The following is a 57,671-nucleotide window of genomic DNA, read 5'->3' as shown; positions in this document are numbered from 1 at the left end:
CAAACCGGTGCAGGTTTTCTGCCCGGCCTGCGGTTTCGCCAATATCTTCTGGGGAAAAACCACCGAAGACGGCACCGTCATCGAACATTTTGGCCGCCGCTGTCAGGGCGTGCTGGAAGATGACGACGGCAACCGCGAGCAGTGTGATTTCCGTTTCCGCTTCAAAAGCTGCCCGCACTGCGGCGCGGAAAACGATATTGCGGCGCGGCGCTGTCATCAGTGTCAGGAAATTCTGGTCGACCCGGACGATATGCTGAAAGCCGCGCTGCGTCTGAAAGATGCGCTGGTCTTGCGCTGCGGCGGCATGAACCTTGAACACGGGCGCGACGACAAAGGCGAATGGCTGAAAATCACTTATTACGATGAGGACGGCGCGGACGTTTCCGAGCGTTTCCGCCTGCAAACGCCCGCGCAGCGGATGGCGTTTTTGCATAATTTCCTGCGCCCGCATCAGCGCGCACCGGGCGTGCCGCTGGAATGGAAGTCTGCCGCAGATATCGTGGCGCAGCAGGTTTTACTGCGTCATCCGGATTTTGTTGTCGCGCGGATGAAGGGCCAGTTCTGGCAGGTGCGCGAGAAAATGTTCGATTATGAAGGGCGTTACCGACGCGCCAATGAGCTGCGCGGGTGAGTAAATAACCTGAAACCGGCTATTTATATTGCTGCAACCGCCCTGCTCCGGTATCATACCGCCCGCTTTCGCCTTGTGTGGAAGCTTGTAGTACTCAACTCGTCACTCGGTCGCAGGTGGCGGGGCAAACTTTCTTATATAGAGAAACAGACATGTTCACTATCAATGTAGAAGTACGTCCACAGGACGAGCAGGGCAAAGGTGCGAGCCGCCGCCTGCGTACAGAAAACAAATTCCCAGCTATCGTTTACGGTGGCTCAGCTGCTCCAGTTTCTATCAAACTGGACCATGATTCTGTTAAGAACATGGAAGTTAAAGCGGAGTTCTACTCTGAAGCTATTACTCTGGTTATCGACGGTAAAGAAACCAAAGTTAAAGTTCAGGCTGTACAGCGTCACCCGTTCAAGCCAAAACTGGCTCACATCGACTTCGTTCGCGTTTAATCGCTGACTGAGTTGTTGCGCATCGGGACGCCGTGCGAGAACAAATAAAAAACGCCGCCATAGCAATATAGGCGGCGTTTTTTATTGTCTGCGGTTTACCCGTTTCCTGCTCCTCCCCCTGCGAAGGGGGAGGCCGGGAGGGGGTTTTAAGGGCAAACACCCCGTTAAAGCAAACTTACCGTAATGATTCTGCTTTAATACCCCACCCCAACCCTCCCCTTCGCAGGGGAGGGAGCGGATCGCGCTATCTTCGGGTATTTATTTGCCCGCTTTACGCTGTAACTGATCCCGCAGGTTCGGCGGCGTGCCTTTAATGGTCAGCGTATCGGTCGCCGGATCCCAGAAAATACGTTCGCCCATTAACATCGCATCGAAGTTAATACTCAGGCCACCGCCGCTGCCGGCAAATTTGGTCAGCTGGCGAAGCGTGCTGCGATCGGCCGGGAACGTTTCTTCCAGCTGATAACCTTGTTCCTGCGTGAATTCTTTGAATTTCTTGTCATTCCACGGCGGCAGCTCTTCGGATAAATCATCCAGCGCAATTTCTTCGCCGGCCTGCAACTGCTCGTTGCAGTAGGTGTACACCTGCTGACGATAGTTCTGACGCTCATTTTTATCGAGCTGCGCTTCAGCACAGAAATCATCTACCGCCTGCAACAAACCGCGGTTTTGCGCTTTGGTATCCAGGCCTTCAGAAGCGCCCAGGAAATCCATGAAGAAATCAGAAACTTTGCGCCCGACGCGGCCTTTCAGGAACGTCAGGTAGCGGGAAGATTCAGGATTGGTTTCCCATTCGGTCAGATCAATACGCGCCACGATATCGGCGTGATTGATATCCAGATAATGGATGCTGCTGACGTCGAGCTGTTCGTTGACGCGCATGCTGCTGCGACTGTTAAGCACGGCAACCAGCAAATACTCCACGGCCAGGAAACGGTAATGACAAAACAGCACCACGCCGCCTTCTGCGAACGGGTATTTTGCCAGCTCATCACGAAGACGCCCGGTCGCGGCACGGCTGAAAGACAGGAAATCGTCGTCCCCTTTACGGCAACTGCGCAGCGCTGCTGACAGTTCGCTGTCTTCGTTGAACAGGCCATAGGCTTTGCTTTTCGCGCTGTAAACGCGGTGCAGTTCAGCCATCATTTCATCAACGGCGGCATTCGGCGTCAAAAGCGTATCGCGCAGCACAACATCCAGCGTTTGCTCATCACGTTTATTCAACTGGTGCAGAGCGATCTGCTCAATATCCAGACTCATGGGGACTTTCTCCTGTAAGAATTGCAGCCGTATAAGAAGGGTCTGCCTGCGGGGCGTATTCAAACACCGAAGCGCCGAAGCCGCAACTGGTTCCAGCCCCTGAAATACTGATTCACAGATGCGATCACGACCCCGACACGACCCCCGTTATAAAAATGCGGAAAGTGGTGGCGTGATCGGCTAAGATATTGGACTTTGTCAGATCAAGAAGCACATTACTCTATGGCACAATCATCCCGTTACAGTGACGAACACGTTGAACAGATCCTTTCCGAGCTGGCAACTGTTCTGGAAAAACACCGCGCCCCGACCGACCTTTCTTTGATGGTCCTGGGCAATATGGTGACAAACCTTATTAACACCAGCGTCGCTCCTGCACAGCGCAAAGCATTGTCCCAATCTTTTGCTAAAGCTTTGCAAGCGTCGATAAGAGAAGATAAAGCCCATTAATTCACTCATTGCCCAGACCCTCTCATGGTGACAAATAGTCAGCGCTATCGCGAAAAAGTTTCCCAGATGATCAGCTGGGGCCACTGGTTCGCCCTCTTCAATATCCTGTTGATTCTCGGGCTCGGCAGCCGCTACCTGTTTGTTTCTGACTGGCCTTCCTCTCTGGAAGGGCGTATTTACGCGCTGGTCAGCTGGCTTGGGCATTTCAGCTTTATCGGTTTTGCCGCCTACTTACTGATTATCTTCCCGCTGACATTCGTGGTGATGTCACAACGGCTGTTGCGATTCTTATCTGCGATACTGGCAACCGCCGGGCTGACGCTGATTCTGGTCGACACCGAAGTGTTCACCCGCTTCCACCTGCATATTAATCCGGTGGTCTGGGAACTTGTCGTCAACCCGGGTCAGGGCGAAATGGCGCGTGACTGGCAACTGATGTTTATTGCCGTGCCGGTCATTTTTCTGCTCGAAATGTTATTCGGCACCTGGGCGTGGCAAAAGCTGCGCAGCCTGAACCGCCGTAATTTCGCCAAGCCCATCGTTGTGCTGTTTATCGTGAGCTTCTTTGCGTCGCACCTGATGTACATCTGGGCGGATGCAAATTTCTATCGTCCGATTACCATGCAGCGCGCGAATCTTCCGCTGTCGTATCCGATGACGGCGCGTAAGTTCCTCGAAAAACACGGCCTGCTGAATGCCGAGGAATACCAGAAGCGGCTGATTGAGCAAGGGAATCCGGAAGCGCTGGCGGTGGAATATCCGCTTAACAGCATCAGTTTTGCCAAAACCGGCTCGAAATATAACCTGCTGATGGTCGTGCTTGACGGCGTGCATGAAGCGACGCTCGATCAGGACATGCCTGCGCTGGCCGATTTCGCCAAGCACAATATTCGTTTTGACCAGCATTTCAGCTCCGGCAACCGTAACGACACCGGCCAGTTTGGCCTGTTCTACGGAATTTCGCCGACCTATATGCAGGGGATTCTGGCCGCACGTAAACCTTCTGCGCTGGTGACATCGCTGGAGCAACAGGGTTATGAATTTGGTCTGTTTGCTTCGGACGGCTTTTACAGCCCGCTGTACCGTCAGGCGCTGCTGACTGATTTCACCTTGCCTGCGCCGGTAAAACAGTCGGATGCACAAACCGTTTCTCAGTGGCAGCAATGGCTGAATGTGCGCGGCAACGGTCCGTGGTTCTCCTACGTCAACCTGAATGGCATCAGCAGCACATTGCGTCAGGACGGCGACAGCGTACCGGTCGGAAATACGTTTATTCATCGCTATCAGCGCGGCGCGCAAAGCGTTGATCAGCAAATTGCGGTCATGCTGCAATCGCTGAAAGATCGCGGCGATATGGATAAAACCGTGGTGGTGATTACCGCTTCGCACGGTATGGAGTTTAACGAGAACGGTACCTGGGGTTCGGGTAACGCGATGAACCGCCGCCAGTTGCAGGTTCCGCTGATTATCCACTGGCCGGGCACACCGGCTCAGAGTATCAGCAAGCTTACCGATCACGCGGATGTGATGACCACGCTGATGCAGCGTCTGCTTCACGTCACCACGTCACCGGCAGATTATTCGCAGGGTGAGGATTTGTTTGCCGCGAAACGCCGTCACAACTGGGTCACGACCAGCGACGACGGAACGCTGGTGATCACCACGCCAGACCAGACGCTTGAGCTGGAAAGCGACGGGGATTACCGCGCCTTCGACATTAATGGCAAGCGGATTAAAGATCAGAAGCCGGAACTTGGCCTGCTGTTGCAGGTACTGACCGACGAAAAACGCTTCCTGGCCAATTAATCGTTTTGCAGGACACCTGAAAAACCAACCTTAACCGGTTGGTTTTTTTTATGAAATCAGCCCTCCGCTTCCCGTCAAAATCCCCTTCAGTTTATTTGACCTTCTTTATGAAAATTATGTCGTTTATGGGCTGATACAAAACCGCTACGGTAGGTTCATCAACAATAAAAACGTTATCGGAGTGCAGCCATCGTGTCGGGACTGGTCAACGGAAAATGGGTAAGCGGCGACGTCGCTAAAGAAGAAATCAAAAACGGTGCCTTTCATCGCGAGGAAACCGCGTTTCGTGAAACACACATCGAGCCGCAGGCAGGCCGTTATCAGCTTTTCGTTTCTTATCTGTGCCCGTGGGCCTCGCGCACGCTGATATTCCGCCATCTGAAAGGGCTGGAAACGTTTATTTCCGTTTCCATCGCACAACCGGTCATTGGCGAAAATGGCTGGACGTTCGACGAGCCGCAGGACGCCGGAGATAAAATTCCGGCCATCCGCCACGTTCATGAGCTGTACAACGCCAGCGATGCACATTACACCGGCAAAGTCTCCGTGCCCGTTTTGTGGGATCGCCAGGAAGGCCGCATCGTGAACAACGAATCAGCCGATATCATCCGCATCCTTAACCAGGCTTTCGACGCGCTCAGCGGCAATCAGGATGATTTCTACCCTGCCCTGCTTCGCGAGGAAATCGACCGCTGGAACGAAATTATTTATCACGACGTCAACAACGGCGTGTACAAAACCGGTTTTGCGAAAACGCAGGAAAGCTACAACACCGCCGTCACCCGGCTTTTCAGCACGTTTGATACGCTGGAAACCCATTTAGACAGCCACCGTTATATCGCCGGGGAGTATCTCACCGAAGCCGACTGGCGTTTGTTCGTCACGCTGGTGCGGTTTGACAGCGCGTATCACGGCGCTTTCAAATGCAATATCCGCCGTATCGAGGACTACCCTAATCTTTCAAATTATTTGCGTGAACTCTATCAGTGGCCGGGGATCAGCGACACCGTCAGTCTGGCGCACATCAAACAAGGCTATTACGGAATTCTGTGGCTGAATCCGACCGGAATTGTCCCGGCGGGTCCGGAACTGGATTTACGATGCGCCCATAACCGTGAACGGCTGGACAGTCTGGGCATCATCCAGAAACTACGCTAAAAATTGCTTGGACCCGCAAAGATAACACTGTATATTTCAACAGTTATTTTTCTCCCCCAGCCAGAAAACGAGGAAAGCTATGCGGGTCGAACTGATTTTTGACAAACGGAATGTCTCAAGGATCCCAAATGCCAGTGAAAAAATTGAGGCAGAACTGGTTAAGCGGGTGCACCGCATGTTCCCTGACGCTGAAGTAAAAGTGAAACCGATGCAGGCCAACGGGCTGAATACGCACGGTGCCAGCAAGCAGGAACGTTCGCAATTAAACCAAATGCTGGAAGAAATGTTTGAAGAAGCCGACGAATGGCTTTCGGTAGAGTAAAAAGGCGCGTCCCCGTTGCACTTGGTTACAAAGAGCAATTGAAATAAACAACCCATAGCTATCGCTTAATATAAGATGTGAACGTTATATAAATTCATTATCTATCAGAGCGATGAGCCGCCGTTTTATCGGGCACAGCCTGGATTATTTTCATCCGGCTTACTGCCTTCGCGCCATCGCTTTTCGCTTCAAACGCGTCAACGACTTTGCGAAACAGCCATGCCACCGAGCCCAAGAAAATCCAGCGCCCAACCTCATTTTTACACCAAGCGCTTTGCGCTGATTTGTCTCGGCATTGTCTGCTGTCTGGCGCTTCTGCTGGGCCGCGTCGGCTATTTACAGCTGCTCAACCAGCCCATGCTGGAAAAAGAAGCAGACTCGCGTTCACTGCGTTCCAGCATTATCCCCGCCGGGCGCGGCACGATTGCCGACCGCAACGGGCATCCTCTTGCGCTCAGTGTGGCGTCAAAAGATATTATTGCTGATCCGTTCCGTATTCTGGAACTGCACAGCGATCTCAACAGCCCGAAATGGCAATATCTGGCTTCTGCGCTGAATGTCCCGCTTTCGCAATTACAGCAAACCATCAACAGCGATCCGCAGCGCCGTTTCGTTTATCTCGGCCGAAAAATCGAAGAAGGCATAGCCGGTGATATCGGCCAGCTGCATCTCGGCGGCGTCTCCAGCCAGAACGACGACAGCCGCTATTATCCGATGAGTGAAGCCGCAGCAAACCTTGTCGGCGTGGTCGGTACTGATAACGAAGGTCTTAACGGCATCGAAAAAGGTTTTAATGCCTTGTTGCAGGGCAAACCCGGCATGCGCGAATACCGTCAGGATCGCCACGGCAACGTTATCGGGATTTTGAAAGAAGTCGCGCCGCAGCAGCCGCCGACGATAAATCTCAGTATCGACAGCTTTATGCAGTACGTGTTGTATTCGCGGCTGCGTGAAGGCGTATTGCTCAACCAGGCAGAATCCGGCGCCGCCGTGCTGGTCGACGTGAGCACCGGTGAAATTCTGGGCATGGCTTCTTTCCCGTCTTACAACCCGAATAACTACGCGGGCGTTCAGCCTAAAGACATGCGTAACGTTGCCATCAGCGACAGTTTTGAACCCGGTTCGACAGTCAAACCGCTGGTGGTCATGGCCGGTCTGGCACGTCGTATGATTCGGCCAGATTCCGTGCTCGATACCCATCCGTACACCGTTAACGGTCACCTGATTAAAGACGTTGGCCACTGGCCAGCGCTGACCATTACCGGCATCTTGCAAAAATCCAGCGACATCGCGGTCTCACACATTGCACTGGCGATGCCTGCCAACGTGCTGGTGCAGCTTTATCAGTCATTCGGGCTGGGTAAAGCCACGGATTTAGGGATTGGCGGCGAAAGCAGCGGTTACTTCCCGGCGCACCGTGACCGCTGGGCGGACATCGAACGCGCCACGTTCTCCTTCGGCTACGGCCTGCGCGTCACGCCGCTGCAAATCGCCCGTGAATACGCCACCATCGGCGCGGAAGGCATTTACCGTCCGCTGTCGATCACCAAAGTCACGCCTCCGGTGCTCGGCACCCGCGTGATGTCCGCCGACGTGGTCAGAACGGTAATTCATATGATGGAAAGTGACGCCCTGCCCGGCGGCTCCGGCCTCAGCGCCGCGGTGCCCGGTTACCGCTTAGCGATTAAAACCGGTACTGCCGAAAAAATGGGTGCCAGCGGCAAATACGATGGCGGTTACATCAACTACACCGCCGGTGTTGCACCGGCCAGTAATCCGCGCGTGGCGCTGGTGGTGATGGTCAATAATCCGCAGGCCGGTAAACACTTCGGTGGCTCGGTCGCGGGCCCGATTTTCGGGCATATCATGGGCGAAATTCTCAACCACATGAACATCGCGCCAGATGCACTGGTGCCGGAAACACCGCCAACCACCGTTATCAATGGCGGTCAGAAAACGGATCTGGTGCGTCGCCCAGCGACTGATGGTTAAACGAAGCGTAGAAAAATCGCGAAAAAACGCTGACCCGCTGGATCTCACCGAAAGAAGCGGTTAACGTGCGGATGTTTTGTCAGTTGAAGTCCACGCGGAGGAAGAGCGGCGCGCTCTGTCAGAAAAAAATGAAACGGCTTCTTATCGTTTTTATCGTTTTTGTCGCGGTTTGTCTGGGCGTTATTGCCCTCAATATGCAGGGTAGCGGCCCCTGGTAAACAGCGTTCATGAGGGAGAAATCACTGTGCCAACCGGTAAGAACTTCGTCATTTTGATCGTTCTTATTCTCGTCGGGATTGTTGTGGTAGACGATGGCATAGCGCGGTTAATTCACTGGATCCTGCTACGTTAACATGATGGCCCGCCAGGCGACGCTCGTCGTTCTGTCCACCGGGCCTTTTCTGCAAGTTGTCTGCTACGCCATCAACTGAGCAACACCTGCCACGCCATCATGACGAAGTCGTGTATAATAGCGATATTCAACCTTAATACAGACTGGTTATGGCTCAGGACATTCATATCGCTATCGTCTGCGCACTCAGCAAATGGATTGAAGGCCATCTTGGTCGCGTCATTCATCTTGAAGAACTGGCTGAGTATTCAGGCTATTCGCTTTGGCACATGCAAAAATTATTCAAAGAATCGACAGGCATTTCTCTGGGGAAGTACATCAGGGAGCGCCGTCTGGCGAGCGCTGTTTATCAACTGAGCAGCAGTGAAACCCCGATTTTCGATATCGCGATGGATTTCGGATTCGGCTCGCAGTCGCATTTCACCTACATGTTCCGTAAGCGTTTTAACATCACGCCTCATGAATTCCGCCAAAACCCGGACATCGAACTCGACGTTTCTCCCCCGCTTCATCTGATCCATCAGAAATCAGCCTGAGAATCGCAGCCTTTCAAAAATAAAAAACGCGGCCATCAGAGGCCGCGTTCTTTTACTGCTTTTTTTGACTGCTTGTACTCAAAGTCTTGCAAAAACTAAGCGCTATTCTGTGTCTGAGAAAGGCACTCTTAGAACTGATACACCAGACCTACCGCAGTCACGTCATCGGTGTTAATACCGGCGTTGTCTGTGAAGGTGCTGCTGTCGATCAGGTTAATTTTATAGTCAACATAGGCCGACATGTTTTTGTTGAAGTAGTAAGTCGCACCCAGGTCGACGAATTTAACCAGATCCTGATCCTGGTAATTGTTGCCCAGACGGTCGCTACCCAAATCTTTACCGCGGGTTTGGTTATATGCCACGAACGGACGCAGACCGAAGTCGAACTGGTAGCTTGCGTAGGCCTCGAATGCCTGAGACTGGTTAGCATAGCCGTAAGCTTCTGAGTCGGTAGAACCGAAGCGTGAAGCGTTATAAGCCTGAGTAAACATGGCGGCCAGATAGACATTGTTGGCGTCATATTTCAGACCACCGGTATAACCTTCGGCTTTTTTACCGTCGCCCATGATGCCGGCAGCTGAGTTTTGCTCGTCGGTACGGTCAGAGTTGAAGAATGCACCCGCCACGCTGACGCCCGCGCCAATATCGTAGCTCAGGGACATACCGTAACCGTCGCCGTTCTGCGTCAGCACATTACGTGTGCCAGGTTCAGAACCGCCGCTGTCATTTTTACCCTGATATTGCAGAGCGAAATGCAGGCCGTCGACCAGGCCGAAGAAGTTGTCGTTACGGTAAGTCGCCACGCCGTTGGTACGCTGATAGAGGAACTGGTCAGCGCCGTAGGTGGAACCATCGAACTCAGGCTGCATGTCGGTCCATGCGGCAACGTCGTACATTACGCCGTTGTTACGACCATAGTCGAAAGAACCCATGTCACCGAATTTCAGACCCGCGAAGCCATAACGCGTAAAGGCGGTGTTGTCTGAGCTTTCAGCCTGATTGGCCTGAACCTGATATTCCCACTGGCCGTAGCCGGTCAGCTGGTCGGTGATCTGTGTTTCACCTTTGAAGCCCAGACGGATGTAGCTCTGATCGCCGTCATTGCCTGCGTTGTTTGAAAAGTAATGCAAACCATCAACTAAACCGTAAAGGTCCAGTTTATTACCATCTTTATTATAAACTTCTGCCGCACTTGCTGAGCCTGCAACCACTAACGCAGGGATCATGAGTGAAAGAACACGGAGTTTCATTTTTCTGTCCTCGATAGGTGTCGGACCGTGCCACTGAATGTAAAGTACACGTTTTTTTACTGCTTTAGATATTGCATAACGCTTGTATGAATTTTGGCCCGACATGGCAAATCCATTCTCTGGATATAATTACTATTAATCCAGAAAGAAAATGATACGAAATTAGTTAAGACATTTCCTATTTATGAGAAGGTGTAACAATTTATTAAAATTGAGCGTTTTTAGAGCTGAAAATAATTGTTAAAATAAAGCACGCAAAGCTAATTTAATAAGTAATTCAATAAAAACAATACGATACCACAGATAGTTACCGCACTAAGTGATAAAGCAACTTTCACGCAATAATATATACTTCATCTCGCTATCATCATTATTTGTTATTCTATTACCCTCATTCCCCGTCTTGTGGAAACAACAGCCGACCCTTAGTGGTCGGTTTTTTTTGATTTTTATAAGAAATAATAACTTAATGTGATATTCATCACTTAATTATATCGCGCACAACAAGTACTTTTCTCCATAATTACCTCACAGTTTCTCCATTATTCACAACCCGATTTTCTTAATAGTTGATATCTAATCCTAGGAATTATTAAGGAATTTCCGGAATATTATTAATTAATATTGTGGAGAGGGTTTATTGGTCAGCGACGGTTCAGATCCGCTACTATACGCAAAGTCAGACCAATCCCGCTGATCGCTTCAGGGGAGACCGGTACACTGCCGGTGCCACGCAAGACCTTATTTTCAACTGTTCAGGGAACCCCATGCCACAACAGGACCAGCCAGATAACATTTCCAAAGCCAGAATGCTTCTGGCAACCCGCCGTTTTCTCAAACTCGACGAGTGGCTGTTGTCACATATGCGTAGCTGGCAGAATCAGGGCGAAAGCCACAGCGATTACGGATTATTAATGCATCCGTCCACGCTGTTTGGCGGCACGGAGTTCCAGGCGCTCAATCCGCTGGAGATCCTCAGCGACTGGGCGCAGCAATGTCCGCAGAGCTATCATGCACATGTTTTGCTGGGGATGGTCTGGCACGAAAATGCCTGGATGATCCGCCAGGCACCCAATGAAGAAGACATTGAAGATCACCAGTGGCTCGGTGCCCAGTTGTGCTGTGATTACGCCGTGCTGGCTTTCCTGAAAGCCATTGAACTGCATCCCCGCCCGACCCACGCTTTCCGCCATATGATGAATCTCAGCGGCGGCTTCGGTGAACCGTACTGGCTTAAATCTTTATTCGCCGGTGAAATCCCCAAACCGCTGCATGAGAAATTCTCGATTCAGGGCAGCGAAATCTGGCAGGCGGGCATCGCGCATATCCATGCACTGGGTTTTGAACCCGCGACACACTGGCCGCAGGCTTTGCCAGCCGCCCTGCAACAAACCCGTAAAGCGGATGAAGAAGCGCTCAGTTACTGGCTGCGTATGGCGATGTCGGTACGCCACGCGGACGTCGGCACGATGGAGTCATACCTTTTATTCCATTCCGCATTCTGGGGCGGCAGCGATGAGCAGCAGATGCTGATTATCGACAGCCCGCTGTGTGCGGAATTCAGCGACGATGAACGCAACCAGTTCCGCGCAAATGCGCTGTGCGATGCCTTATCCGGTGAAATAGCGGATCGGGAATCCCCGCGCGCCGCGCAATTACAGCAACAGCTGGCCGGTTTACTTGCACAACCGCTGGAGCCCGCCACCCGCGTCCGTTTGCTGGATCTGGCCGGGATCTGCATGGCGTACTGGCAGGATGACGATCAGGCGGGGCTGGCGGTTTATCAGGATCTCTTTGCGGTTTCCCCGCAGGCGATGCCCGGTCATTTTGCCGCGCTCTTTATTTCCCGTGCGGTGCTGGCGAACGGCCATCAGGAAGGGTTGCCGGTTCTGACGCAGTTGCTGACCCGTGCGCTGAGTCAGGCCATCGATCCGGTGCTGATCAGCTTCGCCGCCGCCGCGTTGCAATATGGTTTGTACGGATTGCCCGCCAGACCGGAGCTGAGCAGCGGATTAATGGAACACGCCTGGTCTTTGATGCAGCAATCCGGTGACGAACAGCCGGTGAAAGATCTGGTCACGCTGGCGCACGACATGGCGATCAACGACGATCTGGACGCTGCGCATTTCCTGATGACCGAAATGGCCCGTCACGGCAGCGCCATTCACTGCTACGAACTGTACTTTTTCTACCGCAACGGCTGGCATCAGGATGTGCCGGAGCAATATCACAATGACAGCAACGCGATGGATTGCGTGCTCAGCGCCGCACGCTCCGGGCTGGTACCCGCCATGTTTACCTGCGCCAACGCCCTGCGGGAAGGCCTCGGTGCAGATCCGGATTACGAGCAGGCCATGCACTGGTATCAGCGCGCCGCCGACGCCGGACATCTCTCCGCCGCCTACTTTCGCGCCAGCTGTGCGCTGGATAACGGTACAGAAGCGGAAAAACGTCTCGCCACCGGCCAGTGGTTGCCCGAGATTCTGCATAACGCCGCGCATCCCGATCGCGCCGAAGCCGCCTACACGCTGGGAATGGCATGGCTGACGGGCACCGGTACGAAGAAAAACCGTTACACCGCCAGCAAGTTTATTGAGTTTGCTCTCGGACTGAATCCCGAATCCGAAGCCGCCAGACAGGTGCATCAGGATCTCAACGGCTCACTGCGGGCACGCATGAATTTATGGCAGGATAAACGGAAAGCCGAAGTGGAAGATCCGATCGCGGAGTTCCGTCAGAACCATGAAAACTTCTCTGAAAATTCTTTGGAACCCGTCCCGCAATCTGACAACAGCTAAAGCGCTATTCCTCCTGAATAAGATTATTGTGGTTTACAACTTGTAAACCACAATATTACCCCTTATATTGTTCACAGGATGTGAACTCAGGAGCGCTATGCATGTTATTGCAAAGGAAGCATTCGACCAGGCTGTACGGCTGCATCCAAACGACAAAACGGCTTTACTGGCAACTTATCGCGGGCTTAAAGAGAGTGACTATCCCACGCCAGAGCATTTGAAATCCGTATTTCCCAGTCTCGATAACTTCCGCTACAGGCCGAAATGGTGGGTCATTAACGTCGGCGGCAATAACCTTCGCCTCATTGCCTATATCAATTTCGTGAACAAGCGGGTGTATATCAAACACATCGTCACACACGGGGTTTACGATCAATTGAACAAACACTACAGGACTTACACACAATGATCGCGGAAGCCATTGAAGCCAGCAAAGCGCTGATGAAAGCAGTACCTTTGCTTGGCGGAAGTACCAGCACGGCAGATTATAAAAGTGCGATCGAGCTGATTGATTACCTGATTGAACATGATGATGAAAACCCGCTTATTGAATTCCTGAGCGCAAAAATTGAAAGTTATGAGCGCCTTCATGCCGATTTCGTGCCGTTCAATACCGCACTGGAAAACCTGCCCCGCGGCGTGGAGGCCTTGCGCCAGCTGATGAAAGACTACGGACTGAAACAAAGTGATTTGCGTGTAGAGATCGGCGGTAAATCGCTGGTCAGTCAGATACTGAGCGGTAAACGCTCGCTGACCGTGGAGCATATCCGCGCGCTTGCGGTAAGGTTTAATGTTCCGACAAGTGTGTTCATTGAGTAGAGGATTTGCATGTGACACCTTTTGGAAAGGTGCAAATTTCAGTTTTTCACATGCAGTCATGCTTAAAACACAGGTCAAGACCTTGGGTTGCCATCCAAACGGGCAAGACCTTGGGCTCGCCGCCCAAACTGGCCTCAAGGAGCGCCTATCGCCGCGCCCCTTGAGAATCCCGGGCTCTTAAACTGCGCGCTATCGCTGGGTCGATGGACATGTTCTGGAACATCGGCGTGTGGCGCGAAATCTTGCCGCTACGCGGTGCCTTCCTCGAGGGCTTCGAGCCTTGCGGTCTCGAACCCTCGGTCAGCAAAATTTCTGAGTGCGCCAGATTGCCTTTGTAAAAGATTAAAACCAGCCTGATTTTGAATTTAGATAAACCTCCAGCCGATTTCAAAAAGCATTCTGAATTACATAGCCAGTGGCCGCTTTCAAAACGACGTTGAGTGAGAGGTGAGAAACAGCGAGAGTCTTTTCCGAGCAGGTTCGAACCCGAAGCGAAAGTACCGCGCAGCGGCGGCGTTTGCGGCAATAGCCGGAGTTTCTGGAACATAGCCAGCGAGCGGCAGCGCGCAGTTAAAAAGCGCGGGTGTCCAGAGGGCGCGCGCGTTAACGCGCCCTTTGGGCCAGTTTGGGCGGCGAGCCCAAGGTTTGCCAGTCAGGATGGCCCCCCAAGGCTTTAACCTGAAATTTCAGGCTTTTAAAGCCGAATAAACAGGCGGCTTACCTGTTAATTTACCGCTCCCTCAACGACTCCTTCACTTTATTCAATGGCTTAATCAGGTAATCCAGAACACTTTTCTGCCCGGTCTTGATATCCACGTTCGCCACCATGCCCGGCACAATCGGGAACTGGCGCCCGGCTTTGTTGGTCAGGAACGCTTTGTCCGTCCGGACGTAAACCCGGTAGTAATACTGGTCGCGCTTCACTTCATCCTGCAAGGTGTCCGGCGAAACGCCTTCGACTTTTCCTTCGAGATCGCCATAAATCGACGAGTCATAGGCTGAGATTTTTACCGTGGCCGGTAATCCTGGCCGGATGTAGGCAATGTCACGCGGGTTGATGCGCGTTTCGATCAGCAACTGGTCTTCAATCGGGACGATTTCCATCAGTTTGCCGCCGGGCTGGAGCACGCCGCCAACGGTGGAGACCTGAATGTCTTTTACGATGCCGTGAACCGGCGAATACAGCTCGGAACGCGTGACCTGATCTTCTTTACCCGCCATGACCTGCAACTCTGCATCCAGATCGGCGTTGTTTTTAACCTGCTCCTCACGCGCACGCACCGCGTACTGGTTAGTCGCATCGTCGATTTTGCCGCGCAGTTCGCTGGCCTGACGTTTCAGGCGGATAACTTCCACCTGCCCCGCCGCACCTTTGGCGACCAGCGGCTGGGTCATGTTGATTTCGTCATTCACCAGTTTGAGGGACTGGTTCAGGTTGGTCACCGTCTCATCACGGTTCTGCTTACGCGATAAATAAAGCTGACGTTCGCGTGCCACCAGTTCCGGGGATTTCATGGTTTCCGGGCTGAATTTCAGCGGTGCGCCGGTCAGTTCCGCGCTCAGACGCTCAGAAGACGCGCGAAGGGTTCTGACGCGTGACGCCGCTTCGCCGTAGTTTGATTGCGAACGGGTCGGGTCGAGCTGGGCCAGAAGCTGGCCTCGGCTGACGACCGAGCCTTCCTGCACCATCAGTTTTAAAATTACGCCGCCGTCCAGAGAATCAATCTGCTGCGCTTTGCTCGACGGTGTCACTTTGCCAGTACCCACCGTCACTTCATCCAGCACGGCAAAACGCGCCCAGACGAAAAAGACCAGCAGGCTGCCGAGCGTCACCCAGATAATCCACGACACTTTCCGGCTTTCGGCTTCGAACTCATCATTCAATGTTACGTGTGCCATGCGGAACCCTTAGCAGCTCAGGCTGCGCCCTGTTTGGTTTCAGCCACCACCGCCGCGGCCGGAGCCGGTGTGTTGGTGGCGGCAGTTGCCAGAATTTGATCCCGTGGCCCGTCGGCGACCACCCGTCCGTTATCCATCACCACAATTCTGTCGACCAGTTTGAGCAGCGCCGGACGGTGCGTGACCACAATCAGCGTGCGTCCGACCAGCCAGGCATGAAGCTGGCGGATCACGTAATCCTCAAGCTGTTCATCCATCGACGCGGTCGGTTCATCGAGCAACACCACCTGCGGATTTCGTAAAATCATGCGGCTGAGCATCACCATCTGACGTTGCCCGCCGGACAATCCGCGCCCGCCTTCGTTGATGATTTTATCGAGGCTGGAGGCATCGGCCTGCACCATTGATAACGCGCCGCTGATGCGCAGCGCCTGTAGCATTTCCTGATCGGTGGCATGCGGGTAACCGAGCATCAGGTTCTGGCGCAATGTGCCGAAGAACAGCCGCGAATCCTGGGACAGATAACCAATCTGGCGGCGGATATCCGCCGGTTCGACTTTGGTCATGTCGACGCCATCAATCAGAATTTTGCCCTGCGACGGGCTGGCCTGGCCGGAAAGCAATTTCAGCAGCGTCGATTTACCCGCCCCGACTTTGCCCAAAATCGCCACGCGTTCGCCGGGTTTGATTTCCAACTGACCAATGCCGAGCACGTTCGGCGAATTCTCTTTGTCGTAGGTATATTGCAGATTGCGCACGTTGAAATGGCCACTCAGCGTCGGGCAATGCGACAGTTCCGCATCAGCCGGACGATCGACCGGTTTTTTCAGCAGTTCATCCAGCCCGCGCATGGCGCTTTTCGCATGCTGCCAGCGGGAAAACACCATCGTCAGCTGCATTAATGGCGCGATGGTGCGCGAGGAAAGCATGCTGCTGGCGACCAGCGTACCGGTAGTGATATCGCCGTTCAGCACCAGATAGACCCCGAACACCAGCATGCCGCCGTAGGTCAGTTGCTGAACCGTCGATGCCCAGCCGGTCAGGCGCGCGCCCCACAAACGTTGCTTCATGCCCACGGCAGCGCTGACTTCATGAGTCTGCTCCCACTGACGCTGGAAATACGCTTCCGCCTGCAAGGCTTTGATGTCCTCAATGCCTTCGATGGTTTCCACCAGCACGGCGTTGCGCAGCGCACTTTCACGCATGCCTTCTTTCGCCAGTTTTGCCATCGGCCACTGGATCAGAATGCCGGGGATAACAATCAGCGGTATAGCCAGCAGCGGGATGATCACCAGCGGGCCGCCAATGAAGAACATGATGCCAAGAAACAGCAGGACAAACGGCATATCGGCGGCGGCGCTTACGGTGGTGGATGTCAGCAGTTCGCGCACCTGATCGATTTCGCGCAGCTGGGAAATAAAGGAGCCGGTGGATTTTGGCCGGTCGTCATTTTTGATGCTCATCGCCCGCACGAAAAACAGCGATGACACCTTGAGGTCAATCTTTTTGCCCATGAGATCCGACACCAGCGTGCGCATCAGGCGGATGATGTATTCCATCCCCGCCGCCAGCACCACGCCGAAGAACAGTACCCACAGCGTCGGGAAAGATTGCGCCGGGATCACCCGGTCGTAAACCTGCATGGAGAACAAGATGCCCGCCAGTGCCAGCACGTTACCCAAAATGGAAGCCAGCGAGATTTCTGCAATTTTGCGCCCGGAACCGCGGAAGTTTTCCCAGAACCAGTGTTTTTTATGCGGCTGAACAAACTGGTCGATACGCTGATCGCGCCCGCGAGGCGCCACACCGACGAGAAAGACCGGGCCGGTACTTTGTTCAAGCAAGGTCACCAGTTCCGCCGAACGCAGTAAATCGCCGCCGTCGCTCAGCCAGTAATCGACGTTACCGTCATCATGCAGCTGTTCAAGTACTGCGATACCGCCCTGCTCCAGCGTAATAACGGCAGGCAAAACTTCCTGCCGCCAGCGCACCTGATTCCAGCTGACCATGCCAATTTGCAAACCCATCAGGCCGCTCAGGCGATCAAGCTGACGGCGTAACGGCTGATGTTCGAACCAGCGCATTTGCTGGCGAAGAAAAAGGGGATCTGCTGGCTTACCGAATGTTTCGGCCACGCGCCCCATGGCGCTTATCCAGACGTCGATCGACAAAGGTGTTGCTGCTTCATTGCTCATTTCAACCTCGTTATCGAATGCTTCTGGCTTCTCCCGGCGGCTCTGTTTTTACAGCGCCGGGAGGGTGTCACCGGATTGTTTCTGGCGGTCGATGCCCAGCATATCGACCAGATTATCGACCGCCGCGGCGTAACGCACCGTGGCGTCCCAGCCGTCATACAGCGCGCCGATACGCATGGTGTCGGCCTGAAAAACGTCCTGCTCGACGCTGAGCAAATCGTTCAGGCTGCGCTTGCTGAGTTTGTATTCGTCCTGATACACGCTGCGGGTATGCGTGGCGCTGGAATACTGTTCCTCACCCGCCACCTGCCGCTGCTGGCCGCCGATCATGTCGGCATAGGCGGTGGAGGCTTTCTGGTTGATATCCAGCTTGGCTTTTTCCACATCCGCCTGCGCCGCCTGACGCTGGCCTTCCGCCGCACGAACTTTGGCGCTGACCGCGCCGCCCTGATAGACCGGCGCATCCACCGCCAGCTGGAGCTGATCGTCCCAGTACGAACCGCTGCCACCGTTATTGTCATAACGCGTGCGCCCGGCCTGGACTTTCACCGTCGGCCAGTGCTGCGCCTCAGCCTGATTGACCTGCTCAATCGCTGCCTGCTGCTTGGCCTGCGCCGCGCGCACCAGCGTGCTGTTTTCATAAGGGATTTTGTCGAGAGTGACTTTCTGATTGAGCAGACTTTCAGGCAGGTCCGGCAGGTCGTTTGATACCACACCGGTCAGTACGGTCAGCTGCGCCTGTGAGGAACGCGCCTGCGCACGGTATTGTTCGACGGTTGCCCGCATTCCGGCGATGCGGGTTTCCGCCTGCAAGACGTCAGACTGAGAACTCAGTCCGGCGTCGGCGCGCAGTTTGGCGGTATCCCTGACGCGGGTCAGCGATTCGATATTGTCCTGAGACGCCAGAACCAGCGCCTGATAGCGTTTGACCGACAGATAGGCCTGCATGGTGCTGAGCGCCACGTCAGTCATCGTGCTGTAAAGTGAAAACCGGTAAGAGTCCGAAAGATACTCCTGCTCACTGATACTGCCGTTGGTTTTGCCGAAATCCCACAGCAGCTGGCTGAGCTGAATGCCCGCCGACCCGTTGCTGCTCTGGTCTCCCGAAGCATACGTCTGACGGGATTTCCCACCCGCCCCCTGTAATGAAACCTGCGGATACCACGCACTTTTCGCCGCATCGAGATTCCCGCCGCCCACGCGGATTTGCGCCGCCGCTTCCGCGATTTGTGGATTTCGCGCAAACGCCCGCAAGATGGCATCACGTAATGTCAGACTGGCGCGCATCTCTTCCGTCGGTGCCGCCTGCCAGTTAAATTCCGGCTGTTTAACCGCCGCCACAACCACATTGAAATTCCCTGTTAACCCGGTCAGACACAAGGTGCCCAAGATGACGGCCACGGGCCGTATCACTTTCTTATTTTTCATTACCGACACCACTTAATTACGCCGATAGATTTGGTTTAACTCCTCCCCCTGCCAAGGGGGAGGTTGGGAGGGGGTTTGGCTGGCAACGCCCGAGTCGCCATTAATACCCCACCCCAACCCTCCCCTTCGCAGGGGAGGGAGCAGACCGCATTCCGATTGACAACTAGTTTTGCTGAACGTGTAAACCGTGTTGCACCAGTACGTCTCCCAACGTGTTGGATGCATCCAGTGAAGCATTGTGGTAAACGTCGAAGGTCAGGCCATCCACCGTGCGTTGCCCGGTTTCAGCCCACGCGCCGTCGGTGCCCATTTGCAGGTTCACCAGGCTGCCTTCGCCCCCTTTGATGATCACTTCATCCGTCGGGTTGTCCTTCACGTTCAGCGCCTCGTGCAGATTCAGCGAGATGCTGTTGGTGCCGGAAGTGCCCAAATCGAAGATGTCGATATGTTCAACTTTCAGCCCGAGCAGGGTCAGATCCAGATGCTGGTTGGTGCCCGCCAGCAGCAAGGTATCGACACCGGTTCCGCCGTCGATTTGCGAGAAATCAAGGGTATGAACCGAAATGGTGTCGTTACCGGAGCCGCCGATCGCCACGCCGTCCGTTGCCGTCAGGTCGATGGTGACGCCGCCAATTGAGAACGCCGTGTCCGCATGAGATGTGGTTTCCGACGTTGTACTGGTCGAGGTGCTGGCGGCAGACGAACTGGTGTCCGCCGTGACCAGCGGATCGGTCAGCGTACTGGTGGTGTGGGTGGTGGTGTCTGTGGTTGAACTGCTGGTATCGGTGGTGTGAACCGCTGCCAGCGTATGGGTGTCCTCGACTGCCAGGGACTGAACGGCGAGCGTCTGGGTGTCAGCAGGCAACGTTGAACCAACGGTCAGCCCGACGTGCGCATCAAAACCATTACCTGCCACATCGACGGCTTTAAGCTCAACAACCGCGCCAAGTAATGCCGCCAGCAACCCGGTCAGTCCGTAACTGCTCAGCAATGCGCTGCTGAACTTAACGGTCCATGAACCATCGGACTGAACGGTGCCCGCCAGCGTATTCCCCAGCAAGGTCACGCTGACCAGACCGCCTTGTGCGATGTTGCGGCTGGTCCCGCTCAGCGTCAGCCCCTGCCCGCCAAGAATACCGCCCACCACGCCAAGGGTCAGGCCGAGTAACGGATTGAGCGCCACCAGTGGCAGTTCATGGGTCAGCACGGTCAGCAGATTCGAGGAGGTCGCAATGTTGCCCACCGCATCCGTAACCACCACGGAAACCTGCGTCGAACCGTCGGCCAGCCCTTTGAGTTCTGCGGAGGTAAACGGCACGCTCCAGACGCCGTTAGTGATGGTGCCGGTATGCGTCACCGTCCCGACGGTTACGCTCACCGTGCCGTTCGCCAGGTTGGACGTCCCGGTAATGTTGGTGTTTGCGCCCGCTTCCGCCGCATTCAGATAATGGTCGCCACCAAACAGCGTGTTGACCACCAGCGATGGCAGCGTATGAATCCCCACCGTCGCCGTTGCGTTGCCGCTCACCGCATTACCGGCGGCGTTAGTGACAGATGCGCCCACGTTCAGCGTACCGTCGAGCAGGCTCGAAAGCGTCAGTTGCGGGATCGCGACACTAAAGGTGCCGTCGGCTTTCACCAGCGCGGTCAGGATGTTACCGCCGACATTGATGCTGACGGTCGAACCCTGCGCGTTCGTGGTGGTCCCGCTGATGGTCTGGGTGAGCAGCGCATCGGCGGCGTTGAGCAGGCCATCGCCAAACAGCGGATTGAGGGTAATGGTTGGCAGAGACTGCGCGACCACGCTCAGTACACTGGTCACCGACGCCGGGTTGCCGGTGGCATCCGTCAGGCTGGCGACCACGTTTGGCGAGCCATTGAGAATGGTCTTCAGATCCACCACCGGAACGGTGACGCTGAATACGCCGCCGGTACCGGTTGTTGCCACGTAGTTTTTACCGTTGAGGCTAATCTGTACCTGAGTTCCCACCGCCACGTTGCTGGCGACACCGCTGATGGTCTGACCCGTCAGCAGGTCAACGACGTTAAGCACGCCATCACCAAAGATTGGGTTAAGAACAATCGATGGCAGATTGTGGATACCGACGTTGATGCCGACAGTATTCGATGCGGTGTTGCCCACCGGATCGGTCACCGAGGTGACGATCGTCAGATTACCGTCAAGCAATCCGGCCAGTTGCAGCGGCGAGAGTGACGCGGAGAACTTGCCGTCGCTGCCCACTGTTGCGGTCAGATTGAACAGACCGCCGCCGACGTTGATATTGACCGTTTCACCGACGCGCCCGTTTGTGACCGTCCCGCTGATGGTCTGCGTGAGCAGCGCTTCGGCAGCGTTGAGAATTCCGTCACCGCCAAAGATCGGATCCAGCACGATTTTCGGTATCGCGTTGACAATGGACGTCAGCGAACCATTGACCGTGGTGGTGTTGCCACCGCTGTCCGTGACCGAAACGCCGACCACAAAGGTGCCGTCGCCCAGCGCTTTCAGGTCACCCGGTTGCAGGGTGATGCTGAAGGCACCGGTGTTGTCGGTCACGCCGAGGAAGGTTTTTCCGCCGAGCGTCACCTGAACCTGCGTGCCGGTCGCCACGCCACCGATCGTCCCGCCAATCACCTGCGTGGTCAGGGCGTCAGCCGCGCTGAGCAGCCCGTCGCCGAGCACAGAAGTCAGGTTAATGACCGGTCTGACGAGGTCGAGAACGGCGTTGGCCGCCGCAGTGCCGACGTTACCTGCCGCATCCACGACGCTGACGCTCACCGCCGCTGTCGTACCAGCCAGTGTGCTGAGAATGTCCGGTGTGACGGTGACCAGGAAATGCCCCGTCGCATCGACCACGCCATTAATCGTCTGTGTACCGACCTGCACCGCAATCGCCGTTCCTGCTGCCACGTTCGACACGGTCCCGCTGATCGTCTGACTGACCAGCAAGTCGGCGATATTGAGCACGCCGTCGCCAAACACTGTGTTAAGCACGACGGTTGGCAGGTTGTGGATTGCAATGCCCACCGGAATATTGGTGCTGGTGGAGTTGCCCGCCACATCGGTCAGGGTAATCCCCAGACTCAGATTCCCGTCCGTCAGTAACGCCAAATCCCCCGGTTGAATATTGATGTTCCAGGCACCCGCCGTCACGGTGGTGTTGTATGTTTTACCGCCGAGCGTCACGGTCACTGCCGTGCCGTCCACCGCCGTTGCCACCCCGCCAATGGCCTGAGCAACCCCAGATTCAAGCGCATTGAGCAGGCTGTTGCCGCCGAAGATAGGATTCAGCGCGCCCAGCACAGGAACCGTTTTGACGACATCAAGGTTCAGCGTTTCAAGTTTTAAATTGCCTGCTGAGTCGGTAATGGTCAGATCGATGACCTTGGCACCACTCGTCAGCGCGCCGAGAACGCCCGCCGGTATCACCATTGACCACAAGCCGTTAGCACCGACGACTGCAGACAGTGGTGTTCCGGCAATGGTGGTGGTGATAATGGAGCCTACTCCGGCCCCGATGGCTGTTCCGCTAAGCACCTGCGCAACCTGAGATTCCGCCAGGTTCAGGTAGCCGTCGGTCAGCCCCAGACCACTGGTCAGGGTCAGATCCAGCAGATGGTTGAAGAAGATATTCAGCCCGGTGCTGACGGAAGTGGTGTTACCCGCAGCATCCGTGACCGTCGCGGCCAGCGTCAGTGTGCCGTCATTGAGCAAACTCAGTTGCCCCGGCGTCAGGTTAACCGACCACAGGCCGCCCGGCTGAATAACCGCTGTGGCCAGCGGACTGCCGCCCAACGTCAAGGTGACGGTTTGCCCGTCAGCACCCGAGGATGTTCCGCTCAGTAAGACCGTACCCAGCGCCTGCACCAGATTGAGAACGTTGTTGCCAGCCACCGCATCAATACCCAGCAGCGGTGGTGCGGTATCAACTGTAATCGGATGCGGTACCGCACTGCCGGTGTTACCCGCCGCATCCGTCAGGGTTGCGGTGATAACGTTGTTTCCGCCTGTCGCGGTCTGCGGTAATGCCTGCAAATCGGCAGCCGGTACGCTGACCGACCATACGCCCGTGGTCACATTTGATAACACCGTAGCGTTATAGGTTTTACCGTTCAGCGTGACGGTCACCACGCGGCCCACATCCGACAGGTCTGCCGTACCTGAAATGGTTTGTGCCGATTTTGACTCGGTATTATTCAGGATATCGTCAGTTGTAAAGGCGTTGATGGTGACGGTTGGTGTGGTGATATCCACCAGCACCGTTTGTATGGCACTGGTTACCGGGCTCGACGTTGTCGCCGTCACCGTTGTCGTGCCGCCATCCGCAAACTCACTGGCCGCCACACTTAACGTCCAGACACCGGCAGTAACGGTTGCCGTATGCTCATTTCCTCCGACGAAGACCGTGACGACCGTATTATCCGGAACACTAATCGTTTTACCGGACACAATGATATTCACCGGATTGCCGTCGGCCACGTTAATAACGTTATCACCGGTCACCGGATCGATAGTCAGAGTAGGCGTAGCAGGAACGCTGAGGTCAACCGTAATTGGCGCAACGGCAGTTGGCGCAGCGTTACCCGCCACATCGGAAACCGATGCACTGACAGCAGTAGCGCCGGCTAATGTGTTCAGCTCAGCTGATGTTAGTGTCACACTCCAGGAGCCGTCGGCCAGAACCGTGGCTTCATGGCTGATACCGCCTACCGTGACCGTTACTTTCTGCCCGGCCTCAACGTGGCTTGTCGTCCCGGTAATGGTTTGTGGGTTAAGACTTTCGGCGTAGGTCAGGTCGAACCCGGTTCCGGCAAAGGACGTTATGGCGACCGTCGGCAACAGTGTTACCGCAATGCCGACGCTAGCCGAGGCCGATCCTGAGTTACCGCCCGGATCCGTTACGGTGACCACCACGGTCTGAGCGCCCTGCGCCAGAGTGGCGAGGGCCGCAGAGTCCAGCGACAAGGACCAGTGCCCGGTGCTTTCAACCGTGCCATTGGTAAACGTCTGACCTGCAATCAGGACTGAAATAGTTTGCCCTGCACCGAGGATCCCGGTAGTCCCGGTCAGTGTCTGCGTACTTCCGGCTTCAGTTGCACTCAAATGCCCATCAACGAACGGCGTATCAATCGTCACGCTTGGCGTCGTCACAAAACTGGTAAACGGCAGGGTTGTCAATGTGCTGTTACCCGCCGCATCCGTGACCGTCACATTGATATCGTGGGTGCCATTGCCCAGCGAGCTGAGGACACCGGCAGGTAGAGAGACAGCCCAGACACCGGTGAGCGGATCAACGGTTCCTGTGTAAGTCGTACCGCCGACGTCAATCGTCAGTTTCACGTTTTGGTTATTACCAGTAATGCCAGTATTCCCGGTAATAACATTGATGCCAGCCGCTTCGCTGATACTGAGAATATCGTCCCCAAATGGCGTGTCGATGCTCGGGGTTGGTGCAGAAAGGTGTGAGGTAAAGCTCAGCGTTGCATCCGTATGGTTACCGACGGAATCCGTTGCCGTGACGGTAATCACGTGGGAGGCCGTAGCCAGCCCCAGCGTTGCCAGTTGAGTCGGGGTCAGGGTCAGGCTCCAGAGCCCGGTGGTCTCATCTACGGTTGCCGTAAACGGACTTCCGGTCATGCCAGCAATAGCCACACTGACCGTCTGCCCGGCACCGATGACACCAGTTGTCCCCGTAATTGTCTGCCCACCGGTAAGCACTGAAGCTTCCGAAATATTCAGCGTACCATCGCCAAATGGCAAATCGATGGTCGGCGCAGGCAGGGAGTGAATCTGCACCCCGACAGAAACTGGCAGCACTGAGGAGTTTCCGGCGCTGTCGGTTACGGTCACCACCACCGGCCAGGTGCCATCCTGCAAGGACAACAGCTGGGCGGATGTGAGTGAAACGCTCCAGGTTCCGTTCGTTGCATCAACCACAACCGGCACAGCATTACCGTTGATGACCACGGTAACGGTCTGGCCCGGGCTGGTGATCCCGGTGGTGCCGGTGATGACCTGCCCCAGCGGATTAGACGCTTCATCGAAGTTCAGGATGCCGTCGGTAAATGGCGTGTTGATGCCAGCTACCGGCAAGGTATGCGTCAGTGCGGTGAAATCAAGGGTACCGGCAGTGCTGACATTGCCCGCGCTGTCGGTGGTGGTCACGCTGATGGTGTGCGTCGCATCCGCCAGCCCCTGCAACAGGCCGGAAGGCACGGTGGCCGTCCAGACGCCGTTATTGCCGACCGTTGCCAGCACCGGTGTGCCGTCAATGGTCACCAGTACGGTTTGGCCCGGGCCGGTAATGCCGGTAGTACCGGTAATCAGCTGAGTGGCTGCCGCTTCAGCGACGTTCAGAATGCCGTCGGTGAACGGCGTATTAATCGTCGGAACCGGCGGTGCGCCCAGCTCGATATCCAGACTGGCGCTGGAAGACGCCGGATTACCGGCCACGTCCTGCGCCGTCACGGTGACCTGCACCACGCCGCTTGTCAGGTCGCTGAGCGCGCCCGGCGCAACGGTTGCAGTCCAGCCAAGTCCGTCCGGATTGACCGTCCCCGATACCGGCGTCGCCAGCCCCGGAATGGTCACCAGAACGATCGACCCCGGTGCCAGCCCGCTGCTGGTGCCGGTGAGAGTGATCCCGGCAGCCGCTTCACTGATATTAAGCACGCCATCACCGGCCACAACGCCCAGCGTCAGCGCTGGCAGCGCATGGATTGCCAGCGTGAAATTAGCCGAGTTACTGGCGGTGTTTCCGGCTGTATCGCTGACGCTGACGCTGACCGTTTTGCTGCCGTCCGTGGTGATGGCCTGAAGATCCACGCCCGGAATATTCAGCGTCCACACGCCGGAGTCGTTGGCCGTGCTGAAGTAATCCTTACCGTTAAGCGTGATTTTGACGACCAGATTCGGGTCCGTCAGACCGGTAAGCGGAAGGCCTGCCACGGCCTCAGCCAGATTGATGTAACCGTCACCGCCGGTATTCACCGTGACACTCAGCGTCGGAGCAATCAGGTCTACCGTGACGTTTTGCGTCGCGGTCGCCACGTTTTGCGCCACGTCATCCGCCGTCACGGTGAAGATGTTATTGCCCGCTGGCAATTCCTGCACCTGCGCCGCCGTCAGCGGAATACTCCAGCTACCATTGGCCTGCACGGTCGCGGTATACGTGTGGGTATAACCTTCACCGGTGATGACCAGCGTGATAATTCCGCCCACAGGAACATGGGTAGACGTCCCGGTAATGGTCGTCGCCTGGTTGTGTTCGATGATGTTGAAGTTGCCGTCGCCGGACACCGCGTTAATGGTCACCGTTGGCAAATCACCCGGCTGGGCAATCACGGTGGCATTGTGCGACGCCGTCGCCGGGTTCTGCGCTGTGTCAGTCACGGACGCCGTAACCGTCAGCGGCCCGTCGGACAATCCGACCAGATCTGCCGCCGGTACACTCGCCTCCCAGCTTCCGTTTGGCTGTACGATAGCGGTGTAGATGGTTCCATTAAACACTACCGAGACAATCTGACCTGCTTCAACATGCGTGGTGGTCCCGGTGATCGGGACATCATTCCCTTTCTCGATAGCGTTGATGTAATCATCGGTGGAAACTGCGGTAATGGTCAGCGTTGGCAAATTAGCCGCAGACGCATCGACGCTGAAGGTATGAGTTCCGGTTGTGACGTTCCCGGCCGCATCGGTGATGGTTGCCGTCAGCGTGTAGGTAGTATCCGTCAGTGCCTGCACCACACCACTTGGCAGCGTGAAGCTCCAGTTGCCATCCGGCTGGACAACGGCGTTGTAAGTCACGCCGTTGAAGCTTAGCACGACAGAAACCGTCTGGCCGGCATCCGGCAGATCGGACGTTCCGCTGATCACCACCGGTTGCAGCGCTTCGGCGGCATTGATGATGTTATCCGTCGCCACCGGGTTAAAGCTCAGCGTTGGCAACGTGTAATCGACTGTGATTGCACTGCTGACGGTGCCCACGTTGCCGACGCTGTCGGTTGCCGTGACCAGAACCGTTTGCGGGCCTTCAGATATGGCCTGCAAATCCGTTGCGCTGAGAGTAACCGTCCAGACACCGTTCGCATCGACAGTCGCCGGGTGATTGACGCCCTCAATATTCACCACCACCGTCTGGCCTGCGCCCAGAAGACCTGTCGTCCCGGTCAGGGTTTGGGCAACATCGGCTTCGTTGCGGTTGAGGAAGGTATCGCCAAACGGCGTGTTGAGTGATGGCACCGGCGGATGCGCGGCAACCACGGTGTACGTTTCCGTCGTCGTCGTGGTATTGCCCGCCAGATCTTTCAGCGTGGCGGTCAGCGTATAGCTGCCGTCTGCCGTGCCGGTCAGCGTCCCCGCCGGAACATCGAAGCTCCACGTACCGCCAGGTTGCACGAGGGCCTGATAAGTCTGGCCGCCAAATTGCAATGTCACTGTCTGCCCGGCATCGGCCGCATCCGCCTGCCCGGAAAGCGTGATAATACCGGCCAGTTCCTGCGCGTTGATGACGTTATCGCCTGCAACGTTGGCAAGCGTCAGCGTCGGCGGTGTGAAGTCGATATTGACCGAACCGCTCGTGGTGCCGGTGTTGCCACCGGCATCGGTCACGTTAACCTGAATTGGCGTCGGGCCTTCGGTGGCGTTCGTCAGAGTGCCCGCTGGCACGGTGACCGTCCAGGTGCCGTTGCTGGCTACGGTGCCGGTCAGGGTATGACCGTCGATGATCACCTCAACCGTCTGGCCGTCGCCGGTCAGGCCGGTAGTCCCGGTCAGAGTCTGCGCGGCGGCCGCTTCGGTGGTGCCCAGCTGGCCGTCACCAAACGGAGTATTGATCGTCGGTACCGGCGCATGAGCGTAAATACCGATATCCACCGTGCTGGTGACGGTACCCAGATCGGTGCTCACTGTGGTGGCGATCACATGGCTGGTGCCATCCGCCAGCCCCGCAAAGGCGGATGACGGAATATTCACTGACCAGTGACCGGCGGCATCAATGACCGTTGTCGGGTAATTCTGCCCGCCCAGCGAGACGGTGACGACGGCGCCAATCGGGACATTGCTGGCGGAGCCGCTGATGGTGATCCCCGCCGCTGCTTCCGCCACGTTGACGTTGTTGTCACCGGCAATGGTGTCGATGGAAATGCCGCCAAGTGTTGAGTTTACGGTAATCGCATCGCTGCCGGCCGCCGGGTTACCTGCTTTATCGCTGACGGAAACATTGATGGACGCCGGACCGTTGCCCAGTTCCTGCAAATCAGCCGCCGGAACGGAAACGCTCCACGCGCCGCTGGCCAGCACGGTGGCGCTGTAAGTGTGCGTCCCCAGCGTGATGGTCACCGTCTGCCCGGCTTCCACATGGGAGGTCGTCCCGCTGATGAGCTGCGCGGTCAGGCGTTCTGCGCCATCGAGCGTGTTGTCACCGGCGAAGGCATTCACAGTAATCGTTGGCAGAAGTGCCGGATCCGCCACGATAGTCACCGGTGTGCTGGTGCTGCCGGTGTTGCCTGCCGCATCGGTAATGCTCGCCGTCAGGGTGTACTGACCGTTGGCAACGCTGGCCAGCGCGTCAGCCGGAATATTCACCGTCCACGCACCACCTGCCGCGACCACACCGGTATACGTGTGCCCGCCGATGGAAACCGTCACGGTCTGGCCGACTTCTGTCACGCCCGTCGTGCCGGTTACCGCAATAACCGCGCCCGCTTCTGCGGCATTAATGGTGCCATCACCGGCAACCGGGTTGATTGAGACTGTCGGTGCCACGGTATCAACGGTGACCGGAACCGTGATGTTGCTGGTATTGCCCGCAGCATCGGAAGCCGCAACCTGAATCGTTGTCGCCCCCTGACCCAGCGAGGAAAGCGCCGTTGACGGAACGGTGACGGTGAATGAACCATCGCCGCCCACCGTTGCGGTGTAGGTTTCACCGCCCAGTGTGACAGTCACCGTCTGGCCACCACCTGAAACGCCGGTATTCCCGGTCAGCGTCTGGCTGACGCCTGTTTCGGCGGCATTCAGAATGCCATCGCCAAATGGCGGGTTGAGAGTTACGGCTGGCAGGTTATGAATAATGGCGTTCAGAACGTCGGTGCTGCTGACCGGGTTTCCGGTGGCATCGGTCGCGCTGACACGAATGGTGTTCGGGCCATCGCTGAGCGTCGCCAGATCGCTGGCAGAAACCAGCGCACTCCAGGCACCGCCCACGCCGACGGTGGCGGTATAGGTTTTGCCGTTCAGCGTAATGGTCACGACACCGTTTACCGGCACGTTGACCGAAGTTCCGCTGATGGTGACACCCGCCGCCGCTTCAAACGCATTCAGCTGATTGTCGCCGGTCACCGGATTCACGGACAGACCGCTTTGCAGATTGTTAACGGTAATCTCTTCCGAACCGCTGGCCGGATTCCCGGCTTTATCGAGCACGGTGGCGGTGATTTGCAGCGTTCCGTTAGCCAGCGCGGTCAGCGCAGAAGAAGGAACGCTGGTGCTCCAGCTGCCATTGGCCTGCACGGTCGCCGTGTAAGTGATGCCGTTGAGCAGGATGGAAACGATCTGACCGGCTTCCACATGCGTGGTCGTGCCGCTCAGGGTCTGTGCCGCTCTTTGCTCGGCGCCATCGACAATATTGTCACCCGCAAAAGCATTGAGGGTAAGGGTCGGCGCGGAAGCCGGATCGGTGGCCAGCTGAACATTCGCGCTGACTGTCGTGCTGTTGCCCGCTGCATCAGAAAGCTGTGCGGTCAGCGGATATTGTCCGTCGGCCACACCGGCCAGCGCACCGGCTGGCACTGTCACACTCCACTGCCCGTTGACGCCGACAACGCCGGTGTAGGTCTGGCCGTTAAGCGTTACCGTGACGGTGCGCCCTGCATCAGCTATGGACGCCGTGCCGGTGACGGCGATATCTGCTGCCGCTTCACTGATATTGACGTAACCGTCGCCGGAGACCGGGTTGATGGCCAGCGCTGGCGCGGTCAGATCGACCGTTGTGGTAGCGTTCAGCGTCGCGGTGTTGCCTGCGCTGTCCGTCACATTGACCACAATCGCGTTACTGCCCGCCGGTAACGCCTGCAAATCGGCGGACGGAAGGCTGACCGACCATGCACCGTTGCCATCCACCGTGGCGTTGTAGGTATGACCGCCAATCGTCACGGTCACAATCTGCCCGTCACCGGTTTTCCCGGTGGTGCCGGTCAGCGTTTCAGCCGTTGCCGCTTCGGCAATATTGAGATAGCCGTCACCAAACGGTGTATTGAGGGTTGGCACAGGTACGAGATTATCGACACCTACAGAGACACTATTGCTCAATATAGTTAAGTCGATCGCCTGAACGCTCGCGGTAAAGATGAGCGTGCTCGGATCCAGCGATTGCAGATCAGACTGTGACAGGGCTAATGACCAGCGGCCATCCGACTGAACGATTGCCAGACGAACCAAGCCACCAAAGGTCACGGTGACCACCGCAAGCGGCGCGACACCCAGCGTCGTACCAGTGACCAAAATACCATCTGCCGTTTCTACGGCGTTAATGACGTTGTCGCCACCAACCGGATCGATGGCGATGCCGTCCCGGGAAGCGTCCACGTTAAACTGATCGGTGCCCGGCGCCGCCACGTTGCCCGCTTTGTCAGACACATTGGCGGTAATGGTCTGCGGGCCATCGCCCAGCACAACCACGTCAGCGGCCGGAATAATAACACTCCAGTTACCGCTGGCACCGACTGTAGCAGTGTATGTGTGACCATTCAGGGTAATGGAGACAATCTGCCCTTCTTCGACACGGGTTGAGGTTCCGCTTATCGTTTGCGCTGTCAGACGTTCTGCTCCGTCAAGAATGTTATCGGACGCGAACGTATTCACGGTGATAACCGGCGGCAGAAGCGGATCGGAAGCCACGTGAATTGTGCTGGTATTGGTGGTGGAGTTACCGGCAGCATCGGTCAGGGTCGCCGTGACCGTGACATTTTGATCGAGATTGCTCAGGGAACCGGCCGGAATATTCACGCTCCAGGTGCCGTTCGGCTGAACGATTGCACCGGGATAATCCACGCCATTGATCGTAACAACCACCGGACGCCCGGCCTCAGTCACCGACGCCGTCCCGGTCAGGGTCATCGCACCCGCCGCTTCAGCCACGCTGATATAGCCGTCGCCTTCCAGCGGATTGACGGTGAGCGTTGGCGCAATGGTGTCAACGCTCACCGGCGTGGTGAGGGTGTTATGGTTGCCCGCAGTATCCGTCACGGTCACCGTAATATTATTGCTGCCTTGTGGCAGAGTGCCGAGCACAGACGGCGGTACGCTGACGGTAAAGCTGCCATCGCTGTCGACCGTGCCGGTCAGTTGCTGCCCGCCAATGGTCACGGTGACTGTCTGGCCGTCGCCTTTCAGGCCGGTGTTACCCGTCAGAGTCTGCGTGGCGGTGGATTCGCTGCCATCAAGCGTGTTGTCGCCGCCAAATACCGGATCCAGCGTTGGCGGTACGCCGTGAATAGCCACGTTAAGATCGGCAGTCTGGCTGATGGTATTGCCCTGAGCATCGACCAGACTGACGGTCAGGGTCGTTTCGCCATCGGTCAGCGCCTGCAGCGCCGTGGAAGGCACACTAAGGCTCCAGCCGCCGTCAGCGTTAGTGGTGGTGTGATACGTCACGCCGCCGAGAACCACGGTAATTTGCGTACCGGCCGCGACATTTGACGTCGTCCCGGTGATCACCAGCGCGGACTGCGCTTCGGTCGCGTTGAGCTGGCCGTCGCCGGAAATCGGATTGACGGTCAGAATGCCCGCGCTGTCATTGATGACAAAGCTTTCCGGCGTCGTGGTTGAGTTACCGGCGGCATCCGTCAGCGAGGTGGTGAGGGTGTAATTTCCCTCAGCCAGCGCAGAAACGACGTTGGCCGGGATCGTCACGGACCAGGTGCCTTCTGAGGTCACGGTGGCGCTGTAGTGCACGCCGTTAAGTACCACATCGACGGTGCGCCCGGCTTCAGAAACCGAGGCGGTTCCGCTCACGACCAGCGGTTGCTGATGTTCAATCGCATCGATGACGTTGTCGCCATCCACCGGATTGACGGTCAGTACCGGCGGTGTGGTATCCACCACCACGGTGACGCCTTTTGTCACAGACTGCCCGTCAGTGCCGGTCACGGTGACGGAAACGACATAGGTACCATCTGCCAGATTTTGTAAATCAAGCGACGGCAGATTGATATTCCATTTGCCGTCCGCGCCCACTGTGCTGGTGTAGGATTTTCCGTTGATGCTCAGGGTGATGGTCTGACCCGCAGTCACGTTACCTGCAGTACCCGAGAAAATTTGCGCAATGCGCGATTCAGCCGCATTGAGGATGTTGTCACCGGCAAACGCTCCGAGGGATAACGTGGCTGGCTGGCCACTGCCAACAGTCCCGCCGCCGTTGTTGCCCCCGTTCCCACCATTGTTACCGCCATTGTTACCGCCGTTATTGCCCCCGTTGTTGCCGCCATCGCTTCCGCCGTTATTACTGCTGCTGCCCCCGCCACCACCACCGCCGCCACCTGCGGCAATCGCGATACCCGCGCCGAGCGCCACAACGCCCAGCACCGCGGCTAATACGCCCGGGCTAAAATTGGAGGAATCTTCAAGCAGAACACCGATATCCGGGATGGTCTGATAAGCGGGAACAATCGGGACGGCACCGGCTGTGGCACCGGTATCCACAAACGCGGCGTGTTCAATCGGATGAACACCATCATCGAATACCAGAACGCTGTCTTCGGCACCTTCGGTATTGAAGAAGCTGTGGTAGCGGACGGTGCTGCCGTCTTTCATGTGGATAACGAGATCATTGCCCACGCGCTCATAGCTGGACACCGCGTCACGGGTGCCGTGAATGCGAATTATGCTGGCCTGATTGAGGGTAACATCCTGACTGGCACTGGAAACCTGAGAGATTACTGCACCATTTTTACGAGAGAGAACATCAATAACAACGCTACCGTTCTGAGCCATGTTGTACCCCTATAACATCCAGTTGAGACTCACACGCGCATGGCCCACGCTTTCCGGTTCCAGAGAAGGGAGGTTCAGCAGGTATGAAGACCATTACGAAAATGGGTTAACTTCCAACTGGTGTTGGGGAATGCCATAGACTACAAATCGAGCAATTGACACGTCACTTAAGGCTAAAATGTTCTTTTTATGTAATCGTTACGGTAACTTTTTGTCCGAAACTCCATAAGTTATATGCATGATTTAAGTTAAATGCATAAAAAAAAGATAATCTTTGAGATAAAAATTATTCATCGTTCAGAGTGGAAATATAAGTTTGACGGAGGGTAATTCCTGTTCTAGCCCAAAGCGTTAAAAAACAACATGATGATAAATAACAAGTTTGCAACTTCCCCTTAAAGACTAAGCGGGATCATTATTAATAAAATCAAGCATTAGCCGCACTGATAACTCATCAAATTGACTTACCAATTGTGTGATCGCCTCTTAGATTTTCTGGCACTAATGTATTCCGCCGGTAAATAATTAAGACTATGCGCAATCACAGTGACTTATGCTTTCTGATAAAATGCCCGGTTAGTAAGTTTGTGTGATGTTTTTCAGCGCCTGACAGCCGTTAAAAGGCGACGGATTAAGCGAAAAACCGGGTTGTCGTGCAACCCCTTCAGGCCCGTTTCAGAGAGATAAAAACCGGCAGGCAGGATTGATTAATTTTTTTTATAATTTCGCCAATCAGGACAAAGGGATTTTGCACCATGCCTCATGACCCGCTGCTCACACAGCCTGCTACAGAAAGTGTTTCAGACGTTGATTCACAGAATGCTTCAGAAGAACGGAGCGCCGGAATGCCTCAGCCCGGCGTCGCACAGCAACACGCGACACGGCTTATTTTTCTGCTTTCCGGCTTTGCCATGGCAGCCTGGGCACCGCTGGTGCCGTTTGTGAAATTACGGCTGGATATCAGCGACGGCACGCTCGGATTATTGCTGCTGTGTATCGGCGCAGGCTCGACATTTTCGATGCCACTGACCGGTTTTCTCACCGGTAAACTCGGGTGCAAAACCGTGATTTTAATCGCCAGCACATTGCTTTTGCTGGCGCTGCCGTTACTGACGCTGATGAACAGCGTGGAAGGTATGGCGCTGATTTTGCTGGTGTTTGGCGCAGCAATTGGCATGGTCGATGTGGCGATGAACGTTCACGCCGTGGTGGTCGAAAAAGCCAGCGGGCGCGCAATGATGTCCGGGTTCCACGGCTTTTTCAGCATGGGCAGTATTTTTGGCGCGCTGGCGATCACCGGCCTGCTTTTTCTGGGCATGACACCGTTTATTTCGGTGATGATCGTGGTAGCAGCGCTGGCCGTTTTAGTGGTGCTGACCAGCCCTCATTTTTGGAAAGACACCCGCCACGACGGCGACGGGCCGATGTTTGTTCTGCCGCGCGGCTGGGTGATTTTGCTCGGTTTTTTATGTTTTGTGATGTTCCTGACCGAAGGCTCAATGCTGGACTGGGGCGCGCTGTTCCTGACCACGGAACGCGGTGTTTCCGCCCATCAGGCCGGTCTGGGTTATGCGGTATTTTCCATTGCGATGACCATTGGCCGCCTGACCGGCGACCGTATTATTGCGGCAATGGGACGTTATAAAGTGCTGATGTTTGGCAGCCTGTGCGCCAGCCTCGGCATGATTTTACTGACCACGGTGGACAATCTCTGGTTTGCCGGTCTGGGCTTTATCATGACCGGTTTTGGTGCGTCGAATCTGGTGCCGATCATGTTCAGCGCCGCGGGAAATCAGACGGCGATGCCCGCCAGCATGGCTATCGCTTCCGTGACAACCCTGGGTTATGCAGGTATTTTGGCAGGTCCCGCGCTGATTGGCTTTATCGCGCAACTGAGCAGTTTGTCTGTCGCACTGGGCTGCGTGGCGGCAATGATGTTATGTGTCACGGTCTGCGCGAAAGCCGTGCTCCGATAAAAGAGTGATAACAAGAATGAAGGAAAAAATTCATCATCATGGCTGGTAAATATTTATCACTGACATCAACCAACATTACGCGTTTCTTCTGGTTGTTCATCCTGTTGCTGGTCGTGGGGCTGGGCCTTTACGGTTACAACTACACCAACGCGTACATGAACGACAAACTGCACACGACGCAAACCCTTGCTGATCAGTTGCAGAAGCGCATCGATAAATATCGCTACATGACCTACCAGATTTACGATGATTTTTCCGGCCAGCCGATGACGCCCGATGCGGTGAATGCGCAGGAAATTCGTCTGCGTCAGGATATGTTCTTCGTTTCCAAGCCGCACAAGAAAACGGATGCGCTGATTTTCGGCACGCATGACAGCTCGACGCTGGATCTCACGCTGAAAATCTCGGCATTTCTTGACGATCAGTGGGGCTCAACCACCCTGCCTTATTCCCTGTATTACCTCAACGGCCAGGACAACAGCATGATGCTGATTACTACCGTGCCGTTGCAGCAGCAGGATTCCCGGCTGAAAGAAAACTATTTCACCAGCACGCTGCAATCGCGCCGTGCGGAAATGCTCCAGCAGGCCAACACGCTGGACGAGCGGGAAAGTTATTCTCCGCTGCGCAAATCCCGCCAGAGCAATGAATATTCATTCTCCCTGCGCACGACTTTCAATAATCCGGGCCATCTGGCGACGGTAATTGCCTTCGATTTGCCGATGAGCGACCTGATCCCGTCAAGCATGGCGCGGGATAATTTCCAGCTCAACGGCAATACCGCGGACGTCAATGAAGGAGATCCGACCGACGATGGCGCCGCAAGCACCATTGCGCTGCAAGGCTGGTCGCTGGTCTTTAATGTTCCGCTGAACAATTCCCCGCTGTCGCTGACTTATCATGTGCCGCTGTTTAGTCTGGTTGTGGATCTGTCGCGCAACAACTTCTGGCTGATCCTCATCAATGTGTTCCTGATGGGGCTGGCGATGGCGAGCATCTATTTCATCCGCCATCAGTACATCCGCCCAAGCGAAAATATGGCGGCGCAGTTGCAGATGCAGCAGGCGCTCAATCAGGAAATTATCTCCGGTCTGCCGCTCGGTTTGCTGGTGTACAACTTCAGCAACCACAGCGTGATCCTGAGCAACAAGATTGCCGATCAGCTGCTGCCGCACCTGAGCCTGAATAAAATTGCCAATATGGCCGAGCAGCATCACGGCACGATCCAGGCCACCGTCAATAATGAGGTGTACGAGATCCGCATGATCCGCAGCCAGATTTCACCGGAAACCTACCTGTTCATGCTGCACGACCAGGACAAAGAAGTGATGGTGAACCGGACGCTGCAACAGGCCAAACGCGAGTTCGAAAAGAACCTGCAGGCGCGCAAACTGATGCTGCATAACCTGGGTATTGAGCTTAACCAGCCGCTTCAGGAACTCAACGGACTGGCGCAGGCGCTGACCGAAGAACAGCAACCGGAAGAGCGTCTGACGCTGGAAGCCAAGCTGCTCAACGAATCGCGTAACGCGCTGACGCTGGTGGACAATATTACCCTGCTGACGCGGCTGGAAACGCAGGACTGGCAGCCTTCCAGCGACGGTTATGTGTTATCGGCGATGGTTGATGAACTGTTGCTCGACGCCCTTCCCCGCCTCAGCCAGAAAGGGTTAGGGTTGCTGAACCATTTCCAGATTGCGCCGGAAGCGTCCTTCGTGGGCGATATGCAGGCGGTGAAGAAAATTCTGTCACTGCTGATTGATTACGCCATCGTGACCACGTCGCTGGGCAAAATCACGCTGACCAGCGAACAGGACGAAGATCGCCCGGACCAGCTGATTTTCCACATTACCGACACCGGCAGCGGAATTTCGAAGGAAGAATTGAGCAATCTGAATTATCCTTTCCTGAGCCAGACGTTAGTCGATCGCTTTAATCACGGGTCAGGACTGACGTTCTTCCTGTGTAATCAGCTGTGCAAAAAGCTCGGCGGTCAGCTCGAAATCCGCAGTAAGCTGAACATCGGAACCCGCTACACCGTGCGCGTGAAGCAGCGTCCGCAGGCGCAGGAAGTCGAAGCCGAACATGAGAAACTGCTCAATGATGTCACGGTTTTACTCGACATCACGTCGGAGGAAGTTCGCGGCATTGTCACCCGTACCATGAATGCGTATGGCGCGGTGTGTATTGTGGCAGATGAGCGCCAGGTGACGCGCGAGTACGACGTGCTGCTGACGGATAACGCACAAAACAGCGATAAATATACGCTGCTGCTGACCGACGATGAAGCCGGTTTCCAGCCGCTTGAAAAGCATTATATTCGCGTCAATTACAACATCAGCAGTGCGCTGATCGACGCAACCTTACTGTTAATCGAACAGCAATTTTCTGTTTCCGATGACAGTGTTTCACCCGAAGAACCCGGCGAAGACTCTCTCGACCAGTACGAAAAGCAGTTAAAATCAAGCGATTACTATCAGCTTTTTGTCGAGACAGTACCGGAAGATCTTGAGAAACTGTATAATGAAAACCAACGTCGTGATTTTACATCACTGTCACAAACAGCACATCGCCTTAAGGGGGTATTCGCCATGCTGAATCTGACTCCCGGCAAGCAAATGTGCGAAGCGTTAGAACAATACATCGCAGACGGCGATGCATTACAGATTACTGAAACCATCAATCACATTGATTCTTTTGTCTCCAGACTGCTCCAGCAAGGTAGCTAATCACATGAATAATATGAACGTAATTATTGCTGATGACCATCCTATCGTCCTGTTTGGTATTCGTAAGTCCCTTGAACAAATTGAATGGGTGAACGTTGTCGGCGAATTCGAAGACTCGACAGCACTGGTTAACAGCTTAAGCAAACTTGACGCCCATGTTCTGATTACTGACCTTTCAATGCCGGGCGACAAATTCGGCGACGGCATTACGCTGATCAAGTACATCAAACGTCACTATCCGCAGCTGTCCATTATTGTTCTGACCATGAACAATAACCCGGCGATCCTGAGCTCTGTACTGGATCTGGATATTGAAGGGATTGTGCTCAAACAAGGCGCGCCAACCGATTTACCCAAAGCGCTGGCCGCATTGCAGAAAGGCAAGAAGTTTACCCCTGACAGCGTTGCCAAACTGCTGGAAAAAATCAGCGCCAACGGTTACGGCGACAAGCGTCTGTCTCCGAAAGAAAGCGAAGTTCTGCGTCTGTTTGCAGAAGGCTTCCTGGTGACTGAGATTGCTAAAAAGCTGAACCGCAGCATCAAAACTATCAGCAGCCAGAAGAAATCTGCGATGCTGAAACTGGGCGTGGAAAACGATATCGCCCTGCTTAACTATCTGTCTTCCGTCAGCTCTCAGCCGGTCGATAAAGACTAACGTTTCAGGACGTTACTCTGATTGTTGAACGTTAAGACATAAAAAAGGCACCTCCGGGTGCCTTTTGCTTTTCTATTCCGGCTCACTTTCCCGCTTCTTGCGGACCAGCGCGCTGTAGTAACTCAGCGTATCGCGCAACGTTTCCAGCGTGACCGGTTTCGACAGACAGTTATCCATCCCCGCTTCCAGACAACGCTGACGTTGTTCGGCCAGTGCGTTGGCCGTCACGCCAATCACCGGCAGCGTATGGCCCAGCTCACGCAGTTTTTGCGTCAGGCCGTAACCGTCCAGCCGTGGCATGTTGACGTCACTGAGCACGATGTCGATATCGTGAGAACGCATGGCGTCCAGCGCGTCCATACCGTCATTCGCCGTCACCACGACGTATCCCATCGTGCCCAGCTGATCTGCCAGCAGACGCCGGTTTATCGGATGGTCATCTACCACCAGCAATGTGATATCGCTGTAATCGTGAACCACAGTGATTTCCGGTGCCGGTAAACCGCCCTCTTCTGCTGACGTTTCCAGCCGGTAAATACGGTTAAGCAGCGCGGTGATTTCCAGCGGCGTCGAGGTGCTGTGAACCCAGTACCCCGGACGCGTCTCGACCGGCGGCCCGATGTGTGCGATAGAAAACTCAATCTGCGCCGCCAGTTCACCTTTGTGGATGAGCGGCGTATCGGTGATCAGCACATCTTCGCGCTGGCTTTGCATTCCCGCCTCAAAGCGCTGAATATTTGCACCGTGGTAACGCAACAGCTGCATCAGATAGCTTTCCAGATACGCGTTACGCACATCCAGCCAGACCGTTTTGTCCTGCCAGTTATCGAGCGGTTCTGCGGACGGGAACGTGGCGTTGTACAACGGAATACGCACGGTAAACGAACTGCCCAGCCCCGGTTCAGATTCAACGTCAATATCGCCATCCATCAGGTTGATCAGCTTTTCACAAATCGCCAGCCCGAGCCCGGTGCCCTGGAAGTGGCGCTGCACGCCGGTTCCGACCTGGAAGAACGGGTCAAACAGGCGCGTGATTTCCCGCTCCGGGATGCCCACGCCGGTATCGCGCACCTGGAATTCCAGATAATTACCGCAGGTTCTGACGTTCAGAACGATACAGCCGGTATCGGTAAATTTGATCGCGTTATTCAGGATGTTGGAAATCACCTGCTGCAAACGCACCGGATCGCCGTTAAACGACAGCGGCACGTTGTGCTCAATAAAGCAGTAAAGGCCGAGGTGTTTTTTCACCACCAGCGGCAGGTAGTTGCCGGCAATATGGGTAATCACTTCACGGCATGAGAATTCCTGCGGCTCGATTTTCAGCTGCTCGGATTCGATTTTCGAGAAGTCGAGAATGTCGCTGATGATTTTCAGCAAAAGCGCCGAGGAGTTGTTCATCGCCGTCACCAGGCGGTCAACGCCCTGCGGCAGACCCTGCGTTTGCAGTAAATCCAGGTTACCGATAATCCCGTAAAGCGGCGTACGCAATTCATGGCTGACCGTCGCCAGAAACATGGATTTCGACTGGCTGGCCTGCTCCGCCGCATTGGCCATTTCCTGGAGCGATTCCTCCATTTTCACCCGCGAGCTGACATCAATCAGAACGCAGATCGCCACGTCCTCATTCCGGTAGCGCGAGTGAACGAAACTCAGCTGGATATTGTTGTTATTCTTGGTAATCACATCAACAAAATTGACCTGCTGGTCGCAGATGATCCGCGTAATACGCTGGCGGTCTTCCTGCGTCAGCATATTGATATAATTATGCGCCAGCTCGTTACTCAGGATATTCACGCCATCGCTGATGCGCAGAATCGAAATCCCCACCGGCGCCGAGGCAACAATTTTATGGTTAAACTGCTCATGCTCTTCCAGACGGAAGGCGTTTTCTTCCGCCGGTAAAAACATCTTGCGCTCAAACACCCAGGCCAGAATAAACAGCAGCAGGCCGGAGAAAATATTCAGCAATACGGCGTTGAAAATCAGTATCTTGAACCGTTCAAGCAGCGTGTTGAACGGCATTGAATAAACCACGCTCAGCGTGGATGGCGTCAGCGGTTTTTTATAAATGAGATCTTTATAGCCGTTCATGTAGCCGAAATAGGAGCTTTCTTCCGGGTAATTTCCCAGCGTCGCCGTGTTGCCGTCATCTTCAGAAATGCTCAGCAACGGCTGATCGTCTTCATCCAGCAGCGTCACGCCGGTGTGCTGGGCGTTAGGATTCAGCAAATCTTCCAGACGCAAATTTTGCTGAATGCCCATCAGCGCTTCGAGTTTATTACCGACATAAATTGGCGTTAATACATACAGATAGCCGGAATCTTTATTGCCGGATTGCGACACCCAGTACAGGCTGTTGGCTTTGTCCTGATTCTTGCCGTTGCGGTATTGCAGGATTTTCTCGTGCAACGATTTCAGCTGCTCCTGACTTTCACGCTCCAGCGGTTCGCTGCTGACCCCAAAATCCACCAGACACAAATTCTCGCCGCTGATATAGAACACACGGTTCAGATCGTAGGCATCGGAGAAATTGTCTTTCCAGTAATGGATCATGTTACCCAGCGAGGCCAGCGAGTTGCGGTAGCTGCTGTTAATCTGGGAACAGTCGGATTCAGGAAACAGCGAAAGATAGGTCGGTGGCGTGTTTTTGGTGCTGATCATGCCATTGATGATATCCAGCCCGTTCATGGAATCGCTGAGACGCTTTTCGGCCATAAACTTTATGCTGTGCATGACGTCATTGGAGTTTTTGACGTAGCTCTGCGCCAGATCGTAGTTGAGGTTATCCTCATCGCGGATCTCAGATTCTTTGTTGTGGAAGATATTCAGCACATAAAAGGTGGTCAGCAACACACCCAGTGTCCACAACATAAGCGCCAGCACCCGGAAAAGGTAACGGGAGATTCTCAGCGTTGTGCGAAACGAAGCAAGATATTTCAAGGATTAACCATTGGTGTAGCGGCTCAGTGAGCAGAATGTAGATCAGAATACACTATTGATCGGCTTTCTAAAAAGCGTTGGGGAAATAGGCTGGTGTAAACGGAATGCTAGCCAGGTGATCGCTGACCACATAATGCAGCTGACCTTTCTCACTGCGCGCGAGAGGTGTTAATGCCCCCGGTTCATACAGCCAGTGAATGCTTTCTTCACGGCCAGGGGTGCCGTCGGCGTAAACCGTCGTTTCTTCGATAAGCTGGTCGCTGCTCCATAAATAATCGTAGCCTGCGGGTTTGTTGCCGTTGCCACCTTCACGCCGTTTGCTGATCCGGCGGCCGAAGGCATCGCAGGCGTACTGCCAGCGTTCACCTTCGGGGGTGATCAGTCCACGTATCTGATTAAGAGCGTCCCACCGGTAACGCCAGACCTGCGGGCGGAAACCGGGTATTTCTGTCTTTTTCTCTTCCAGCCGTCTGGCGGTATCGTAGCGGTATTCACAATTTCCCCGCCGTATCACCCGCTCGGCGTGCTGGACCTGATTTATCCGTTCAGGGATACCGTCGTTGCCGCCTGTACGCCATCCGGTGCCGGTTATGTTCAGGTTCTCGTCGTAACTGAACAGCTCTAGCCGCGGGTGTACACCGGTTTGTTCCGCGTGGATTATCTGGTCGTCGCTGTTGTAGTGATAAAGAGACACTCCTCAGCGGGCATCGTCGGTGGCAGTTTTGTGGCTAAAACGAACATGGATAATTTCAAAAGCGCAACGCCAGATATATTCCTAACTGGGGCGATACCTGCACACCAAATATTCATTTAAAAGGTACATGGCAGCGCGAGATGGGTTTTTAGACGGATTTACACTTCACCGTTAAAATAACGAGCGACTGTATTGTGGTTATTCTTTATAGAGACATAGTGGACAACCTGAAGCATGAGTAGGTGTTGCTTATCCAGCAATTTAGGGATGTTAATTTATCTAATTAAAATATTAAAATGTGTTACGTGGAATGACTGGTTAGATAAACGAGCCGGAAAGATCTGATGATCTTTCCGGTTGATGCTAACTCAGTCAATAGGCTGTTCTAATATATACACCCTATTAGTATTGGTGCATTTTCCTGAAACATACACATCACAGCTATTTAAGTCTAAAAAGGTTAAATACTCCTTAACAAGGTTCTCCTCAATGGAGTTTTTTTGTGTTAGTTCTAAACAAGATAAAAGCCATTCTTTTTTTCTGGATATATATATATGCGGGGATAAACAGTTTATTTCCTTATAATCATCAAAATCCCAATCCGTTATAGATAAACAGATAAAATAATCCTCCGTTTCATCTTCCTTTAGATAACTCAAAGATACCTCACTAACATGTCTAATGAGTTCAATTCCTTTGCGAATTAAAATTTTATTTTTTTCATTAAAAGATAATTCACTAAGGAAAGATATGTTTTTATAACGAGAGAATAGTGGGATTTCCTCATACGATTCATAGTCACTGAAATAAATAGATAAATCATTCAGTTTCTCTTTTTTTATGAGGGTGTTAAATTCATCTTCAAAATTTTTCATTATATATCCCAACCATGTTCTTTAAGCCATTTTAATGTCTTACGGGTAAAATTAGGATCTGCATCATGAATAGAACCATTTTGATTAATTGCTCCGCCATTTTCACCATGTGCATGCCATTGTGAACCAGGAACGCTTTCCTCTGGGGCATCAATTCTTGTAACTTCTTTTGGTCCCTGGCCTTTCCTTACTTGATTTCTTGCATCTTTAGGCGGACAACAAGCCAACCCTAGCGGATCAACCCAAGCCAGCGGATTATGCACATATCCGTAAGGATTAAATCCGCCCGCCAGCCCTATAGGGTCCGGACTCAGATATTGCCCCGTTTCACTATCATAGTAACGGTGCCGGTTGTAATGCAACCCGGATTCTTCGTCGGCGTATTGCCCGGCAAACCGCAGGTTGCAGGTCGGGCGGTCATCATTTACTGCCAGACGGTAGCGGGTTTCTTTACCCCATGTGCTTAGTCTGCTGGCCCATGCCACATCGCCTTTTTCTGTCAACAGCTCACGTGGCGTGCCCATGTGATCGCTGACGACATAATGCAGCTGACCTTTTTCACGGCGTGCGAGAGGCGTCAAGGCACCGGGTTCATACAGCCAGTGAATGCTTTCTCCATACGCCGGGGTGCCGTCGGCATAGACCGGCGTTTCTTCGATAAGCTGGTCGCCGCTCCATAAATAATCGTAGCCTGTGGGTTTATTGCCGTTGCCACCTTCACGCCGTTTGCTGATCCGGCGGCCGAAGGCATCGCAGGCGTACTGCCAGCGTTCACCTTCGGGGGTGATCAGCCCGCGTATCTGATTAAAAGCGTCCCACCGGTAACGCCAGACCTGCGGGCGGAAACCGGGTATTTCTGTCTTTTTCTCTTCCAGCCGTCCGGCGATATCATAGCGGTATTCACAATTTCCCCGCCGCACCACCCGCCCGGCGGGTTGCACCTGACTGACCCGTTCAGGGATACCGTCATTTTCCCCCGTACGCCATCCGTTGCTGGTGATGTTCAGGTTGTCGTCGTAACTGAAAAGCTCCAGCAGTGGGTGTACACCAGTTTGTTCCGCGTGGATTATCTGGTCGTTACTGTTGTAGTGATAATGAGACGCTCCCCAGCGGGTATCGTCGATGCGCCGGACGTTGTATGCGCCGTCGTACGCCCAGCGGCGGTTCACTGCCGGCTCGCGTCCTGCGCTTTGCTCCAGCAGCATCCCTGTCGGTGAAAAACCTTGCGCCTGAGCAAATCCGGCGGCGCTGTGCCGCCGGGTTTCACGCCCGAGAAGGTCGTGTTCCATTTCCAGCGGAGTGAGATCATCTGCCCGCAGTTGTGTCAGTCTGCCGCTGATGTCGTAGTCAAACGACAACGCCTGCGCACCGTTTCTGCGGAACATTGCCCTGTGAGAATGCTCATTCCACTCGTGAACCACTTCGCGGCCATTAATACGCTCGCACACAAGATGCCCGCTGGCGTCGTATTCAAACTCAACCACTGCATCGTCGTTTTGCGCCCGCGTCATCCTCCCTTGGACATCGTATTCATAGGCCGTGGTGGAGAGCAGCGTGCACTGCGTCGCTTCTTCCTGCCAGACCTCCTCGCGCAGCAACTCATCACGGACCGACCAGTGCCAGCGGACTTCACGCTGGTCAGCATACCGCGCCAGAATCCGCCTTCCGGCAGCGTCGTAGTTGTACTGCGTCACGCGGCCGGTAAAGTCTGTTTCACTGATCACTTGCCCGGCAGCGTCACGCCCGTAGTGATAGGTTTCTCCACTGGCATTCGTGACCTGATTCAGCCGGGTCAGCGAATCGTAGCCAAAGTGGAGTTTCTGGCCATCGGGCCGTGTTTGCACCGACAGCAGGTCGAACGCACCGTAGGTGTAACAAGTGGTTTTACCCTCCCCATCGGTCAGGGTCGCAGGGCGTTTTTCACTGTCGTAGCGCATCTTTTGCGTTACGCCATCGGGCAGATGGATGGCCGTTACACTGCCTTGTTGCCCGGCGTGCTGATCACTCTGTGTATAGCGGGTTATCTGCCCCTGCGGATCGGTAACACTTTGCAGGCGACCAAAATGGTCCTGCGTGTAGTGGGTCGCAGCAGCATCCGGCGCAATCGCCTGGCTCAGCTGGTAATACGCATTCCAGACGTAGCGATGCTCAGCGCCATCCGGCCGGATATCGGCAGTCAGCAGCCCCTGCGGGGTATATTCAAAACGCTGAACCTGCCCCTGCGGATCGGTTCGACTGAGCATTTTTCCCTGCATGTTGCGGGTGAACTGCCATTCGCCGCCGTCGGGTTGAATCAGTTTAACGACCTGCCCGTGCTCATCGTACTGATAGCGCGTCACGTCGCCGCCGGTACGTTGAACGCGGATTATCTGCCCGTGCGGGTTATAGCTGTAGCGGGTTTCCCACCCGAGGGCATCGGTGTGTGACACTTTGTTCCCGCGATCCCAGCGCGTCAGCGTGATGCGGCCAAGCGGGTCCGTTTCCCGTGTCACCAGCCCGAAAACGTTGTATTCGCAAACCGTCCGGCCACCTTCGCCATCGAGGCAGGTCGTCACGCGGTTGACGTCATCGTAGAGATAACTGTCGCGATAGTAACCGCCTTCTGCCAGCGTGCCCGTCACGCGACCTTTGGCATCATAGCGGATGCTCACGTCCGTTTTATCTGTGTCTTTCCAGCGGGTCATGAAACCACTGGCGTCATATTCGTGATAAAGATGCGTGAACTGGAAGGTTTTGCACTCACCCAATCTGCCTGAGTTGTTGTAAGTACATTGGGCTAACCACTGGCGTTGTTGCTTATCGACACGCGCAATAGTGATCAGTTGCCCCTCTTGCCAGCTAAGCTCAACGCGGTAACCGTCACTGTGCGTGAGCGCAACCAGACGATCATTTTGATAAATAAAGTCGATATGATTACCGGCACGGTCGCGCAGGGAAGTCAGCCGGCGGCGCGGGCCAGACTGTGCGTCAAAGCACAGCGTTTGCTGAGTATGGCGATTAAAGATAAACAGCGTGCCGCTGCGGTTGCCGTACAGATGAAGGTGTGCCTGATGAAGATTAATCCCGTCCACGTTGTCTTTATCAGCGGCGGAATAGTAGCTGAGGGTGGAACCTTCCTCTGTGGTGAAGTGGATTTCCCGGTCATCAAGCCGTAAAGAATGCGACCAGTTATCGGCCCACTTAGCGCCGAAAATACCCGAAGCGTGGGATCGGGAGCGGTAGGTTCGGTTGAGTGTCAGCGGCAGCGTACCGGGCAGGTCGATGACTTGCAGGTTTTGCAGGAAATCGCCGGTCGCGATGTCAACCGGATCACCTTTCACGCTACAGGTGCCGCCGAAGTTACCTTCCTTATTGTCGGAAACCGTCGGCTCGCCATGCTTGCTGGTGGACGCTTTGCCGTTGCCTTCCGTGCGGAATTTGACTTTTCCGCCGCCGCCTAAATTAGCAGGCCGTGGAGGATAGGCATTGGCGGAAGGCATTGAGTCTTCCCAGGGTATTATTGAACCTTTGCCTTGCTGTTTCTTTTGTTTTTCGCTGATAGCACCACCAATAACGATGGCGGCTGCCATGAAAACATACTGATTCTCCATCGCCGTACGAAACCCGCGCAACGCATCCGGACCCGCTGATCCGGCAATGACTTCATAAGATTCCGGACTACCATTTCGCATAGCACCGGCAGCCAGAAAAGCGCCATACCAAGCACTGTCAGGCAGCTTCCCATCATTTTTTCCGTCGGGTTCATTTTCTTCATCGGTTTCAGGGCTGGCTGCTGAACTGATTTCCTTCAAAGAAATATTCATCTCCGGCGGCTGCCCGACAATGACGCCAGTGGTGTTTTTTTCGTTCATCCAGAATTTATCGCCGTGGCGCAATATGGGTTTCCCACCTACACGTACCGTTTTGCTGTGTTCCATCGGCTCACATTTCGCGCCGACCGTCCCGCTTTGCACGCCTTTGGCAACGCCAGGCTCATCGCCTTGCGTATTCGGGATAAAACTTTGATTGAGAACGACCACCGGGCAGCCATTGACTTTTACCTTTTTCACTTCCTGCACCGCATTGCCGAGGTTTGCCGTCACCTGATAAGGCACCGGCGGCGTGGCAGGCCCCATCGGGGTTTTACAGACGTCGGGCGACAGACAAACGACTGTCCACAGTCCGTCCTTACGCGCCATGTAGTTCTCAGCCATGAGCGGGTTCCTCCGTGTTTGTAATGGGTTTCGGCATAGAAAAGCCGAACAGTTTCTCCAGCAGTTTCTCCGGCTCCGTTTCGTAGCGGGCTTCGATCACCCGAACCGGCACGGAGGCAGGCAGCAGAAAGCGCCAGCACACGGTGACGTTAAGGCTGTTGGTATCAATATGCAGTGTGTCGAGGTTCATCTGGCGGGGAAGGAGCGTGCCGTCGTCCATACGCAACAGCACGAACGCTTCATGAGCCGGAAGTGAAAACCGTATCCCGCCATCCGGGGAAAAACCTTGTAAAGCTACAGAGAGTGAAAGTTGCGGATAGGGGATTTGCTGGTCTGCGGGAGCCGCATTCCAGTAGTTAAAATCAAAATCCTCAGGCAGGCCCGGATGCCGGTTTTTCAGCCATTCCTCGTCATAGGTTCCTGCTTTCAGACGTCGCGGCAGCCAGGCGCGCCCGGTAAATCCGAATCCGGCAGGCTGAAACTGTTTTGCCGTTAAGTCTGCGCGGCCGGCGATCAGCGATGCAAAATCCTCACTCGTCAATGGATAATGCGGATCGGTAATCTGCGGTGCAGGATAACGGTCAGCTTGTGTCGCGTGTGCGTACCATGGCGTGATAAATCCTTTACCGAGCGGGTTGTTCTCGCAAACGCTGTGAGCGAGCGGTAAATTTTCTGAATCGGGATGGCTGGCTTTCTGGATATCGGTCAGTTGATCGGCTTTTGGAATGGAATCAGCCCCCTCATCTGATTTATTCATTCGGCATTCACCGCCAAATGCCGCCTCCCAAATAATAGGCTGACGGATATACGGCTCGGGTTCTGTCAGTGACCATTGCTTGGTGATTTTATTTTTTAAGAAATCCCGTTTTCCATAGACAGTTAATTTCTTTTCTAAAATAGAATCACCGGATACGTTATTAATGGTCACACTAACGTTCTGTTTTAATACCGGGGAACAGTTATCTGCGCAAGCACTTCCGGTAACAATGATATCGCAGGCGGGTTTATACGGAGCAAGATCGCTTTCTTGTATAACCGAAGAGGTATTTATTTTTCCTAAATACTCATCCTGAACACTGAGACTGACTGAATCATCGTCGCAAATCCTCACACGATAACCTCCGCTGTCATCAGGCTCCAGCTGGTAACCCGCCTTCATTACCACCACATAAATTTCATTATCTTCCAGATCGAGCATTTTGAACTGCATCGCCGCAAAGGGCGTCAGATTTCGGAATTCCATTTTAAATACATCCTTTAATTTTCATCTTGTTTTAAATAAGACGCAACTGACCTCAGACTTAACAAAGATAAGAATAGAAGGAATCAATATTTTTCACGAGGTTAATTATCGTATTTTTAAAATAACAGTATTGACCATAAAAATAGTAACATCATGACAAAAGCAAAGCATATATTTTGACTTCACATCATTACATCAGTGAATAGGTATTAATATTCATGATAAATTAAATAAAAAAAGGGCATAACCAAAGTTATGCCCTTCATTTATCCGACTAAGAAAACTTATTCTTCTTCGTCGTCTGCTGGCTGATCGTCTTCACCTTCTGCGTCGTCCGGCAAATCGGCTGCTTGTGCCGCTTCCAGTTCGCCCGCTTCAGTGGCTACGCCATCCAGTTCTTCGTCTTCCACCGGCTCTGCAACACGTTGCAGACCGACGACGTGTTCTTCTTCTGCGGTACGGATAAGCGTCACACCCTGGGTGTTACGGCCTACGGTGCTCACTTCAGAAACACGGGTACGCACCAGCGTACCGGCGTCGGTGATCATCATGATCTGATCCGCTTCATCTACCTGAATCGCGCCAACAACCGGTCCGTTACGCTCGCTCACTTTGATTGAGATAACGCCCTGCGTTGCGCGGGATTTGGTTGGATATTCGGTGGACTCAGTACGTTTACCGAAGCCGTTTTGCGTCACAGTCAGAATACAACCGTCGCCGCGTGGGATAATCAGGGACACAACGCTGTCGCCTTCACCCAGACGGATACCGCGAACACCGGTCGCCGTACGGCCCATCGAGCGGACGGCTTCTTCAGAGAAGCGCACCACTTTACCGGCCGCAGAGAACAGCATGACTTCATCTTTACCGTCAGTCAGGTCAACACCAATCAGCTCATCACCCTCGTTCAGGTTGATAGCGATGATGCCGGCGCTGCGCGGACGGCTGAAATCGGTCAGAGCAGTTTTCTTCACGGTACCGCTGGCGGTGGCCATGAACACATGACGGCCTTCTTCGTACTCGCGTACTGGCAGAATGGCAGTAATACGTTCGTTTGGCTCAAGCGGCAGTAAGTTGACGATCGGACGGCCACGGGCACCGCGGCTGGCTTCCGGCAACTGATAGACTTTCATCCAGTACAGACGTCCGCGACTTGAGAACATCAGAATGGTGTCATGGGTGTTAGCCACCAGCAGACGGTCGATAAAGTCTTCTTCTTTAATACGTGCGGCTGACTTGCCTTTACCACCGCGACGCTGCGCTTCATAGTCGGTCAGAGGCTGATATTTCACATAACCCTGATGCGACAATGTCACCACAACGTCTTCCTGATTGATCAGGTCTTCGATGTTGATGTCAGAAGAGTTCGCCGTAATTTCGGTGCGACGCGGATCGTTATACTGATCGCGGATCGCTTCCAGTTCTTCACGAATGACTTCCATCAGACGGTCAGGGTTGTTAAGGATGTACAAAAGCTCGGCGATTTGAACCAGCAGCTCTTTGTATTCATCCAGCAGTTTTTCGTGCTCAAGGCCGGTCAGTTTCTGCAAACGCAGATCCAGAATCGCCTGTGCCTGCTGTTCAGTCAGGAAGTATTTTCCGTCGTGAATACCAAACTCAGGTTCCAGCCATTCAGGACGGGCCGCATCATCACCGGCGCTTGCCAGCATCGCAGCAACGTTACCCAGATCCCATGAACGCGCAATCAGGCCCGCTTTCGCTTCAGCCGGAGATTGTGCAGCACGGATCAGTTCGATAATAGGATCGATGTTTGCCAGCGCGATCGCCAGTGCTTCAAGGATATGCGCACGGTCACGGGCTTTACGCAGTTCGAAAATAGTACGGCGCGTCACGACTTCGCGGCGGTGACGAACAAACGCAGACAGGATTTCTTTCAGACCGAGAATCTTCGGCTGACCCTGGTGCAATGCCACCATGTTGATGCCGAAAGAGGTCTGTAACTGAGTCAGTGAATAGAGGTTGTTCAGAACCACTTCACCGACGGCGTCGCGTTTGATTTCGATGACGATACGCATACCGTCTTTGTCGGACTCATCACGCAGAGCGCTGATGCCTTCGACACGTTTTTCTTTCACCAGCTCGGCGATCTTTTCGATCAGACGGGCTTTGTTCACCTGATACGGGATCTCGTGAACAATGATGGTTTCGCGACCGGTTTTGGCGTCCGCTTCCACTTCAGCGCGGGCACGGATGGAGATTTTGCCACGGCCGGTACGGTAAGCTTCTTCGATACCACGACGACCATTGATGATCGCCGCCGTCGGGAAGTCAGGCCCCGGGATGTGTTCCATCAGCCCTTCAATGCTGATGTTTTCATCTTCGATGTACGCCAGACAGCCGTTGATCACTTCTGTGAGGTTATGCGGCGGAATATTGGTCGCCATACCGACCGCGATACCTGACGAGCCGTTAACCAGCAGGTTAGGAATACGCGTTGGCATTACCGCAGGAATTTGTTCGGTGCCGTCATAGTTTGGCACGAAATCGACAGTTTCTTTTTCTAAGTCTGCCAGCAATTCGTGTGCAATTTTTGACATGCGGATTTCGGTATAACGCATGGCGGCGGCGGAATCGCCATCCACCGAACCGAAGTTACCCTGCCCGTCCACCAGCATATAGCGAAGTGAGAAAGGCTGAGCCATACGAACGATGGTGTCATAAACAGCAGTATCACCGTGCGGGTGATATTTACCGATAACGTCACCGACCACACGGGCCGATTTTTTGTAGGCTTTATTCCAGTCGTTACCGAGGACATTCATTGCGAAAAGTACGCGGCGGTGCACCGGTTTCAAACCATCTCGCACATCTGGGAGCGCACGTCCGACAATGACGGACATCGCATAATCCAGGTAAGAGTTTTTCAGCTCTTCTTCGATGTTAATCGGTGTGATTTCTCTGGCAAGGTCGCTCATGGAGCTGCTATCCCTCTACTGATTATTCATGGCCGCTGCCCACGTAGGCATATATAGCGCAAAGGTGTAAAACTATACCACAAACCAGCCAAACGTGGAAAACAACCTCCCCCTTTTGCGCAGTATTATCCAACATGATTCAAACCTTTGCGCAAAGCGCGTGAATTCGTACAAAGATTAGCCAGCGGCGACAAAACTGAACCAAACCGGACGGAATATGTATAATCCGCTCATCTGGATATAAGGAGTTCATCACGCTCATGACAACCACACCGGCCTCTAAGCCACAGAATATTGACCATGAAGAAATCGCCAAGTTTGAGGCCGTCGCCTCGCGCTGGTGGGATCTGGAAGGCGAATTCAAACCCCTTCACCGCATTAATCCACTTCGCCTGAACTACATTCTTGAGCGCGCCGACGGCCTGTTCGGGAAGAAGGTTCTCGACGTCGGCTGCGGCGGCGGAATTTTAAGTGAAAGCATGGCGGTGGCCGGCGCAGAAGTGACCGGTCTGGACATGGGCGGCGAGCCGTTGCAGGTCGCGCGTCTGCATGCGCTGGAAAGCGGTGTGAAAGTCACTTACGTGCAGGAAACGGTTGAAGCGCACGCCGAAACCCATCCACAGCAATACGATGTGGTCACCTGTATGGAAATGCTTGAGCACGTGCCGGATCCGGCGTCCGTGGTTGCGGCCTGCGCCCGTCTGGTGAAGCCCGGCGGCCACGTCTTCTTCTCCACCATCAACCGCAATAACAAAGCCTGGCTGATGGCGATTTTTGGCGCAGAATATGTGCTGAAGATGGTGCCGAAGGGCACGCATGACATTAAAAAGTTCATCAAGCCGTCAGAGCTGCTGAACATGATTGACCGCACACCGCTGTTTGAACGCCACATTATGGGGCTGCATTACAACCCGCTGACCGACCATTTCAAGCTCGGGCCAAACGTCGATGTGAATTACATGATTCATACCCAGGCTGAAAATAACAGCGCGAGCTGAGTGCGCGAAATCACCTCCACGTCAAGCCCGGAAGATGCGTTCCGGGCTCAAATCTTCAGAGTTTTCCCGAACATCCCTGCTCTTAATTTCACTTAAACCTTAGTTTTTAGGGCGTTGGTTCATCCGGCAGGCGCAACATGTTTTTTTAGAATAGTTATCCAGATCAATATAGCGTTTTTTTCTAACGTTTAATAAACCGGCAGTCGATCACCTTTCGCAAAAATATAAGAAAATCGTATCTCAGATATTGACAGGTTTGTCGCGCCAGCAATGACGGACTCCTCAGGCTTGAGGCAAAAATTTCTCCCCAACTTATCCACAAAACAGGCCATTTTGTTCACTTGCAAAAGGGCCATTCAGTCACTATCTTGTCATCAGAAAATAACAAACCCACAATATATTGTGTTTATATCCTGACCAGCACACAAGGGACTCTTTGTGCTGTCGCGCGTGTTTTCACGGCCAGGTCAGGCACTGTATAAACCTTTGAGGTATCACCCCGAATGAACCAAAGTCTGCTTGTTACTAAACGTGATGGCCGCACAGAACGCATCAACCTTGATAAAATCCACCGTGTCATTGACTGGGCAGCGGAAGGTCTTCAAAACGTATCAGTTTCTCAAGTAGAACTTCGTTCACACATCCAGTTCTATGACGGGATTAAAACCGCTGATATTCATGAAACGATTATCAAAGCGGCTGCCGATCTAATCTCCAAAGATGCCCCGGATTACCAATATCTGGCTGCCCGTCTGGCGATCTTCCATCTGCGCAAAAAAGCCTACGGCCAGTTTGAACCACCAAAACTGCTGGCTCAGGTCACCCGCATGGTTGAAATGGGTAAATACGACAAACATCTGCTGGAAGACTACACGGCTGAAGAGTTCGAGCAGATGGACAGTTTTATTGACCACTGGCGCGACATGAATTTCTCCTACGCTGCTGTCAAACAGCTCGAAGGGAAATACCTGGCCCAGAACCGTGTGACCGGCGATATCTACGAGAGCGCACAGTTCCTCTATATTCTGGTTGCCGCGTGCCTGTTCTCCGGCTACCCGCGTGAAACCCGTCTGGACTACATCAAACGTTTCTACGACGCAATTTCAACGTTCAAAATTTCCCTGCCTACGCCGATCATGTCTGGCGTGCGCACACCGACCCGTCAGTTCAGCTCCTGCGTTCTGATTGAATGTGGCGACAGCCTGGATTCCATCAACGCAACGTCCAGCGCCATCGTGAAATACGTTTCCCAACGTGCCGGTATCGGCATCAACGCCGGTCGCATCCGTGCGCTGGGCAGCCCGATCCGTGGCGGCGAAGCGTTCCACACCGGTTGTATCCCGTTCTACAAACACTTCCAGACTGCGGTGAAGTCCTGCTCTCAGGGCGGCGTTCGCGGCGGCGCCGCGACTTTGTTCTACCCGATGTGGCATCTGGAAGTAGAAAGCCTGCTGGTGCTGAAAAACAACCGTGGTGTTGAAGGCAACCGCGTCCGTCATATGGACTATGGCGTGCAGATCAACAAACTGATGTATCAGCGTCTGGTGAAAGGCGGCGATATCACGCTGTTCAGCCCGTCCGACGTGCCTGGCCTGTACGATGCGTTCTTTGCCGATCAGGACGAATTCGAGCGTCTGTATGAGAAATACGAGCAAGACAGCAGCATCCGTAAGCAGAAAGTGAAAGCGGTTGAGCTGTTCTCACTGATGATGCAGGAACGTGCTTCTACCGGCCGTATCTACATTCAGCACGTTGACCATTGCAACACTCACAGCCCGTTTGATCCGGCTATCGCGCCCGTTCGCCAGTCCAACCTGTGTCTGGAAATCGCGCTGCCAACCAAACCGCTGGACGACGTGAACGACGAAAACGGCGAGATTGCGCTGTGTACGCTGTCTGCCTTTAACCTCGGCGCAATTGAAAGCCTCGACGATCTGGAAGAGCTGGCGGTTCTGGCCGTTCGCGCACTCGACGCCCTGCTCGATTATCAGGATTACCCGATCAAGGCCGCAAAACGCGGTGCGATGGGCCGCCGTACTCTGGGTATCGGCGTGATCAACTACGCGTACTATCTGGCGAAAAATGGCGTGCGTTATTCTGACGGCAGCGCCAACAACCTGACGCACAAAACGTTCGAAGCCATTCAGTATTACCTGCTGAAAGCCTCCAACGAACTGGCGAAAGAACAAGGCGCATGCCAGTGGTTCAACGAAACCACTTACTCGCAAGGCATCATGCCGGTCGATACGTACAAGAAAGATCTGGATGCAATTTGCGACGAGCCGCTGCATCTGGACTGGGATTCCCTGCGCGAAAGCATCAAAACCCACGGCCTGCGTAACTCCACGCTGTCCGCGCTGATGCCTTCCGAGACGTCTTCGCAGATCTCCAATGCTACCAACGGCATCGAGCCACCGCGCGGCCACATCAGCATTAAAGCGTCGAAAGACGGCATCCTGCGCCAGGTTGTGCCTGAGTATGAGCGTCTGAAAGATCAGTACGAATTACTGTGGGACATGCCAAACAACGACGGTTATCTGCAACTGGTTGGCGTGATGCAGAAATTCATCGACCAGGCGATTTCGTCGAATACTAACTACGACCCGTCGCGCTTCCCGAACAGCAAAGTGCCGATGAAACAGTTGTTGAAAGACCTGCTCACGGCCTACAAATTCGGCGTAAAAACGCTGTACTATCAGAACACCCGCGACGGTGCTGACGATGTGCAGGAAGATATGAAGGCTGAAGTGGCTGACGACTGCGAAAGCGGTGCCTGCAAAATCTAATCGTCTGTTTTGATTTATCATTTTAAATAAAGCCCCTTAAACGGGGCTTTTGTCCGAGGACAATATGGCTTATAGCACTTTCTCTCAGAACAAAAATAACCAATTGCTGGAACCGATGTTTTTCGGCCAGTCAGTCAACGTTGCCCGTTTCGACCAGCAGAAACATGAGATCTTTGAGAAGCTGATCGAAAAGCAGCTGTCCTTCTTCTGGCGCCCTGAAGAGATTGATGTTTCCCGCGACCGTATCGATTTTCAGGCCTTGCCGGATCACGAAAAACACATCTTCCTGAGCAACCTGAAATACCAGACTCTGCTCGATTCCATTCAGGGACGCAGCCCGAACGTTGCGCTGTTACCGCTGATTTCCATTCCAGAGCTGGAAACCTGGGTCGAAACCTGGGCGTTTTCAGAAACGATTCACTCTCGTTCTTACACGCACATCATCCGTAACATCGTGAACGATCCGGCGATTGTGTTTGACGATATCGTGACCAACGAAGAAATCCTCAAGCGCGCGAAAGACATCTCCGGTTACTACGACACGCTGATCGAAATGACCAGTTACTATCACCTGCTGGGCGAAGGCACACATCAGGTGAATGGCAAAACCGTGGTGGTAAACCTGCGTGAACTGAAGAAGAAACTCTACATCTGCCTGATGAGCGTTAACGCGCTGGAAGCCGTGCGTTTCTACGTCAGCTTCGCCTGTTCGTTTGCCTTTGCTGAGCGCGAACTGATGGAAGGGAATGCGAAAATCATCAAGATGATCGCCCGCGACGAAGCGCTGCATCTGACCGGCACTCAGCACGCCCTGAACCTGCTGCGTTCAGGTCAGGACGACCCGGAAATGGTGGAAATCGCCAAAGAGTGTGAGCAGGAATGCCATGACCTGTTCGTACTGGCTGCGCAACAGGAAAAAGACTGGGCGGAATATCTGTTCAAAGACGGTTCCATGATTGGTTTGAACAAAGACATTTTGTGCCAGTACGTGGAATACATCACCAACATCCGCATGCAGGCCGTGGGCCTGAGCGCACCGTTCAAAACCCGCTCTAACCCGATCCCATGGATCAACGCGTGGCTGGTTTCTGACAACGTGCAGGTTGCGCCGCAGGAAGTGGAAGTCAGCTCCTATCTGGTCGGCCAGATTGACTCTGAAGTTCACGCCGACGATTTGAGTGATTTCGAGCTTTAAATGACGGACAGGACGATCACACTTTCAGCAACCGGCCAGCAACTGGCCTGCAAATCCGGCCACCGGAATTTGCTGGAAGTGTTTGAGCATCATCAGGTTGAAGTGGAATACCAGTGCCGGGAAGGTTATTGCGGATCATGTCGCATGAAGCTCGTTCGCGGGACGGTTGAGTACAGTGAGAAACCCCTGGCGTTTGTGGCGGAAGGCGATGTCCTTCCCTGCTGCTGCCTGCCGGTGGGGGATATTGAAGTTGAATTTTAGCGGGCTGCTGACTGGCTTCCGGTTTAAATTCTAATTCAAAATCAAGGTCGTGGGCATCGGCCCACACCGACCAGAGGGAGAATAAACCTTCTCCCTCTGGACTCCCGCGTTTTATCACTACGCGCTGTCGCTGGGCCGATGGACATGTTCTGAGGCTTGGGCGCGTGGCGCAAAACCCTGCCGCTGCGCGGTGCCTTCTCTCGGTGCTAGAGCCTTGTATCTTGTTTTTCGTAGTGGTTAGCTACCATTACATGAAACAGAGTGAGCCTGATTCGAGCCTCATGAGAAAATCCTGGACCTAAGTAAAAGCCCTCTGTTTCACCTTTCACGCCAGCATTGAAATTGGACGGTTACCAAGAGCTCTGACTCTGTATATACAAGGCGAATAGGCGTGATGGTTTATGTGAAAGGAGCCCCCCATGCATTATGTTGGAATTGATATTAGTAAGAAGAAATTAGATATCTGTTTATTGATCCGTGACGCTGATGAAAAACTTAAGCGTAAGACGAAAATTATTGATAATAACCATAACTCTGCCAGTGCTATCGTCGACTGGTTGGGTAAACAAAAGTGCTCGTTCGAGGATATCAGAATCACTCTGGAATCTACCGGCACTTATCACGAAATCCTCTGTAATAGCCTGTACGACGCAGGCATTCACCTCTCTATTGTTAACCCATATCGTATCCGTGAGTTTGCTAAAGGCATGGGCATTTTAACAAAAACAGACACTGTTGATGCCTTCGTACTCGCACGCTACGGTGAACTTAAAAAACCAACAGCATGGATAGCACCACCGCCAGAAATTCGAGAGCTGAAGTCACTTATCAAACGCCGTGACGCCCTTCTGACTG

General features: G+C 54.2%; 31 protein-coding genes (1 of these 31 running past the window's edge). 19 read left to right on the top strand and 12 right to left on the bottom strand.

What is annotated here, in order from left to right:
* Both IV433_RS00155 and rplY read left to right on the top strand, forming a co-directional pair.
* On the top strand, positions 1-631 hold the 3' portion of the coding sequence (locus IV433_RS00155; RefSeq protein WP_195812924.1) for a DEAD/DEAH box helicase. Its footprint begins 1,133 nt before the window's first position; 631 of the gene's 1,764 nt are visible here — the last part of the coding sequence; the start codon falls outside the window, past its left edge; its stop codon occupies positions 629-631.
* Positions 632-783: 152 nt separating this feature from the next.
* Positions 784-1,074: a 50S ribosomal protein L25 gene (gene rplY, locus IV433_RS00150; protein WP_095922802.1), complete on the top strand. Its 291-nt coding sequence runs from the start codon at positions 784-786 to the stop codon at positions 1,072-1,074.
* Between the two features lie 258 nt (positions 1,075-1,332).
* Here the strand turns inward: rplY and yejK are convergent, their stop codons facing one another.
* Positions 1,333-2,334 carry a nucleoid-associated protein YejK gene (gene yejK, locus IV433_RS00145; RefSeq protein ID WP_101076067.1) on the bottom strand — a complete coding sequence of 334 codons (1,002 nt, stop codon included), beginning with the start codon at positions 2,332-2,334 and terminating at the stop codon, positions 1,333-1,335.
* A gap of 222 nt (positions 2,335-2,556) precedes the next feature.
* Between yejK and IV433_RS00140 the strand changes: the two genes are divergently transcribed.
* The 6 genes from IV433_RS00140 (at position 2,557) to IV433_RS00115 (ending at position 8,950) form a co-directional block, all read left to right on the top strand.
* The gene (locus IV433_RS00140) at positions 2,557-2,784 is read left to right on the top strand and encodes a YejL family protein (RefSeq protein WP_104921319.1); all 228 of its coding nucleotides are present in this window, start codon (positions 2,557-2,559) and stop codon (positions 2,782-2,784) included.
* Between the two features lie 24 nt (positions 2,785-2,808).
* Positions 2,809-4,590, top strand: a complete 1,782-nt coding sequence (gene yejM / locus IV433_RS00135; RefSeq protein ID WP_195812925.1) for an LPS biosynthesis-modulating metalloenzyme YejM — start codon at positions 2,809-2,811, stop codon at positions 4,588-4,590.
* Between the two features lie 192 nt (positions 4,591-4,782).
* Positions 4,783-5,748 carry a glutathione S-transferase family protein gene (locus IV433_RS00130; protein WP_195812926.1) on the top strand — a complete coding sequence of 322 codons (966 nt, stop codon included), beginning with the start codon at positions 4,783-4,785 and terminating at the stop codon, positions 5,746-5,748.
* A gap of 79 nt (positions 5,749-5,827) precedes the next feature.
* Entirely contained in the window at positions 5,828-6,070 is a 243-nt protein-coding gene (locus tag IV433_RS00125) for a DinI family protein (RefSeq protein WP_152324336.1), read from the top strand.
* A 219-nt stretch (positions 6,071-6,289) separates the two neighbouring features.
* The gene (locus tag IV433_RS00120) at positions 6,290-8,062 is read left to right on the top strand and encodes a penicillin-binding transpeptidase domain-containing protein (RefSeq protein ID WP_152324337.1); all 1,773 of its coding nucleotides are present in this window, start codon (positions 6,290-6,292) and stop codon (positions 8,060-8,062) included.
* A gap of 501 nt (positions 8,063-8,563) precedes the next feature.
* The gene (locus IV433_RS00115) at positions 8,564-8,950 is read left to right on the top strand and encodes a helix-turn-helix domain-containing protein (RefSeq protein WP_101076072.1); all 387 of its coding nucleotides are present in this window, start codon (positions 8,564-8,566) and stop codon (positions 8,948-8,950) included.
* A 128-nt stretch (positions 8,951-9,078) separates the two neighbouring features.
* On the opposite strand, the gene ompC is transcribed toward IV433_RS00115, so the two are convergent.
* Positions 9,079-10,200, bottom strand: a complete 1,122-nt coding sequence (ompC, locus tag IV433_RS00110) for a porin OmpC (RefSeq protein ID WP_195812927.1) — start codon at positions 10,198-10,200, stop codon at positions 9,079-9,081.
* Positions 10,201-10,967: 767 nt separating this feature from the next.
* Here ompC and IV433_RS00105 point away from each other — a divergent pair.
* From IV433_RS00105 to IV433_RS00095, 3 genes are all read left to right on the top strand, one after another.
* The gene (locus IV433_RS00105) at positions 10,968-12,998 is read left to right on the top strand and encodes a DUF4034 domain-containing protein (protein ID WP_195812928.1); all 2,031 of its coding nucleotides are present in this window, start codon (positions 10,968-10,970) and stop codon (positions 12,996-12,998) included.
* Between the two features lie 97 nt (positions 12,999-13,095).
* Entirely contained in the window at positions 13,096-13,407 is a 312-nt protein-coding gene (locus IV433_RS00100) for a type II toxin-antitoxin system HigB family toxin (protein WP_195812929.1), read from the top strand.
* A complete protein-coding gene (locus tag IV433_RS00095; protein WP_195812930.1) occupies positions 13,404-13,817 on the top strand; it encodes a helix-turn-helix domain-containing protein in 414 nt (137 codons plus the stop codon). The genes IV433_RS00100 and IV433_RS00095 overlap by 4 nt, the downstream gene beginning before the upstream one ends.
* 729 nt (positions 13,818-14,546) lie before the next feature.
* Here the strand turns inward: IV433_RS00095 and IV433_RS00090 are convergent.
* From IV433_RS00090 to IV433_RS00075, 4 genes are all read right to left on the bottom strand, one after another.
* The gene (locus tag IV433_RS00090) at positions 14,547-15,716 is read right to left on the bottom strand and encodes an HlyD family efflux transporter periplasmic adaptor subunit (protein ID WP_104921308.1); all 1,170 of its coding nucleotides are present in this window, start codon (positions 15,714-15,716) and stop codon (positions 14,547-14,549) included.
* A gap of 17 nt (positions 15,717-15,733) precedes the next feature.
* Positions 15,734-17,911 (bottom strand): type I secretion system permease/ATPase, encoded by a 2,178-nt coding sequence (locus IV433_RS00085; RefSeq protein ID WP_195812931.1) that lies wholly within the window; start codon positions 17,909-17,911, stop codon positions 15,734-15,736.
* Positions 17,912-17,959: 48 nt separating this feature from the next.
* A complete protein-coding gene (locus IV433_RS00080) occupies positions 17,960-19,339 on the bottom strand; it encodes a TolC family outer membrane protein (protein ID WP_195812932.1) in 1,380 nt (459 codons plus the stop codon).
* A gap of 163 nt (positions 19,340-19,502) precedes the next feature.
* Positions 19,503-33,332, bottom strand: coding sequence for an Ig-like domain-containing protein (locus IV433_RS00075; protein ID WP_195812933.1), 13,830 nt, complete (start codon positions 33,330-33,332; stop codon positions 19,503-19,505).
* Positions 33,333-34,177: 845 nt separating this feature from the next.
* Between IV433_RS00075 and IV433_RS00070 the strand changes: the two genes are divergently transcribed.
* The 3 genes from IV433_RS00070 to rcsB are packed head-to-tail and all read left to right on the top strand — an operon-like array spanning position 34,178 to position 38,692.
* Positions 34,178-35,308: an MFS transporter gene (locus IV433_RS00070; RefSeq protein WP_229893147.1), complete on the top strand. Its 1,131-nt coding sequence runs from the start codon at positions 34,178-34,180 to the stop codon at positions 35,306-35,308.
* Between the two features lie 38 nt (positions 35,309-35,346).
* Entirely contained in the window at positions 35,347-38,037 is a 2,691-nt protein-coding gene (gene rcsD, locus IV433_RS00065; RefSeq protein ID WP_195812934.1) for a phosphotransferase RcsD, read from the top strand.
* Between the two features lie 4 nt (positions 38,038-38,041).
* Positions 38,042-38,692, top strand: coding sequence for a response regulator transcription factor RcsB (gene rcsB / locus IV433_RS00060; protein WP_013574620.1), 651 nt, complete (start codon positions 38,042-38,044; stop codon positions 38,690-38,692).
* Positions 38,693-38,764: 72 nt separating this feature from the next.
* On the opposite strand, the gene rcsC is transcribed toward rcsB, so the two are convergent.
* The 6 genes from rcsC to gyrA form a co-directional block, all read right to left on the bottom strand.
* The gene (gene rcsC / locus IV433_RS00055) at positions 38,765-41,635 is read right to left on the bottom strand and encodes a two-component system sensor histidine kinase RcsC (RefSeq protein WP_195812935.1); all 2,871 of its coding nucleotides are present in this window, start codon (positions 41,633-41,635) and stop codon (positions 38,765-38,767) included.
* Positions 41,636-41,702: 67 nt separating this feature from the next.
* A complete protein-coding gene (locus IV433_RS26330; RefSeq protein ID WP_195812936.1) occupies positions 41,703-42,329 on the bottom strand; it encodes an RHS repeat domain-containing protein in 627 nt (208 codons plus the stop codon).
* A gap of 368 nt (positions 42,330-42,697) precedes the next feature.
* On the bottom strand, positions 42,698-43,204 hold the full coding sequence (locus IV433_RS00045; RefSeq protein WP_195812937.1) for an Imm15 family immunity protein: 507 nt from the start codon (positions 43,202-43,204) through the stop codon (positions 42,698-42,700).
* Entirely contained in the window at positions 43,204-47,397 is a 4,194-nt protein-coding gene (locus tag IV433_RS00040; RefSeq protein ID WP_195812938.1) for a PAAR-like domain-containing protein, read from the bottom strand. Before IV433_RS00040 ends, IV433_RS00045 begins: the two co-directional genes overlap by 1 nt.
* The gene (locus IV433_RS00035) at positions 47,390-48,640 is read right to left on the bottom strand and encodes a DUF2169 family type VI secretion system accessory protein (protein ID WP_195812939.1); all 1,251 of its coding nucleotides are present in this window, start codon (positions 48,638-48,640) and stop codon (positions 47,390-47,392) included. Before IV433_RS00035 ends, IV433_RS00040 begins: the two co-directional genes overlap by 8 nt.
* Positions 48,641-48,924: 284 nt before the next feature.
* The gene (gene gyrA / locus IV433_RS00030; RefSeq protein WP_195812940.1) at positions 48,925-51,576 is read right to left on the bottom strand and encodes a DNA topoisomerase (ATP-hydrolyzing) subunit A; all 2,652 of its coding nucleotides are present in this window, start codon (positions 51,574-51,576) and stop codon (positions 48,925-48,927) included.
* A gap of 260 nt (positions 51,577-51,836) precedes the next feature.
* Between gyrA and ubiG the strand changes: the two genes are divergently transcribed.
* From ubiG to IV433_RS00005, 5 genes are all read left to right on the top strand, one after another.
* Positions 51,837-52,574, top strand: coding sequence for a bifunctional 2-polyprenyl-6-hydroxyphenol methylase/3-demethylubiquinol 3-O-methyltransferase UbiG (gene ubiG / locus IV433_RS00025; RefSeq protein WP_195812941.1), 738 nt, complete (start codon positions 51,837-51,839; stop codon positions 52,572-52,574).
* Positions 52,575-53,077: 503 nt separating this feature from the next.
* On the top strand, positions 53,078-55,360 hold the full coding sequence (gene nrdA / locus IV433_RS00020; RefSeq protein ID WP_195812942.1) for a class 1a ribonucleoside-diphosphate reductase subunit alpha: 2,283 nt from the start codon (positions 53,078-53,080) through the stop codon (positions 55,358-55,360).
* 64 nt (positions 55,361-55,424) lie between these two features.
* Positions 55,425-56,555 (top strand): class Ia ribonucleoside-diphosphate reductase subunit beta, encoded by a 1,131-nt coding sequence (gene nrdB, locus IV433_RS00015; RefSeq protein WP_195812943.1) that lies wholly within the window; start codon positions 55,425-55,427, stop codon positions 56,553-56,555.
* Entirely contained in the window at positions 56,556-56,816 is a 261-nt protein-coding gene (gene yfaE / locus IV433_RS00010; protein ID WP_195812944.1) for a class I ribonucleotide reductase maintenance protein YfaE, read from the top strand.
* Between the two features lie 419 nt (positions 56,817-57,235).
* Positions 57,236-57,671: IS110 family transposase (locus IV433_RS00005; protein WP_195812945.1), on the top strand; the 436-nt coding region annotated here is incomplete at its 3' end.

It is taken from the genome of Rahnella laticis (assembly GCF_015644585.1).
GTDB lineage: Bacteria > Pseudomonadota > Gammaproteobacteria > Enterobacterales > Enterobacteriaceae > Rahnella > Rahnella laticis.
Note: the sequence above shows the minus strand (reverse complement) of the source record. Positions and strands in the feature narration are given on the sequence as shown.

What these genes read in the sequence shown, in the direction of transcription:
- rplY (WP_095922802.1), top strand. Translation starts at nt 784, where the DNA reads ATGTTCACTATCAATGTAGAAGTACGTCCACAGGACGAGCAGGGCAAA.
- yejK (WP_101076067.1), bottom strand. Translation starts at nt 2,334, where the DNA reads ATGAGTCTGGATATTGAGCAGATCGCTCTGCACCAGTTGAATAAACGT.
- IV433_RS00140 (WP_104921319.1), top strand. Translation starts at nt 2,557, where the DNA reads ATGGCACAATCATCCCGTTACAGTGACGAACACGTTGAACAGATCCTT.
- yejM (WP_195812925.1), top strand. Translation starts at nt 2,809, where the DNA reads ATGGTGACAAATAGTCAGCGCTATCGCGAAAAAGTTTCCCAGATGATC.
- IV433_RS00125 (WP_152324336.1), top strand. Translation starts at nt 5,828, where the DNA reads ATGCGGGTCGAACTGATTTTTGACAAACGGAATGTCTCAAGGATCCCA.
- IV433_RS00120 (WP_152324337.1), top strand. Translation starts at nt 6,290, where the DNA reads ATGCCACCGAGCCCAAGAAAATCCAGCGCCCAACCTCATTTTTACACC.
- IV433_RS00115 (WP_101076072.1), top strand. Translation starts at nt 8,564, where the DNA reads ATGGCTCAGGACATTCATATCGCTATCGTCTGCGCACTCAGCAAATGG.
- ompC (WP_195812927.1), bottom strand. Translation starts at nt 10,200, where the DNA reads ATGAAACTCCGTGTTCTTTCACTCATGATCCCTGCGTTAGTGGTTGCA.
- IV433_RS00105 (WP_195812928.1), top strand. Translation starts at nt 10,968, where the DNA reads ATGCCACAACAGGACCAGCCAGATAACATTTCCAAAGCCAGAATGCTT.
- IV433_RS00100 (WP_195812929.1), top strand. Translation starts at nt 13,096, where the DNA reads ATGCATGTTATTGCAAAGGAAGCATTCGACCAGGCTGTACGGCTGCAT.
- IV433_RS00095 (WP_195812930.1), top strand. Translation starts at nt 13,404, where the DNA reads ATGATCGCGGAAGCCATTGAAGCCAGCAAAGCGCTGATGAAAGCAGTA.
- IV433_RS00090 (WP_104921308.1), bottom strand. Translation starts at nt 15,716, where the DNA reads ATGGCACACGTAACATTGAATGATGAGTTCGAAGCCGAAAGCCGGAAA.
- IV433_RS00085 (WP_195812931.1), bottom strand. Translation starts at nt 17,911, where the DNA reads ATGAGCAATGAAGCAGCAACACCTTTGTCGATCGACGTCTGGATAAGC.
- IV433_RS00080 (WP_195812932.1), bottom strand. Translation starts at nt 19,339, where the DNA reads ATGAAAAATAAGAAAGTGATACGGCCCGTGGCCGTCATCTTGGGCACC.
- IV433_RS00075 (WP_195812933.1), bottom strand. Translation starts at nt 33,332, where the DNA reads ATGGCTCAGAACGGTAGCGTTGTTATTGATGTTCTCTCTCGTAAAAAT.
- IV433_RS00070 (WP_229893147.1), top strand. Translation starts at nt 34,178, where the DNA reads ATGCCTCAGCCCGGCGTCGCACAGCAACACGCGACACGGCTTATTTTT.
- rcsD (WP_195812934.1), top strand. Translation starts at nt 35,347, where the DNA reads ATGGCTGGTAAATATTTATCACTGACATCAACCAACATTACGCGTTTC.
- rcsB (WP_013574620.1), top strand. Translation starts at nt 38,042, where the DNA reads ATGAATAATATGAACGTAATTATTGCTGATGACCATCCTATCGTCCTG.
- IV433_RS00045 (WP_195812937.1), bottom strand. Translation starts at nt 43,204, where the DNA reads ATGAAAAATTTTGAAGATGAATTTAACACCCTCATAAAAAAAGAGAAA.
- IV433_RS00040 (WP_195812938.1), bottom strand. Translation starts at nt 47,397, where the DNA reads ATGGCTGAGAACTACATGGCGCGTAAGGACGGACTGTGGACAGTCGTT.
- IV433_RS00035 (WP_195812939.1), bottom strand. Translation starts at nt 48,640, where the DNA reads ATGGAATTCCGAAATCTGACGCCCTTTGCGGCGATGCAGTTCAAAATG.
- gyrA (WP_195812940.1), bottom strand. Translation starts at nt 51,576, where the DNA reads ATGAGCGACCTTGCCAGAGAAATCACACCGATTAACATCGAAGAAGAG.
- ubiG (WP_195812941.1), top strand. Translation starts at nt 51,837, where the DNA reads ATGACAACCACACCGGCCTCTAAGCCACAGAATATTGACCATGAAGAA.
- nrdA (WP_195812942.1), top strand. Translation starts at nt 53,078, where the DNA reads ATGAACCAAAGTCTGCTTGTTACTAAACGTGATGGCCGCACAGAACGC.
- nrdB (WP_195812943.1), top strand. Translation starts at nt 55,425, where the DNA reads ATGGCTTATAGCACTTTCTCTCAGAACAAAAATAACCAATTGCTGGAA.
- yfaE (WP_195812944.1), top strand. Translation starts at nt 56,556, where the DNA reads ATGACGGACAGGACGATCACACTTTCAGCAACCGGCCAGCAACTGGCC.